The sequence below is a fragment of the Paraburkholderia sp. BL21I4N1 genome, assembly GCF_002973525.1.
In the GTDB taxonomy this organism is placed as follows: Bacteria; Pseudomonadota; Gammaproteobacteria; order Burkholderiales; family Burkholderiaceae; genus Paraburkholderia.
On record NZ_PVEN01000009.1, the window covers coordinates 229,691 to 286,579 of the forward strand.

The window sequence follows — 56,889 nt, forward strand, 5'->3', positions numbered from 1 at the left end:
GGTTCGAAAGTGTTCGCCCGCGACATTCGCGCCACCGACATGCCGCACTGGCCGCAGCAGCAATCGCATGCGTTCATTCTGCGCACCACGCAAGCCGACCGCAGCTACGAAGGTTTCGACCTGTCGCTGCTCGGCGCCGATCTGCAACCCGACCGCGTCGTGACGGCGGCCGATCTAACCCGCGACGGGCTGATCTTCCCCGCCTTCTACGGCGACGACATGCTGCTGCCGCCGGGCAAGACGCCCGCGTATCTCGGCCAGGCGGTCGCGATCCTGATCTATCACGACTTCGCGCGTTTCCGCTTCGCGAAGAACACGCTGAAGTTCCAGGATCAGATCATTCGCTACGGCGCGCAAACCGGGCCGCTGGAACGCGACCCGTGGGGCACGTTCCGCTTCGTGCGAGTCGGCGGCAAAACGCCCTATGACGACGATGTCTTCTCCAGCCTGAAAGACGCGCCGGTGTTTCCGAGCATGATGCGTAAGCACCAGCCGGTGTGGCCGGACGGCGTCGAGCACGGCAAGCTCGACGAGCAGGGCATGTTCCATGCCGCGCAAATCCAGCAGGACCTCGATCACCCGTCGGCGGACTGGCTGGTAATGGAGCGCCAGTACAACACGCAGTCGATCGATACGGCCGCGCTCGAGCCCGACAACGCGAACTGCTGGTACGACGCCGCGACGCAATCGCTGCATATGGTGGTGCCGACCCAGGCGCCGTCCGAGGTGGTCGACAGCGCGGCCGGCATGGTCGCGAAGTGTGCGTTCCCGGTGAAGAACCTGTTCATTCACCCGTGCTACACGGTCGGTTACGGCTCGAAAGATCACTTCAACGTGCCGTTCTACGGCCTCGTCTGCGCAATGTACGCGGACGGCCGTCCGGTGCGTCTCGCCAACGACCGCTACGAGCAGTTCCAGACTTCGTTGAAACGCCACGCGTTCAGAATGAACTACCGCATCGCCGTCGATAAAAAGACCGGTCTGCTGCAATCGTTCAAGGCGGAGATGGAAGCGGACGGCGGCGGGCGCTGCAACTTCTCGCCTTCCGTGGCGATGGTGGGCGCGACCGCCGCGCAGTCGATCTACTATTTCCCGAGCAACGATCTGTCGGCGGTGGCGATTGCGTCGCGCGCGATCGACGCCGGCTCCGCGCGCGGCTACGGCACGCTGCAGAGCATGGCCGCGACCGAAATGATGATCGACGAAATCGCCGCGCAACTGAAGCTCGATCCGATCGATTTCCGCCTGAAGAACGCGTTGCGCTCCGGCATGAAGAACACGCAAGGCGCGGTGCCGGCCGGCGCGATTCGCGTGGACGACGTGTTGAACAAGGCCAAGGTGCATCCGCTGTGGGTGAATCGCGCGAAGCGCAAGGCCGAGTTCGAAGCCGCGCATCCGGGCAAGCGCTATGGCGTCGGTTTCGCGTGCGTGCAGAAGGACTTCGGCACCGGCGCGGAGACCTCGTTCGCGAAGGTCGAATTCAGCGCCGATGGCAAGATCGGTTTGCAGCACACGGCCGCCGAAATCGGCACCGGCATGTCGACCTCGCAGGCCGTGGCGGTCGCGAAATGGCTCGGCAAGCCGGCCACCGACGTCCACGTCGCGATCACCGACTGGCCGGATCTGCCGGTCGTCACGAGCGGCGATCCGTACATGATGTCGCAGGCCGATCAGGATAAGCTCGCGGCCAATCCGCGCTGGTCGCCGGGTTATGCGTCGCCGTCGAGCGCGACGAATTCCGCGTTCTATTTCACGCACAGCACGCGCGAAGCGGCGCGGGTCGTGTTCGCGCATGGCCTGTGGCCGGCGGCGATGGCGATCTGGAGTCAGGGCGGCGGTGGCGGTCAGGCCGCGCCGCTGGTGGTGCGGATCGAAGATGCGCGCTGGATCGACGGCAAGCTGTCGGCGGCGGGGCTCGAGGCGCTGCCGTTCGAACAGCTCGCGAAGAAAGCACACGAACTCGGTCTCGTGACCGGCGCGACCGTGCACGTGTTCAACCGCTGGCAATGGACCGAAGCGGACTTCGAGATCGACGGCGCGATCGAGCGCTTGCCGCTCGACGGCCTCGCACTGCGCTACGGCGACAACGCACGGGACGACCGCAAGAAGCTGCAAACCACGGCGAATCGTTACCGCGTGCTGGATCGACAGCGCGTGTTCATTCCGCCGGTCCAGCGCAACAACGCGGCCGTGACGTACTACAGCGCGGTCGGCACGCTGGTCGAACTGTCGGTGCATGAGGCGAGCGGCAAGGTCGACTTGCTCGCGCATCACTCGATCATGGAGTGCGGCAACCAGATCTCGCCGCAACTCGTCTCGGGCCAGTTGCAAGGCGGTCTGGCGATGGGCATCGGCCACGCGCTGCACGAGTACCTGCCGTTGTACGAAGACGGTCCGGGCAACGGCACGTGGAACTTCAACCGCTACCACTTGCCGCGCGCGACGGACGTCGCCGTCTGGACCCAGACCGGCGAAGTGCTGCCGCCGCTCACCGAGACCGACCCGCCGAAGGGCATTGCCGAAGTGGTGATGATTCCGGTGGTCGGCGCGATCGTGAATGGGATCGCGCACGCGATCGGGCATCGGTTTACCGATCTGCCGGTTACCCCGCAACGTATTCAGGAGGTGCTCGCATGACAGCCCCCAAACAAAATTCGACTCACGCCGCGAGCCAGACGGGTGCGGTGGCGGCGGCTTCCGGTGTGGTGGCTGTTGCTGGTCCGGCTTCGGCAGCGAGCGCGGCTTCTGCAGCGAGCGCGGCTTCTGCCGCTGCTCAGGCTCAGGCATCCGCGCCAGCTTCGGCTTCCGCCGCATCCGCCGGCGTTGCCGCCGGCGCGCCGGCCGCGGGTGCGGTCGAGCGTCCGTTGACGCATTTCCGCACCTTGCCGTTGTCCATCAAGGTCAACGGCGAGATCGTCGGTCCGACCGACGTGCCGGCCGGTCTGATGATGATCGACTACCTGCACGAGTATCTGCATCTGACCGGCTCGCGTCTCGGCTGCGGCCAGGGCATCTGCCACGCATGCGTGGTGATCGTCGACAAACCGGACGGCACCAGCGAAGAAGTGCGCACCTGCATCACCGGCGCGAATTTCTTCCACGGCAAAACCATTCGCACGATCGAAGGCCACGCGAAGCGCAATGAAGCGGGCGAGGTGATCGGCATGTCGCCGATCCAGCAGAAGTTTCTCGAGCACTTCAGCTTTCAGTGCGGCTACTGCACGCCGGGTTTCGTCAACGCGGCGACGGTATTGATCGAGCGTCTGCAGCGTCAGCCGGTTGCCCGCGACAAGGTCGAGGCCACCATCACCGAAGCGCTGAACGACCACATCTGTCGCTGCACGGGTTACGTGCGCTACTACGAAGCCGTCAAGGAAGTCGTGTTGACGACGCCGGGCCTCGTCAAGGAAGCCGCATGATGCGCCGCCCGATCACTCTGCGCCGCGCGCTGCTTTTGCTTGGCGCGGCGCTCGCGTTGAGCGCGTGCGGCAAGCACGACGATTCCGCCGCGATGACCGCCGCCGCCGCGTTGGGACCTCAATCCACCGCCGCCGATCCGCTCGCGCGCGGCCGCTACCTCGTGAAAGCCGCCGATTGCGCCGCCTGCCACACCACCTCGGACGGCGCGCCGTTCGCGGGCGGCGTGAAACTGGCCTCGCCGTTCGGCACCTTCTACGGCACCAACATCACGCCGGACAAAGCGCACGGCATCGGCAACTGGAGCGCCGACGATCTGTACAAGGCGCTGCACGACGGCGTGACGCCGACCAAACAGCTGTATCCGGCGATGCCGTACACGTCGTACCGTCAGTTGTCGCGCGCGGATAGCGATGCCATCTACGCGTATCTGATGGCGCAGAAACCGGCCGCCGTGCCGAACCACGAACCCGAACTGTCGTTCCCGTTCAACATGCGTTTCGGCGTGCGCTTCTGGGACTGGGTGTTCCTGAAAGACGCGTGGCCTGACGCGTCGAACCAGGCGTCGGCTCAGGGCGCTGCCGCCACCGGCTCGGCGGACTGGTATCGCGGCCGCTATCTGGCAAGCGCGCTCGGCCATTGTGCCGAGTGCCACACGCCGCGCGGCAAGTTCGGCCAGCTCGACGGCGCGAAGCCGCTGGCCGGCGCGGCGCTCGGGCGGATCGCGGCGCCCGACATCACGCCGCACGGTCTGGCGGCGCGTGGCTGGACCGCCGCCGACCTGCAGACGTTCTTCGCCACCGGCATCGCGCCGCAAGGCTCGGCGTTCGGCGAGATGTTCCCGGTCGTGCACCTGAGCAGCCAGTACATGACGCACGACGATCTGCGCGCCATGTCCACCTACCTGCTCGGCGATCAGCCGCCAGCGCCGCAACCGTTGCAGTCGCTTCAGTCAGGTTCGGCCGATGCCGCGCAGCTCGAAGCGGGACGCAACGTGTATCTCGCCGTGTGCGCCGGTTGTCACGGCATCAACGGCGAAGGCAAGCCGCACGTCGCGGTGCCGATGCACGCCAACTCGACGCTGCGGCAGAGCGATGCACACAATCTGATCGTGGCGATGCTCGACGGTCTCGGCGCGCAGGACTTCCCGGGCCTCGAACGGATGCAGGAGATGCCGGGTTTCGCCACGCAACTCAGCGACGAAGAACTCGCGCAGCTCGCGAACTATCTGCGTGCGACGTGGGGCGGACAACCTGCCGACGTCACCACGGATGCGGTAAAAGCGTTGCGATGACGTGATGGCGCGGTGAGTTCAGCCGTGCCGACCTGCTCGAACCGTGCGCGCCGTTCGCTTGCCGGCACGCTCGTCTCTCCCCGTTCCGGGTTCCCTTTGCGCCGTGAAAACGATTCAAGTTTTCACGGCGCTTTGCCGTTAAAGCAAAAGTTACCGACTCATTGCCGAGGTATTGCCGTTTCCGTTGCACGCGCAACGATGTCCGCAATACCGCGGGTAAGGTTTGTATCAGATTGTGTGGAGCGGAGCGTTTTCTGTGAGACGCACTTTACAATTCCGCTGGAATTTTAATCGGCAATCTGGCCCCTTTCGCAGAAGATCGGCTGTTTTGGGGTGAGTCCGCATGAGGTGGGCTTCCCGGGCATCGATGATCGAGCAGGGGCGGGTTGTTCGGCAGGACATGGGATGAGCGTCGCACGAGGCGGCCTCGCCGTGTCGCGAAGATAGGCCGCGCGGCGTACGAACGCGCGCATCGCACGCGACAAGGCGTGCATCCGGTCCGCCATTGAAAAAGGCAGGAGTCGGACATGGTGGAAAAGCGTTTCGACAGAACAATCAAGGCCAGTCTGGCCGGCGTGTGGGTCGCGCTGGCCGTCAGCGGTTGTGCGAACGTCGGGCAGCAGGGCGCGACGGCGGATACGGCGGCCGCTTCGGCGGTGCCGGCGGTCAATGCGTCGGCCGCGACGGCGACGAGCAGCGCGCCGTTGACGATCGATGCCAACGCGGGGGCGCCGCTGAAGAAATCGCCACCGCTGGTTTATCGCGTCAAGCGGGGCGATACGCTGGCGCGTATCGCGCAGCATCATCATTGCAGCGTCCGGCAGTTGCAGGCGTGGAACGGGTTGAAAAGCAAGTCGCGGCTGAAGTTGGGGCAGGTGTTGCATGTGGCGTCGCCGGAAACCGTGCGGGCCGTGAATGCGGCTAACGCCGCGGCGGCGGCTTCGGCCAAGGCGGCAGCGGCTTCGGCGGCAAGCGCGCCGGTGGCGCAGCAAGTGGGCGCTTCGGCGAATTCGGCTTCGTCGGCTTCAACGGCGGCTTCGGTTGCAGCGCTGGCAGCGGCGTCGGCACCTCAGGCCACCCCGGCCGCCGCCGCGCAAGCGGACTCAGCCGCACCGAGCGCCGCCGAGGCACGCGAAGTCGCGCAGCAAACCGCGCGGCACGCGAACGGCGTGGCGCTGGCATGGCCGGCGGGCGGGCGCGTTGTCGAAGGATTCCAGGCGGGCGAGACGCGCGGCATCGAAATTGGCGGCAAGCCGGGCGATCCGGTGCGCGCCGCCGCCGACGGCAAAGTGATGTATGCCGGCACGGGTTTGAACAGCTACGGCAGTCTGATCATTGTCCAGCACAACAAGGACTTTCTGACCGCCTACTCGCATAACCGCAAGCTGCTGGTTAAGACCGGCGACATCGTGCGGCAGGGGCAGCAGATCGCCGAGATGGGCGACGAAAACAACTCGCGCGTCTTCTCCGTGGGCTTTGAGTTGCGCCGCGACGGCAAGCCGATCGATCCGATGCCTTACCTGCCGCAAGGACGCGGTTAAGGCCGCGCTTTAGGGCGAACCCGCTTAGGAAAACCTCTCGTGCGTCACGAAGGCGCGGCGAATGACGCGCCTTCACGCAAACCCGCACAACCCTCGGCGGCGTTCAATCCGGCGCGTGAGGACGCGGCTTGGCTCACGTCCTCAGGCAAGCCCGCGCAGCACCGCGGCGACAATCGCCTCCGGCGCGTCTTCCTGCATCAGATGGCCGGCGTTCGGCACCGCCTGAAAGCGCGCGCCCGGAATCGCCGCAGCCAGCTGACGGCCACGCGCCAGCGGAATCCACTGATCCTCCTCGCCCCACAGAATCCGCACCGGGCAGCGCAGTTGCGCATAGCGCGCTTCGACCTCGTCGGTAAAGCGCTGATCCATCTGCGCGATCTGCCGGTAGAACGCGGTCTGTCCCGTCGGGCCGAGCCATGGCGTCACATACGGCGCGAGTTCGCGTTCCGGAATCTCACGCGCAATCGCGCCGCGTAGATAAGCCTTCACCACCGCTTCGTGGATGTAGGGCGGCAGCCCGGCAAACGCATCGCCGTGGTCACGCACGTGGCGCACGAAGGGCGAGCCCCACGGCGCGACCGCCACCGGATCGATCAACGTGAGGCTGCGGTACTCGCAGCCGTCGATCAGATGCGCGCGTAACGAAGTCGCCCCGCCGAAATCATGCGCGACCACGTCCGGCTTCTCCAACTGCCAATGCGTGAGCAACGCCGCCAGCAGCACGTTCTGTATGCCGAGCGAGACGTCTTGCGCATCGCGTTGTTCGGATTGCCCGTAACCGAGCAGATCGTAGTAGTAGACCGTGTGTTTTTGCGCGAGATGCGGCGCGATGCGATGCCACACATACGAAGAAAACGGCGTGCCGTGAATCAGCACCAGTGGCGGACCGTTACCGGTCACGTTGAAGCGCACGGTCTGATCGCGGAATGAGTAGGTTTTGGGGAGTGGCCAGTTTGACATGGCAATGAACCTCGCGAGACAGTCGGCTTAACCTGGCAGGGCGCCGTGAAGCTTGCTGACCGGGTTTTCGTGGCGGCCGGCACGTGGTTCCCGAAAAAGCTCACCTTGAGTTTGTTCAGCAAAACCAGGCAAATTCAATTCGGCGCCACCCGCGTATCGATTCAATCCGCAAGCATCGGATGCTGGCGACGCCCACTCTTACGAATCGCGCATAAATCGGCTTGAAATAAGGGCTTGTTACGTCGGCTGACTACCAGGAAGCCTGGTAATCGTTGGTAGCTATATTCAATCAGACCACGTTCAGCCGATCAAAAGCACGCTGCTCAACGGTGAGGAAATTCGGGAGCCGGCAACGCGCACCGCGTAGTCGAACTTGCCGACGCGCATCATCCGACGCCGGCCCGAAAAACCATCACACCCCACCGCTCACTTTTCCGTCACGCCGCGCAGCAACTGCGCGACCTGCCCATGGTGATGCAGAATCGCCGGATCGGCCTGCAGTAACGGCAGATAGCGCGGCAGAAAAATGTTGTTCGGCGCCTCGGGCGAGAAAAGTCCCGTGACCGCTTCGGCCGCGCCGACGCGGTCGGCGGCGTCGGCTTCCTTGTCGTCGAGGATTTCGTCGACGCTCGCGATTACCGTCGAGAGCGGCGTGAGCCAGCGAAACCCCGAGCCGTTGATGAGCACCTGCAGAAACGCCGCCGGCGTCACGGGACCGAACTCCTTTTCATACGCCGCGCGTTCGTGGTCGAGAATCGCTTTGTGCAGCGACAGCAGCGGTCGGCGAATGTCCGAGAGGAATTGAGTGCATTGCTGGTCGTTCATCGTGCTGCTCCTTCGGATAGTCAGGCCGGATCGCATCCGGCATTCGGGTGTTCGGATACTCGGGTACGCGCAATCGGTTCAAACCGGAACCATGCTAGCAAAATCGGCGGCCCATGACCGCTAAAGCATTCCAACGGGCCATGCCCGCATAGGGGTCGCTGCGCAATTATTTATCCGCGACTACAATTTGCCGATCACTTCCGGCGCGTTCGCGCCATGCATCGAATGCCTGTTTGAACTGAACGCGAGCCGCCGCGCGTATTAGTCCGGCTTATCGAATAAACGCGGCAAGGCTCACTGTTTTGGTTCGACGTCTCTGTCTAAACAGCCTCATCAACAATAAACCCCACCCGGAGCCGCTCAATGACAACCCTGAATATCAACGGCGAAACGCATACCGTCGACGCCCCGCCCGACATGCCCCTGTTGTGGGTCTTGCGTGACCTCGTCGGTTTGACCGGCACCAAGTTCGGTTGCGGCATCGCGCAATGCGGCGCTTGCACCGTGCATCTCGACGGCGTCGCGGTGCGCTCGTGCGTATTGCCGGCCGCGGCGGTCGGCGACCGCAAGATCACCACGATCGAGGCGGTCGGCAGCACGCCCGCCGGCCAGAAAGTGCAGCAGGCCTGGCGGCAACTGGACGTGGTGCAGTGCGGCTACTGTCAGTCCGGGCAGGTCATGTCGGCGGCTTCGCTGCTGACCAGCAACCCCAATCCCAGCGACGCGGATATCGACGCCGCCATGGCCGGCAACATCTGCCGCTGTGGGACGTACAACCGCATCCGCGCGGCGATCAAGCAAGCCGCGAAGGGAGCCTGACATGTCCCAGGGATTGCTCGATGCAGGTAACGGCGCACAGGCGTCTGGAACAAAGGCGGGGCGCGTGTCGCGCCGCACGTTTCTGAAATTCGGCGTGACGGTGGGCGCGGCGGCCGGCGGCGGTTTGCTGCTCGGCTTCAGTCTGCCGGCGGCCAGCCAGGATCAGAAGGCCGGCAAATCGGTGATTGGCGGCGATGGGGTCGAGACGCCGCAAAGCGGCGTGTTCGCGCCGAACGCGTTTATCCAGATCGACACGGCGGGCAAGGTCACGCTGGTGATCCCCAAGGTCGAGATGGGCCAGGGCGTCTACACATCGATTCCGATGCTGATCGCCGAAGAGCTCGAAGTGCCGCTCGACTCGGTCACGGTCGATCACGCGCCGCCCAACGAAAAGCTCTTCATGGACCCGCTGCTCGGCGGCCAGCTGACCGGCGGGTCGACGTCGATCCGCTACGCGTGGGAGCCGATGCGCCGTGCCGGCGCCGCCGCGCGCGTGGTGCTGATCCAGGCGGCCGCGCAGCAATGGCAGGTCGATCCGGCAAGCTGCCACGCGCAGGCCGGCCAGGTGATCCATGCGGCCAGCCAGCGCAGCCTCGGCTACGGTCAACTGGTGGACGCCGCGGCCAAACTGCCCGCGCCGCAAAACGTGCCGCTGAAGAATCCGAAAGACTTCAAGCTGATCGGCACGTCGGCCAGGCGTCTGGATTCGCCGGAAAAAGTCGACGGCACCGCCCTGTTCGGGCTCGACGTGCGCGTGCCCGGCATGGTCTACGCGGCGATCGCGAACTGCCCGGTGTTCGGCGGCACGCTCGCGAGCGTCGACGATACCAACGCGAAGAAGATTCCCGGCGTGCGCCAGATCGTCAGGATCGACAACGCGGTCGCGGTGATCGGCGACCACACGTGGGCCGCCAAACGCGGCGTGCAGGCGCTCGACATCAAATGGAACGAAGGCGCGGGTGCGGCGATTTCGATGCAGCAGATCGTCGGCGATCTCGCCAATGCATCGCAGCGCAACGGCGCGGTGGCACGTAAGGACGGCGACGTCGGCAACGGCTTTTCGAACGCGAAGACGCGCGTCGACGCGGTGTATCAGCAGCCGTTCCTTGCGCACGCCACCATGGAGCCGGTCAACTGCACGGTGCATGTACGCCCCGACGGCTGCGACGTCTGGCTCGGCTCGCAGGTGCCGACGCGGGTCGTGGATGCGGCGGTGGCGGTCACGGGTCTGCCGGCCGACAAGATCGTCGTGCATAACCATCTGATCGGCGGCGGTTTCGGCCGGCGGCTCGAATTCGACATGGTCACGCAGGCGGTGAAAGTGGCCAAACAGGTGTCGTCGCCAGTGAAGGTGACGTGGACGCGCGAAGAAGACATTCAGCACGACATGTACCGGCCGTACTACTACGACAAGATTTCCGCCGGGCTCGACGCGAACGGCAAGCCGATCGCGTGGCAGCACCGCATTGTCGGCTCGTCGGTGCTTGCGCGCTTCGCACCGCCCGCGTTCAAGAACGGTATCGATCCCGACGCGGTCGAAGTGGCCGCCGACCTGCCGTACGACCTGCCGAATCAACTGATCGATTACGTGCGCCAGGAACCGCACGCGGTGCCGACCGCGTTCTGGCGCGGCGTGGGTCCGACGCGCGGCACCTTCGTGGTGGAGAGTTTCATCGACGAACTCGCGGCGCAGGCCAAGGTCGATCCGGTCAAATATCGTCAGGATCTGCTGGGCAAGACGCCGCGCGCGCTGAACGTGCTGAACGTCGCGACACAGTCGGCCGGCTGGGGTAGTGCGCTGCCGAAGGGCCAGGGCCGCGGCGTGTCGGTCATGCACGCGTTCGGCAGTTTCTTCGCGATCGTCGTCGATGTGGCGGTCGAGCAGGGCGAGGTCGCGGTGAAGCGGGTGGTGTGCGCAGTCGATTGCGGCATGGTGGTGAATCCGAACACGATCGAAGCGCAGGTGCAGGGCGGCATCATCTTCGGGATCACGGCCGCGCTGTACAGCGAGATCACGATCAAGGACGGCCGCGTCGAGCAGAACAATTTCACCGACTACCGGATGCTGCGGATCGACCAGGCGCCGCCTATCGAGGTGCATATCGTGAAGAGCGGCGAGGCGCCCGGCGGCATCGGCGAACCCGGCACGGCGGCGCTCGCGCCGGCGCTCACCAACGCGATCTACGCGGCCACCGGCAAACGGCTGCGGCACCTGCCGGTCGGCAGCCAACTGCAAACCGCCTAACCGGAGCCCGATCATGAAAAACACACTGAAGGGTGTCGGTGCGGCGTTGTGCGTCGCGTTGCCGTTGTTGGCGCTGAGCCAAGGTTCGGCGCGGGCCGCCGCGCAAGCCGCCGATCCCGCGCTGGTGCAACGCGGCGCCTATCTCGCGAAGGTCGGCGACTGCGTGGCCTGTCACACGGCGCCGAAGGGCAAGCCGTTCGCGGGCGGCCTGCCGATGACCACGCCGATGGGCCAGATCTACACCACCAACATCACGCCCGATCCGAACACCGGCATCGGCGGCTATACGGAGGAAGACTTCGCGCGGGCAATGCGCGAAGGCGTCGCGAAAGACGGCCACAACCTGTATCCGGCGATGCCGTATCCGTCGTATGCGAAGGTCGACGACGACGACATGAAAGCGCTGTACGCGTATTTCATGGGCGGCGTGGCGCCGGTGCAGCAGGCGAATCGCGAAGCGGACATCAAGTGGCCGTTGAACATGCGCTGGCCGCTGAAGTTCTGGAACATGGTGTTCCTGGAGAAGGGCGCCTATCAGAACAAGCCGGGCAAGGACGTGGCGTGGAATCGCGGCGCATACCTGATTCAGGGTCTCGGCCACTGCGGTTCGTGCCACACGCCGCGCGGCATCGCGTTCCAGGAGAAAGCGCTCGACGAAAGCGGCAGCGCATTCCTGACCGGTGGCCTGCTCGACGGCTGGTTCGCGGCGAATCTGACCGGCGAGCACAACGTCGGGCTGGGGCGCTGGAACGATCAGGATCTGCAGGCGTTCCTGAAGACCGGTGCGAATCGCCATGCGTCGGCGTTCGGTTCCATGACGAGCGTGATCAACAACAGCACGCAAGGTCTGAACGATACCGACATCGCCGCGATGTCGACGTATCTGAAGTCGTTGCCGCCGGCGGGCGGCAGCGGTGCGCCGCCGTACGCGTACGATCCGCAGGCCACCAAAGTGTCGTTGAACCGTCCCGCGAACGACGCCGGCGCACGCGTCTACACCGCGTATTGCATGCACTGTCACGGCGTCGACGGACGCGGCTTCGCGCCGATGCTGGCGCCGCTCGCAGGCAATCCGAACGTGCTCGAGAAGGACCCGTCGTCGCTGATCAACGTGACACTGAACGGCACGCAAGATCTGGTGATCGGCGGCATTCCCGCGCCGTATCCGATGCCGAAGTACGCGCCGGTGCTCAACGACCAGCAGATCGCCGACGTGCTGAGTTTCGTGCGGGCCGGGTGGAACAACGGCGCGCCGGTTGTTAGCGCGGCCGAGGTGGCGAAGCTGCGCAAGTCGACGCAGGCGGCCCGCTAGTGACACGGGCTTAGCGCTGCGATAGTTGGGCTGTTAAAAAAGCGGTAACCGTGTTCGCCACACGGTTACCGCTTTTTCATTGAAGCCGCGTGAGCGGCGCCTCACCGATGCTGTCCCACCTTCTGTCGTTTCTCCAGCACCCGCGCGTACCAGGTCAATGGGAAACACATCGCGAAGTAAATCATCGCGACCATGCCGTAGATCGGAAACGGGCGGAACGCGGCGTTGGTGATCATCGAGCCGGTCTTGGTCAATTCGGTGAAGCCGATAATCGACGCGAGCGCCGTGCTTTTCACGACCTGCACGAGAAAACCGACGGTCGGCGCCACCGCGATTTTCAGGGCCTGTGGCCACACGATATAGCGCAACTGCTGGCTGAACGTCATGCCGAGACTCGCGCCCGCGGCCCACTGACCGCGCGGCACCGCTTCGACACAGCCGCGCCAGATATCGACCAGATACGCGCTCGTATAAAGCGTGAGCGTGACGGTTGCCGCGACCCACGGTGAGACGTCGACGCCGAGCAGGGGCAAACCGAAGAACGCGAGGAAGAGCTGCATCAGCAGCGGCGTGCCCTGAAACACTTCGACGTACACGATCACCACGCGCCGCAGCCAGGCGATCGGCGACACGCGCAGGGCGAGCAGCATCAGCCCGACGATACCGCCGCCGACAAACGCGATCAACGACAGCAGCACCGTCCAGCGCGCCGCCAGCAACAGGTTACGGGCAATGTCCCACAGGGTGAATTCGACCATGATCAGCGCTCCGTGGGCAGCGTGCGGGCGCCGCGCCACATCAGGCGGTCGCGCCAGTTACGCGGCGCGTTGCCGTTGCCATGATTGCTACCGCGCGCCGCCCGGCCCGCGAACAGGCCGCGCCCGAAGCGGTTGAGCAGTTGCCGCAAGACGATCGACAACACCAGATACGTGATCGTGATAATCACGTAGCTCTCGAACGAACGGAAGTTACGCGACTGGATGAAGTTGGCCGCGTAAGTGAGATCGGGCACCGAGATCTGCGACACCACCGCCGAGCCCAGCATGACGATCAGCACCTGGCTCAGCAGCGCGGGAAACACGTTGGCGATCGCCTGCGGCAGCACCACGAAGCGGAACACCTGGCGACCCTGCAGGCCGAGCGCTTGCGCCGCCTGCACCTGGCCGCGCGGAATCGAATCGATCCCGGCGCGCACGATCTCGATCGCGTAGGCGCCGAGATTGACGGTCATGGCCAGAATCGCGGCCTCTACTTCGTCGATATGAATGCCGAGGCTCGGCAAGCCGAAGAACACGAAAAACAACTGCACGATGAACGGCGTATTGCGGATCAACTCCACATAACTCGCCACGACCCAGCGCGCCCATTTCGGCCCGGCCACCGCAATGCTCGCGCCGCCGATGCCGACCAGACCGCCGAGCACGGTAGAGACGGCGGTGAGCCCGAGCGTGACGGCGGCGCCGCGCACGAGCATCCCCGCATAGAGGCCGAAGCCGCTGAAATCGAACGCATAAGTCATGGCGTGGCGCTCATCGTGAGGTCAGACTCCGCCGCGTTTCCGTGCCCCGAAGCCGTCCTCTGAAGGGATGCCTCGGGCGGGTCGCGCAAAAAGTGTTAGAGGTCGGCCGGCAGCGGCGCGCGCAGCCACTTTTGCGAAATCGCATTCATGGTGCCGTCCTTGCGGGCCTTGGCAATCACGTCGTCGACTTTTTGCTTCAGGCGCGGCTCGTTCTTGTTCAGACCGACGTGATCCGGCGAACTGAACAGCGAGAATTTCTGCTCAGGATCGTTCGCGGGATGCCGCGCGAGAATCGTCGCGCCGACGTCGTTGCCGACGACCATCAACTGTACCTGACCAGAAAGGAACGCCGATATTGCGCCGTTCGGATCGTCGAATCTTTTGATGTTGGCGGAGGGCGGGGCGATCTTGGTCACGCTCAGGTCTTCCAGCGTGCCGCGCGCGACCGAAATCGACTTACCGGCGAGGTCGGCGGCGTTCTTCACGGGCAGCGACTTCGGACCGAACACGGCGAGGTAGTACGGCGCGTACGGTTGCGAGAAGTCGATCACCTTGTCGCGCTCTGGCGTCTGTCCGACTGAAAGCAGCATGTCGGCCTTGTGGTCGGCCAGATAGGCCATGCGGTTGTCGCCCGTTACCTGCACGAGTTCGACCTTGGCGTTGAGCGCCTTGCCGATCAGATTGGCGACGTCGATGTCGTAGCCTTGCGGCTTCATGTCCGGACCGATCGAGCCGAACGGCGGGTAATCCTCGAACACGCCGATGCGCACCGTGCCCGATTTGGCGATGCTGTCGAGCGCGTCGGCCTGCGCGGCCGACGAAAACGCGCACAGCGCGCCGACGCCGGTGAAAGCCAGCGCGGCGGCGAGCGTCGCGAACACGCGGCGCGTGCTGGAGTGGGCGGATTGCGCTTGGGTCATGGTCTTTCCTCTGTCGAGTGGATCGGTATTGGAATAGGTTTTAGTGAGCGCGCGTCAATGCGCGGCGCGCGCGGCGATCAGTTTGCACGCGTGCGATGGCAATTCCGCGAGCACCGGCATGCCGAGCGTGAGCCCCGGCGTTTCGCGCGGCGTGGTCGCGGCGGTCAGCGTGAAGCCGGCGCAATCGATCGTCGCTTCGAGCGATGCGCCGACGTCGCGAATAAACGTCACCGTGCCGGCCAGCCGGTTCGGTGCGGCGCTGTCCGAAGCCGGTTTGACGCACACGTCCTCGGGGCGGATCAGCAGGCGGATGTCGCTGCCGGAGGCCGGCATGCGCGCGGTTTGCGCCACGCTGATGCGCCGGCCGCCGGGCAGATTCACGCCGCCCGCGCCGTCGTAAGTGACCGGCAGGATATTGCCGAGCCCGATGAAATCCGCCACGAACTCGCTCACCGGATCGCGATAAATATCCAGCGGTTTGCCGACTTGCGCAATCCGGCCTTTCTCCATCACGACGATTTCGTCGGCCATGGTCATGGCTTCCCGCTGGTCGTGCGTGACCATGATCGTCGTGATGCCCAGGCGCTGTTGCAGCAGACGGATTTCCATCTGCATCGCCTCGCGCAGTTTGGCGTCGAGCGCGGAGAGCGGCTCGTCGAGCAACAGCAGTTTCGGCTGGGACGCGATCGCGCGCGCAATCGCCACGCGCTGGCGCTGGCCGCCGGAGAGTTGCGTGACCGGTCGGTTCGCCATATGCGGCAACTGGATCAGTTCCAGCAATTCGGCGACGCGGCGCGTCTGCTGATCCCTGGCGGTCTTGCGTAATTTGAGCGGATAGGCGACGTTCTGCGCGACCGTCATGTGCGGAAACAGCGCGAGCGACTGGAACACCATGCCGAAGTCGCGCTGATTGGCCGGCAGACGCGTAATGTCACGGCCCGCGAAATGAATGCTGCCCGACGTCGGCGTTTCCAGGCCGGCGATCATCCGCAGCAACGTGGTCTTGCCGCAGCCGGACGGGCCGAGAAAGCACACCAGCTTGCCGTCGGGCACGCTCAGATCGACGCTGTCGACGGCCTGCGCCGCGCCGAAGCGACGGGTCACGGCTTGCAAGGTCAGATGGGTCATCGAATGCTCCAGCAAAGAGGTGTCACGGTTCGCCTGTTTCCCGTGCAGCGCAAGCGGCGCTCAAAGGGCCACGCCTTCGTCGCCGACCAGCTTTTCGAGCAGCCAGATCAGCGCGAAGTCGATCGCGACGATGAACACCGCGAAACAGAACACGGTCGGATCGAGCGACGACACCGTGCGGCTATACAGCCACACCGGCAAGGTCATCGTATCGATGCCATACAGGAAGAAGGTCACCGTGAACTCGTTGAACGAGACGATGAACGCGAACAGCATGCCGGCGAGAATGCCGGGGCGCATCAGCGGCAGGATCACGTCGACCAGCGCGCGCAATGGGCTCGCACCCATCACGCAGGCGGCTTCCTCGAACTCGGGGCCGATCGAGGCGACCGAGGCCGCGCAATTCTTCACCGTGAACGGCAGCGCCAGAATCACGTGCGCGATGATCAGGCGGAACACGCCGAGTTCGACCGGCAGCACGTTGAACACCAGCAGCAGCGACAGACCGAGCATCACGAGCGGATAGACCAGCGGCAACGCCACCAGTTGTTCGACCGCCGGCTTGCCGCGAAAACGGTAACGGCTCAGCGCGTAGGCGGCGGGCACGGAGACGAGCGTGGCGAACAGCATGGTTGAAAGCGCAACGATCAGGCTCGTGCTCAACGCGGCGCCCATGGAGAGGGAGTCGCTCGCGTCGGGCGACACGAAGCTGTGCCACGCCGCGCGATACCAGTGCAAGCCGTAGGCGTGCGGCGGGAATTCGAGCGTGTCGGCGGCGCTGAACGACATCGCGATCATCGTGAGGATCGGCAATGCGGCGAGAAACAGCACGATCGCGGCAAGCAGCGCGGCCGCCTTGCCGAGTTGGCCCGGCATGGTCGCGGCGGGCCAGCGCGGCAACAGCGGCGGACGGGGCTGAAGCGCCGCGCGGCGAACGGGCGTGCTCATGCGTGGGGCTCCTCGGCGAGACGCTGGGTACGGCGCACGAGGCGCTGCGACAGCGCCATCACCGTCAGCGTGGCGATCATCAGAACGACACCCGATGCGGACGCCGCCGGCCAGTTCAGCAAGGGCGCGACCTGATCGTGGACCAGCACCGCGAGCATCGGCACGCGCCGTCCGCCGAGCAGCAGCGGCACGGCGAAGGCGCTGGCGTTGTACGCGAATACCAGCAGCGCGCCCGACACCAGACCCGGCATCGCCAACGGCAACAACACGTGACGCAGCGTTTGCCAGCGCGTCGCGCCGAGCGTCGCCGCGGCTTCCTCATACGAGCGGGAGACCGCGCGCATCGCGCTGGAAAGCGGCAGCACGGCGAGCGGAAAGGCGGTCTGGATCAGGCCGAGCAACACGCCGTTCTCGCGATACAGCCACATCAGCGGACGCTGCACGAGCCCGCTGCCGAGCAGCGCGTGATTGAGCAAACCGGCCGGGCCGAGAATGATCAGCCAGCCATAGCCTTGCAGCAGCAGATTGACGAGCAGCGGCAGCAGCACGCCGGCCAGCAGCAAGCGGCGCGCGAGCCGCGATTGGGTGCGCGCCATGGCGAGCGCGACCGGAATGGCCAGCAGCACCGCGCAGATCATGCTTTGAAACGCGAGCTTCAACGTGAGCCACAACGACTTCAGGAAGTAACTGTCGAGCAGGTCGGCGTAGTTTTGCAGCGTGAAGCCGCGCCATTCGTTGCCCTGCGTGCCGAAGCTCATGCGCAGCACGACCAGTGCGGCCGCGCCGAGCACCGCGAGAAACAGCAGGATCGGCGCGAGTAGCAGCCATGGGCGCGCTTTTTCCAGCGCGGTGGCCGCGGGCGCGTCCGGAGCGAGAGACGCGGCGTCGGAAGCCGCCTCTCCCTGCGCCGCCGACGAAGCACGCCGCGAAAAGCGCGCGAGCATCGGCGTCATGCCGAGAAAATTTCGGTGTAACGCTTGATCCACGCCGGCTGTACGACCGCGAGCGCCTTGTCGTCATGCAACACGGCTTTCTCGGCGATCTGCTTCGGGCTCGGCACGAACGCGCGGCTCTCGGCCGGAATCACGGCTTTCGAATTGACCGGGCCGTTCAGCACGTCGGCGGCCATGCGGCCTTGCACGCCCGCGTCGAGCGAATGGTTGATGAAGGCGTGGATCACGTCGCTGTCGCCCGGATGCGATTTGGGGATCACCGTGAACATGAGTTGCGTGGCGAAGCCTTCTTTCATGCCGTACGTCACGCCCATCTTGTATTCGGGCTTGCGGATCTGATCGGGGAAAAAAGCCGGCGAGTAAATCCCGCCGATATCGAGCGAACCGGTGCGGAACAGATCGGCCACCTGGTTCGGGTTCTCGCCGAGCGTCATCACGCGGTCTTTCAGTTGCATCAGCTTCTTGAAGCCCGGCTCGATGTTCTGTTGCGAACCGCCGTTCATCTTCGCCGCGATGATCGCGAGGTCGACCGCTTCGGCCCATTCGGGCGGCGGCAGGAACAGGCGGCCGGCGTACCTGGAATCCCACAGCGCTTCGTACGAGGTCGGTGCGCTCTTGACCGTCGACGTGTTGTAGATCAAGCCGTCCGACCACAGCAGGTAGCCCACGCCGAAACCGTTCGCGCCCGTGCGGTACTGCGGCGCGACGTCCTTCAGATTGGGCAGCTTGTCGAGGTCGGGTTTCATCAGCAGACCGGCGTCGCCGAGACCCGACGCGCCCACGCCGGCCAAAGTGATGACGTCGTAAGTGGGACGATCGCCCGTGGCCTTGAGCTTGGCGACCATGCCCGAGGTGCCGTCGGCGCGATCGGCGATCACCTTGCAGCCGGTCTTCGCGGTGAAGGTCTGGGCAATGTTGCGCAGCGCGGCGGCGCCGGTGTCGTCCGACCAGGTCAGCAGGCGCAAGGTCTTGCCGCTGAAGTTCTGTTCCTGCGCGCGCAGATTGACGAACGGCATCGGCAAGGTGGAGGCCGCCAGCGCCGCGCCGATCGCCTTGATGGCCTGCCTTCTACCCCGTTTGATCTCTTGCATGGCGGTCTCCCGTGTTGAACGCCTGTTGCCTGATGAAAATCGCTGTGACCGCTGCCGTCGCACCGCCCGATTGCGCGGTGCGTTGATGCACTCTAGGTTTGCCAAAATCCCTCAACAAACGAAATATGCGCATGACGGGCATGACGGAATCTCATGAGCCGAGCGTAGCGCGGCGACTGGGACGAATTCGCCGCGCGTAGCTAGAGCACCGAGGGCGGGGCGTATGCGGGTTAACGTCCACAATTTGCGCGCGCTTGAGGCCGGCATGGAGGTATGAGGAAAGCTCGGTTCTGGTGCGATGCTTCGGCGGCGTGCCCCGGCGTGGTGCGAAACGGCGTGTGCGGCGTGCCATTTTTGGGTAGGCATGAATTCAGCGCATGCGAGCGGGACGGTTCGGCCCTCGTGCGGGGCGGGTTGATCGCGTATCCTGTGGGCTTGACAGCGAGTTGGGCGGCGCCTGTCGCGTCGCCCACACAATGAATTTTCCTGATCACGGACCTCGCCGATGCGCCGCCTTCCGCCACTCAACGCGCTGCAGATTTTCGAAACCGTCGCGCGCCATCGCAGCTTTACGCGCGCCGCCGACCACTTGTGTCTGACGCAGGGCGCGGTTAGCCGGCAGATCATCGCGCTTGAGGATTACTACAAGTTCCCGCTCTTCAAGCGTCACGCGAAAGGCCTGACGCTTACCGCCGAAGGCGAAATGCTGCTGCCGGCCGTAAAAGAGAGCTTCGCGCGTATCGAGGAGATTTCGTTACGGCTCACGCGTCAGCGCACCGATCTCGCGCTGAAAGTGCCGACCTGCGTGATGCGCTGGATGCTGCCGAAAATCATGCGTTTCCAGGCCGAGTACCCGGATCTGCATGTGCAGATCACCACGACCTGGCAGCACGACATCGATTTCCAGAGCGAACCGTTCGACGCCGCGATCATCTACGGCTCGTCGCCGGGTGCGGGGGTGCAGGCGGTGCCGTTGTTCGAGGAGCGTCTGACGCCGGTGTGCGCACCCGATCTGCTGACGGACAAACCGCTCGCGCAGGTGGCGGACCTGGCGCGCCACACGCTTTTGCATCCCACGCGCGATCACCGCGACTGGAAGATGTGGCTCGCCAAAGCCAGCGAAGGCGACGCGGTCAACGCGCCGACGATCGACGCCGAGCACGGCCCGAGCTTCGACACGCTCGATATGGCCACCAATGCGGCGCTACAAGGCTTCGGCGTGGCGATCAGCGACCTCGCGCTGATCGACGAGGACGTCAGGGCGCGACGCCTCGTGCGGCCGTTCGATACCGTGCTGAAAACCGGCTGGCGCTATTACTTCGTGTATCCGGACTCGGTGGCGCATCAGCAGAAGCTGAATCTGTTCCGCGACTGGATCGCGGCGCATTGGGAGGAGTAGTTCAGTCCAAGCGTCAGGCCGAAGCATCAAGGCGCGAACGACAGGAACAGATACGCCGCGAACAGCGACAGATGCACGGCGCCTTGCAGAATCGTGGTGCGCCCGCTGCTCAGCGTGAGCGTGCCGACCAGCAACGTGAGGATCAGCAGCACGGTTTCCTTGCCGTCGATGCCGAGCATGAGCGGCTGGCCGTTCCACAGAAATACCGCGGCGACGGTCGGAATCGTCAAGCCGATACTGGCGAGCGCCGAACCGAGCGCGAGATTCATGCTGGTCTGCAAACGATCGGCGCGCGCCGCGCGCACGGCGGCGAGCCCTTCGGGCAGCAACACCAGCGCCGCGATCACGATACCCACCACCGCCGCCGGCGCGCCCGCGTTCTGTACCGCGGTTTCGACGATCGGCGACAGGATCTTCGCCAGCAGCACGACAGCGACAAGGCACACCAGCAGCAAGCCGCCGGCCGCGAGCGCGACGCCGACGCTCGGCGGCGACGCGTGAACGTCTTCGTCCGACGCATCGGCGAGAAAGTAATCGCGATGCCGCACGGTCTGCACGAACACGAACACGCCATACAGCACCAGCGACGACACGCCGGCAAAAGCCAGTTGCGAAGGCGACAGGATCGGGCCGACGCTAGTGGTCGTGTAGTTCGGCATGACGAGCGTCAGCACCGACAGCGACGCCAGCACGGCGAGCGCGGCCGACGCGCCGCGGCTCTGAAAATCCTGCTCGCGATGCCGGATGCCGCCCACCAGCAGGCAAATGCCGACAATGCCGTTGCAGACGATCATGACCGCCGCGAACACCGTGTCGCGCGCGAGTCCGGCTTTTTCCGGGCCGGAGGTGAGCATGACCGAGACGATCAGCGCGACCTCGATCACCGTGACGGCCACCGCCAGCACGAGCGTGCCGAACGGTTCGCCGACGCGATGCGCGACCACTTCCGCGTGATGAACCGCGGTGAACACCGCGGCGCACAGCGCCACGCCGACCAGCGCGAGCAGCAGGCCGTTGCCCGGCAGCGCATAGGCAAGCCCGAGCACGATCCACGCGACGAACGGCGCGGCAATGGTCCAGCGGGGCAAAACGGTCGCGGGCGTGGTCATTCGGGCTTCCTTTTCGATGCTTGCATGGAACGGGGCGCACGGCCGCCGTCTGGATCTTGAAGCGGGCGCAAATGCTAACGCATCGTGTCAACAAACCGCTCTAACGCATTAAATTATAAAGGATAGTTTTTGCAGCTAGTGTTTGATCGTGAGGTGATTGGGCCGCGGCAGAATCTTTGCATGGACGTTTCGACGACTCATAAACGGAAACGGGCGCCAATGCGTTGTGGTAACGCATTGGCGCCCGCGTAGAGCCGGCGACGGCTCGACGACGCTTACTGGCCGACCGGACGGATCGTCAGTGCGTTCTTGACCGACGTCACGCCAGCCACGCCTTGCGCGGCCGTCGTTGCCAGGTCGACCTGTTGCTGCTCAGGCACCGTGCCGGCCAGGGTCACTGCACCGCCGCGCGCGCGCACGGTGATGTTGTTGACGCTCAGGCCCTTGGTCTTCGACAGGGCGCTGCGGACCTTGCGGCCGAGCGCGCGGTTCGCTGCCTTGGTTTGCTTGGCGGACGGCGCCGACGATGCAGCCATCGGGGCCGCAGCCGTCGCGTCGCTGCTTTGCGCATACGCATTGAGGGACGCCAGAACGATCAGCGCGCCGCCGACCATCTTGATTGCCGTGAATGCTTTCATTCAACTTTCTCCTGTTGTCATGGATACGACGATCCCCGGATGGGGATGTGACCTTCGCCTGCGGATACATCGGGATCGACACTGAATGGAACGGTGCTGCGGGTCGTGCGAAGGCTTTCAAACTGCCTGCTGATTCAGGCTAACCGTGCCACGCGCAAGGCCTCAAGGGCTGTGCCGCGGGCCGGAAACACACGATACTCCAATTAGTGCCATGGTGAATGCGACGGTGCCAGGAAATGAGGTTCTGGTACAACGAATCGGCCGATCGCAACAGGCCGATGGCGTCGTATTGCTGACTGCGGCTTATCGCGCCAGCGTGCCGGAGTCAGTGCGCCGCGCATTCAAAACAAGGTCGACCGCATGCGAAAACCGTTGCTACCCATCGTGCCATTGCTTCGTGACGAATTACCGCTCGACACGGTCGAGTTGGCGCGTTTCATGATCGGCAAATATCTCGTGCGCGATTTGCCGGAAGGGCGCATTAGCGGCCGGATCGTCGAAACCGAAGCGTATCCTCTCGGCGATTCGACGAGTCACGCGTTTATCGGCCGTCGTCCCTACAACCTGCCGATGTTTCTGGCGCCGGGCTTTGCCTATGTGCGGCTGACGTACGGCGTGTCGTACATGCTCAACATGTCGGCGGAAGCGGAAGAGATCGGCGCGGGGATTCTGTTCCGCGCGATCGAGCCGCTCGAAGGTTTGCCGCTGATCGAAGCGCGCCGCCCCGGCGTGCCGCTGCGCGACCTCGCCCGCGGGCCGGGGCGGCTGACTACCGCGCTCGGCATCGGGCCGTCGTTCAATGGCTGTGATCTATGTAGTGGCCGCGACTTGTGGATCGGTGCGATCGAGCGTGGCGAGACGCCGGTCGGCGTGACGACGCGCATTGGCTTGTCGCGTGAGATGCATCGGCCACTGAGGTTTTTCGAACCTGGCAGCGCGTTCGTCAGCGGGCCGCGAAAACTACTGTTGCCGGCGCAGACCGTTGCGCCGAAGCGGGCGAAAAAATGACCGCCTGGCAATGAGCACCGGTCAAGGCGCCCGGTTCGGAAGCGTTTCGAAACGTCAGACACAAAGTGTTACGATTCCGACAATTATTACGGTAAGAGTGAAACATCGCGTCGGCTTTTCGGGAATTCATCGCGCATTCTTGCGAAATCAACAATTATGTATCTCGCAATTAAGGGTTTTCCCGAGACGATTGGCTGTCTAGACTTGGATCACTCGCTTCTCACAACGTGTGACGGGCGAAGCCAAAAAACCAAGTCTGGAGGTAAGCCATCATGAAGTCGCTCATCAAGGCAGTCGCCATCGCAGTCGTTCTCGCCGCTCCTGTCGCAGCGTTCGCTCAAGCGAGCCAGCAACCGGTGACCCGCGCCGACGTTCGCAACCAGTTGATCCAGTTGGAACAGGCCGGCTACAACCCGGCGAACAGCAGCGACCCGACGTATCCGGCCGACATTCAGGCCGCTGAGCGTCGCGTCGACGCACAGAACCCGGCAGTCGCGCAAACCCAGGAACCGGTTGCGGATACCAGCGGTTACGGTGGCGCGGTGAGCGGTTCATCGCAAGCGGGCGGCGTGGTGCAGCCGATGTCGGGTTCGAAGTCGGTGTATTTCGGTAACTGATCGGCCCGCGTGGTCTGGAATCAAAGACGTTAAAGCGTTAAAGCCGTTGCAGGATTAGCAGGGTGTGCGCCGTCAGCGACGGCGTACACGACATCGCGAAGCGTTTCAGCTTCGACGGTGCAAAGACGTAGACGTGAATTCGCGAGCGCGACCCGACGATCGGGTCACGCGCCGCGTGAACCCAGTTCAAAGAACCTCCGCTGCCGCAAGGTAGCTTCGCCCAACCTTTTGAAGGATTGGGCTTTTTTTGCGCTCCGGTTTTAGCGGCGGCGAGTGGGTGCGCCAGCGGTTTTCCTAGGGCCGCTCGCCGTGAATATAGAACTCGAGCTGCTGAATGGTGAACCGCTGTTCGGCAATGATGTTCTTCACCAGGTCGCCGATCGACACCATGCCGATCAGGCGATCGTTCTCGATCACCGGCAAGTGCCGCATGCGGCGCTCGGTCATGAGCGCCATGCAGTCGTCGGTGGTCTGGTCGGGGCGGACGAAGCGCACCGCTTTGCTCATGATGTCGCGCACCGGCGTGGCTTTCGACGACCGGTCCATCAGCACGACCTTGCGCGCATAGTCGCGCTCCGTGACGATGCCGGCGATGCCGTCGCCGTCCGTCACGACCAGGGCGCCAATCCCTTTTTCGGCCATCAGCTTGATGGCGTCGTAGACGGAATCGTCGGCCCCGACCGTAAAGACGACGGTGTTGTCAGGTTTAGTTTTAAGCAGCTGTGCAACGCTTGTCATGGAGCGGCTCCGTTTCGCAGTGCAGCATGCCGGCGTGGCGTGCTGTCGTGAGGGACAGGCCATTCCAGTATAGGCGTGGCGCGCTATCGGGGTACCCGGGAATACCTGTGGCGCGTCAGGCGTTCTATCGGTCAGCGCGGTCCAGCACACCAAGGCGCATCCGTGCGATCCGCATGGGCTTACGATGCGCCATGCCGTTTAGCGATAAACTCCTGTCTCATATCTAATCTCCCAGTTGATCGGGTTCATGTCAGCACCACTGTCTAACGCCATGCTCACGTCTCACGATCCGTCGCCCGCAGCAGACGGCGCACTCAACAACGGCGAATGCGTCATTCTCGATGCCACCGCCACGCTCCCCACGCGCTACGGCACGTTCACCTCGTACGTGTTTCGCGTGTGCGAAAGCGGTGCGGAACATCTCGCGCTCGTGATGGGCGACGTCTCCAACCAGTCGTCCGTGTTGACGCGTCTGCATTCCGAATGCCTGACCGGCGACGTGCTCGGCTCCTACCGTTGCGATTGCGGTGAACAACTCGACCTCGCGCTGCGCTATATCGCGGCCGAAGGCTGCGGCGTGCTGCTGTATCTGCGTGGTCACGAAGGCCGCGGCATCGGTCTGTCGAACAAGATCCGCGCGTATGCGCTGCAGGAGCAGGGACGCGATACGGTCGAGGCCAATCTCGATCTCGGTCTGCCGGACGATTCGCGCGAATACGATTCGGCGGCCGGCATTCTGCGCACGTTGAAGGTCACCTCGGTGCGTCTGATGAGCAACAATCCGGAGAAGTTCGACACGCTGTCGAAGCACGGTATTCCGGTCTGCGAACGGGTGGCGCTGGCGATTCCGATGCGTGAGGAAAACGAGCGTTATATCCGCACGAAGCAGGTCAAGTTCGGCCACTACTTCGACGAGAACGAATAAGCGGTTCATGCGCGCCGGCCGCCGTTGGTGAAACACGGCGGCCGGCGTTTTTGCCTCTACGCGATCAGAACAGGCCGAAGTCGTCGTTGCTGTCGGGAATGGCGTTGAGCACATCCCGCAGCGCGTGCCAGCCCAGCCATCCCAACAGACCGACCGATAGCGCCAGCCAGCGACGCGGGTTCGTTTGTCCGTATGCGCGTTTCAGTAGCGTTCCGTATTTCGCGGACGCGCGCGACTTCATCGATGCGTGCAGCAAAGGGCAGGTATGCATGCTGTCTCTCTTGACGCGCGCTGTTTAGCGCGAAACCGTGGTGGATGCCGCCGTCACCGCTGCCGGCAACATCGCCGCCAATGCCTGCGCCAGCGTCGTCGCCCCGAAATACCGTTCGCTGACGTCCGTTTCGACGTCGATCCGCCCGGCGTTATGCGCGTCGTACAGATCGACGATCAACCGCGCGTGCTGCTCGCCGAGACCGGCCGCTTGCAGCATGGCGTGCCACTCGCCACGCGGCACTTCACGCGCGATCACATGGCTGTGCGCCAATTCACCGACCGTGCGCGCGACCTCCGACGTGCTGACGCGCCGCTCGCTTTCGATACTCACCACGCGCGGCGACACGTTCAGCGCGCGGTCGTCGAGCAGCAGTTCGGCGGCGAGCGCACCGACGTCCTGCGCGGCGACGGTCGGATACCGCTTGCTCACCGGATGATGCAGGCTCGGCAGCACACCGCGCGCGAGCATCAAAGGCAGCATGCGCGTCCAGTTGTGCATGTGCTCGGCGGAACGCAGGAAAGTCAGTTGCGCATCGACGGCTCGCAGTTGCGCTTCGAAGTAGTGAAACAGCGTCGAGATGCCCGTGCCGCTTGCGTGTTCCGCGCCGTAGTCGGATAGCGCGAGAACGCGTTGCGGCGGATTCGCCTCCAGCGCGTCGACGCTCGAATTGATCATGCGCCGCATTTCGGCCGCCGGATCGGCGTGCGCGCGCGGCACCGGACACAAGATCTGCACCGCGTACGCGCCTTCGATCGCGCGCGCCACCGACGCCGTATCGAGCAGATCGGCAAACGCGATCTCGCAGCCGATCCGCGCGAGCGGCTCGCCTTGCAGGCGATCGCGGACCACCGCGCGCACCGCATGACCCGCTTCGCGCAAAACTGTCGCCGTTACTCTGCCGACCTGGCCGGCGGCTCCAAAAATCACGAACATGTTGATCTCTCCTGGTCCCATGCAAGGGTGTGTGGATCGGTTGCATGGCGTCATCCTAGAGAGACAGCGTTTGAAAAACGCGCAGGGTGGGATCGCATTGCGCAGATTCGGATGATGGTGTGCATTGCGGCGTCGCAACACGCGAACGGGATCGCGTAGGGCCGAGCGCCGCCGCGAAAAAACCCGCACAATGCACCCACCCAGGCCACCCTCCACGAGGCACGCAATGAATGCCGTGACACCGATACCGCTAGCGCACAGCGGCTCCCGCATCGCCTTGCGTTCCAGCCATCAGTTGGGCTGGCAGGGCTTCGGTGCGGAACTGGTGAATGTGTCGGCCGGGCTGCATCGGGTGCCGGCGTTCAAACATCATCGGGTGGGCGTGCATGTCGGCGCGCCGGTGCGGGCGCGTTGCCTATGCAACGAACGCCGTTCCTCGCGCATCCAGGCACACGGCGACGCGGACGTGATTCCGGCCGGACTCGACGGGCAGTGGACCGACGAATCGCCGTGCACGATTTTCAGCGTGTGGATCGGCGAAGCGTTCGCGCGGCGTACCGTCGAGCAGTTGGCCCTGAAGTCCGCCGACGCGCAGCTTCGGCCGCAATTCCAGCTGCGCGATCCGCGTTTTCAGCATCTGGCGTGGGCATTGCGCGCCGAACTCGAAGCCGACGAAGCCTCCGATCCGCTGTATGCCGAAAGCCTTTGCACGGCGATGGTGGTGCGCCTGATCGGCGGCGCGCCCACGCTCGACGACAAGCGCCGCACGCTCGCGCCGGTCATGGCCACGCGCGTGATCGATTTCATCGAAGCGCATCTCGATCAGCGCCTCACGCTCGGCGAACTGGCCGCGTTGGCAGAGTTGAGCGTGCCGCATTTCAAAGTGCTGTTTCGCGAGACGCTCGGCATGCCGGTGCATCGGTACGTGGTGCAGCGGCGCGTCGAGCGGGCCCGCTCGCTACTGCTGCAAGGCAAGCTCGGCGCGAGTCAGATCGCATTGGAAACGGGCTTTGCGCATCAGAGTCACATGGCGCATTGGATGGTCCGTTTGCTGGGTGTCACGCCGCGCGAGCTCGTCAAGTCAAGTGCGAATTCAGGCAGCATTGTCGGCATTTCCACCGTAAATGCCCGCCGCATTGCAACAGCGCGATAAACGTTCGAATCGCACTGCAGCATGCGGGGTTTGGAGTTCGCGCTCTATTGCCGTCGATCGATTTGTATCGCTAAATACCGGGACTTTGCAACCGGAGGCCGTACATGTCGAAATCGAAGGGTTCCCGCTTTGTCGCCTGGGCAATGGCCGCTGCACTGACTCAGGCGCCGCTCGCACTGCTGCTCACATTCGCCACGCCGGCCGGCATGGCGCGCGCGGTCGCCGCGACCGCAACGGCTAACGCGAGTACCGACAATTACGCGGCCACGCGCTATCCGATCATTCTCGTGCACGGTCTTGCGGGCACCGACAAATACCTCGGCGTGCTCGACTACTGGTACGGCATTCAAGCCGATCTGCAGCAGCATGGCGCCACCGTGTACGTAGCGAATATGTCGGGCTTTCAAAGCGACGACGGTCCGAACGGACGCGGTGAACAACTGCTCGCCTACGTGAAACAGGTGCTCGCGGCCACCGGCGCGCAGAAGGTCAACCTGATCGGCCATAGCCAGGGCGGCCTGACTTCGCGCTACGTCGCGGCGGTCGCGCCCGACCTCGTCGCTTCGGTCACGACCATCGGTACGCCGCATCGCGGCTCGGAATTCGCGGACTTTGTTGAAGGCGTGTTGCAGAAGGACCCGACGGGTCTGTCCACACCGATCATCGGCGCATTCGCGAACATCTTCGGGATCCTGACGAGCAGCACCAACAATACCAATCAGAATGCGATAGCCGCGCTGCAAACGCTGACCACCGCAAACGCGGCGGCCTTCAACACGCGCTATCCGAGCGCCGGACTCGGCGCGCCCGGCTCGTGTCAAACGGGCGCGGCGACGGAAACCGTCAACGGCAACACGCATCTGCTGTACTCGTGGGCGGGTAGCGCGATTCAGCCGACGTCGGTACTCGGCATTCCCGGCGCCACCGACACCAGCGTCGCGCTGATCGACTCGGCGAACGTGCTGGACCCGTCGACGCTCGTGCTGTACGGCACCGGCACGGTGATGCTGACCCGCCAGTCGGGGCAGAACGACGGCCTTGTCTCCGTATGCAGCGCGCTCTACGGCAAAGTGCTCGGCACCCGCTACAAGTGGAACCATCTCGACGAGATCAACCAGCTGCTCGGCGTGCGCGGCGCGAATGCGGAAGACCCGGTCGCGGTGATCCGCACCCAGGCAAACCGGCTGAAGACGCAAGGCGTTTGAGCGGATGGCGCAAGACGAACGGCAGCGAGGCGGTGCGCGCAAGCAATGGGTCGCCTATGTCGCGGTCGGTGTTATATCGGCCGGCGCGGCACTGTGGGTGAATCGCGCGCCGACCGTGCCTCAGCAGACGATAGCGCAGGCAGGGCAGGCGGGCCGCGTCGCGCAGACGGCGCCTGCGTTGGGGCAAGCTGCGAACGCGTCGGCGGCGGGGGCGCTGCCGGCGTCGCTCGACGGCTCGTCGCCGCCGCGTTTGCCTACCGACGGTCACGGTCGTCTGGCGCGCACACGTGCGGTGCGCGATTTCTTCGACTACTTCCTGACGACGCAAAACGAAATTCCCGCCACGACGCTCGACGCGTTAGTGCGTCGGCAGATCGCCGCCCAACTCGACGGCACACCGGCCGCGGACGAAGCGCTCAACGTCTGGCAACGCTACAACGCCTATCTGAGCGCAGTGGGCAAGCTGCCGCAGACATCGTCGCCGTCGCCGTCACCGACCGGCGCCCGGCCGAATCTCGACGCGTTGCAACTCGAACTCGATCAGCGCGACGCGTTGGGCACGCGGCTCATGGGCGAATGGAACACGCCATTCTTCGGCGCGGAGTCGCAGCAGCAACACACGGATCTGGCACGCCTGAGAATCGCGTCGGATGCTTCATTGAGCGATGCGCAGAAAGCGGCCCGGCTCGCGGCGCTGGATGCCGCGTTGCCACCCGAAGTGCGCGCCGCGCACGAGCGCATCCGTCAGCAGCAGGCCGCTCTCGACACACTGAGTCAGGCGCAAGCGCAGGCACAGAAGCCGGGCGGCTCGCTCGACGCAATGCGAGCGCAGATCACGCAAACGCTGGGGCCCGAAGCGGCGGAACGCGCGGTGAAAATGCAGCAGGCCGACAACGCCTGGCAGGCGCGCTATGCGGACTACGCCAATCAGCGCGCGCAGATCGACAAACAGAATTTGCCGGCGCAGCAACGTGACGCGCAGGTCACGCAACTGCGTCAGCAGTTCTTCACGAATCCGGGCGAAGCGATGCGCGCGGCGTCGCTCGATCGTGGCAGCGGGTCGGGCGGTTGAGGGCGCCCACCCTCAACCCGGCGTGGCTCCTGTCAGCTGTGAATAGACATCGTGCGACAGCTGCAGCAACTGTTTACGATCGATTCCACCCGACACCGCATAACCAAAGTCGCCGTCGACCCAGTAGAACACGTTCACCGGCCCGTCCTGATACAGCTTGAACGCGGTGGTGTTCGAATTCACCTTGCGATGCGAGATGCACAGCGTCACGCGCTCGCCGTTCGGCCCGCGATACATGAACTGCGCGGTCGGACCATCGGCGCCGGGCAACAGCCGGCCGCCCGACAGATCGAAGCCGCTCTTCGACAGCACCGGCGGATGCACGTTGGTGCCGAGCCGGTTCGACAGCCATTGCACGAAGTCCTGCTCATGGTCGGCATTCATGTCGGCCGGGCGGTCGACCGCGGGCATATACACCACATGCGCGATCGCCGCCTGGCGCGCGAACATTTCGCTGCTGTCCGCGCTGACAGGACGCGTATCCGAATGGCTCGCGCCCATCGGCATGACCACGTCCTGGCCCATATGCGTGCCCACGCCGATACCGATCCCCAGCACCAGCGCCGCCGCCATGCCCGCGAACTGCGGCCAGTTGGCGGCCATGCGCCAGCGGCGCGGCGCGGGCGCCTGCAGTCGTTTCGGCACGGGTTCGTTCAGCACGCGGTCATAGCGCTCGTGGAACATGCTGTTGAGCGAGAAATAATCGCTGACGCGCGCGGCCAGTTCGGGGCTCTGTTCGAGCGCGCGCTCCACCTCGACACGCCGTTCGTCGGACAGCGTGCCGTCCACGTAGGCGTGCAGGTCTTCTTCGCCGATCGGCATAGATTGATCGTTCATCGCACCACCTGTAGTTTCGCGCCGGGCTGCGTGCCCGCCATCAACGCCCGCAGCCGCTCGCGGCCGCGCGACAGACGCGACATCACCGTGCCGAGCGGAATATTCAACGCGAGCGCCACGTCGGCATAGCTCATTTCCTCGAGGCCCACGAGCAGCACGACTTCGCGCTGTTCCATCGGCAGACGTTGCAGCGCGTAATCGAGATCGCGCATTTCCAGCGAACGCGTCTGGTCGGACGGCACCGCGAATTCGCTTTCGTGGACGCTATCGTCGTCGACCGCCACGTGAACGGCGCGTGCCGACGCCTTGCGCGCCTGATTGGCGAAAACGTTGTGCATGATCGTAAACAGCCACGCGCGCAGATCGGTGCCCGGCTGGAACATGCCGGTGCGGCCGAGCGCGCGCTCTAGCGTGTCCTGCACCAGATCGTCGGCGAGGTCGCGATTGTTGATCAGCGCCCGCGCATAGCGCCGCAAACGCGGCACATGCTCCATCAACTCGTCACGGACATCCATGGTTCATCCCAATCGTGGGGCTTGTGTGAGGCGGAAAGCCGGCGCGCGTCGAGCGTGCTGCCGGCCGTATTCCAGGGCTAACACGCCTGGACGGAGTTTATTCCGTCGCGTTGCATAAAAGTGAGAAGCGGGCGTGCTCATCGCAGGGTCATGGCGTCGGCGGCGCGCATCAGGCCGTGGGTGCGGGCGTCGCCGGCGACCACGAAACGTTGCCGCTGCGCGGTCCAGCCCAGCAGCCGCAGATCGCCGATGCGCCGCGCGGCCCACTGCGGCCGGTCCGGCGCCAGCAGCGCCAGCGTCGAGATCAGCACCACCGGCTGGTTGTCGCGGTTCAGATAGACGAATTCGCTGGCGCGCTGAAATGGCCCGAGCGACAACACCCGTTGGTCGACCAGCCGCAGGCCGATGCCCGACAGATTCGGCGCGGCCGGGTCGGCGCGGGTCGGCGACGTCGCGGCAAACGGCGTGGCGGCGGTTTCGGCCAATGCCATCACCGCGGCGTTGTCGAGCGCCGTTGCGGACACCTGCGAGGCGGCGAGCCAGCCGCTCGCGGCCGCCACCGTCAGGAAGAGCGCCGCCAGCGTGTTGAGGAGGCGGTTGGGGCGCATCGCCCCGTTCGCGCGCTCGCGTTCGCCGCGTGAGCCCTCGCGTGCGGCCTTGGTGCGCTCCGGTGCCGGTTCGTCGGTGGTTTGAAAGGCGGCCTGAATCTGTGCATTGAGCCGGCCATAAAACGCTACCCGGCGCGCCTCCGCCGGTTCCTTGCCCAGATAGTCCCGCAGAAACGCGGCGCGTTCCGGCGTCAGGGTGCCGTCGGCATAGGCCTGAATGTCGGCTTCGGACAGCGGCGAGTCGGGCGGGGCGTGGGTCGAGTTCATGGTGTCGGTGTGCGTCGAAGGTGTGCCGAAGCTCGGCTATCGAGGAGGCGAACACAGCATAAGGCGCGTTTATTCCATGGATTCCCCATGATGCGCGCGCCATTTTTATTTGGGTGTTTTTTGCATGCGGCGACGCGTGCTAACCCGCTCGCGGCGCGTTTTATTCCCACCTGAAAATTTGTTTTTTATCGAGCGTGAACGCAGGAATAAAAGCCCGCAACGCGTGGTTCTCCCTCATGCAAACCCGCACAACACTCCCAGGAGTTCATCATGAAGAAGATCGCTTTCGCCGCTTTGTCCGTTGCTATTCTCGCCACCTCGTCGGGCGCTTTCGCACAAGCCAAGACGCGCGCTCAGGTCTACCAGGAATTGATCGAGGCGCAACAGAACGGCCTGAACTACGTGACCGATACGTCGTATCCCGAAGTGAACCCCATCTTCGCGCAACAGGTCCAGCAGCATAAGCAGGCGCTGGCGGCCGAAGCCGCTCGTGCGGCCGACACCGGCGGCGTCGCGAGCAGCACCGTGGAGTCGGGCAGCGCCAATTGAACGTGCCGGCTACCGGCGCGACGATCGAACGGGCGCGCCGGAAGTCGACTGGAATAGATCGCTGAATTGCGTGTTAGCCGATCAGTGCATCTATCCAGGTAACCAGGAGGCTTCGTGCCCAAACCCCCCGTTCCCCTTTCCGGCCCAGTCTGCGTGCCGTGCCGGCTCGCCGCGATCGGCGCTGTCGTGGCGGTACTCGCCGGCGGTTTCGCGTACACCGCGGGCTGGCTGAGTCCCGCGCGTCTGACCACCTCGCGCATCATCGACACGTTCCAGGCCGCCGCCGGGCAGCCACACCCGGGCTACCGGCGCAATCATGCGAAAGGCCTGTGCGTGGAGGGCTATTTCGATAGCAATGGCGACGGCACGGTGCTGTCGAGCGCTGCTGTTTTCAAACCCGGCCGCACGCCGGTCACGGGACGCTTCGCGATTCCCGGCGGCAATCCGTCCGCGCCGGATACGAGCACGCCCGTGCGCAGCCTGGCCTTGCTGTTCCAGTTGCCCAACGGCGAACAGTGGCGCACCGGTATGAACTCGACACCCGTGTTCGCGGTGCATACGCCGGAGCAGTTTTATCAGCAGTTACTGGCCGCCAAACCCGATCCGGCGACCGGCAAACCGGACCCCGCCAAGCTCAAGGCGTTCTACGCCGCCAATCCCGAGACCCAGCCGTTTCAGGCGTGGGTAAAGGGGCATCCGCCTTCGTCGAGTCTGGCCAATGGCGCGTATTACGGCATCAATGCGTTTCTCTTCACCGACCGCGCGGGTAATACGCGTGCGGTGCGTTGGGCGATGGTGCCCGACTTGCCGTATGCGCCGATTACCGACGCGCAAAAGGCCGCCAGGAACTATCTCGCGGCCGATCTGAATCAGCGCCTCGACAGCGGACCGTTGCGCTGGCATCTGATTCTGACCGTCGCGCAACCGGGCGACCCGACCGGCGACGCCACGTTGCAATGGCCCGACGATCGTCAGCATATCGACGCCGGCACGCTGGTGCTCGAACGCACGACGTCGCAGGAAGACGGCACGTGCCGCGACGTCAATTTCGATCCGACCGTTCTGCCGTCCGGCATCAAGCCCTCCGACGATCCGCTGCTCGCCGCGCGCTCGGCGGCGTACGCGGTGTCGTATCAACGCCGCACTCGCGAAGAAGCATTGCAGCCCGCGCTGCACCGAACCCAGGCCAACGGAGACCGCTCATGACGCCGACGCGTACCCATTTCAGTCCGCTCGCGCGCCTGTTGCACTGGCTCATGGCGCCTTTGATCATCGCGATGCTGTTTATCGGCGTGGGAATGGTCGCGACCGTTTCGCGCGCCCATGGCACGCTGATCGCGATTCACAAACCGCTCGGCATTGCGTTGCTGCTGCTGGTGGTACTGCGCGCGGGCGTGCGCGTCATGCGCGGCAGCCCGCCGCTGCCTGACGACATGGCCGCATCGCAGCGCTTCGCGGCCAAGGCGTCGCACCTCGTGCTGTATGCGTTGATGGCGGCGATGCCGTTGATCGGCTGGGCGATGCTGTCGGCTGCGGGTTATCCGTTGCCGCTGCATCTACCGCCGATCGCGCCGCATAACGTCGCGTTGTTCGCGTTGCTGCGCGCGTTGCATACGTGGCTCGCGTTCGCGTTATTCGCGACCGTTTTGCTGCACCTCGCGGCGGCGCTGCTGCATGGCCTGATCCGCCGCGATGGGGTGTTTTCCAGCATGGCGCGGAGCGGACGTTAGGCCTGGACGTCAGCCCTTCACCCGTTCCGAACGCGGGTCATACGGCGCTTTCAGGTGCAGGGTTGCCGGCAGCAGATCGCCGGCAACGTCGATGGCATACGTGCCACCGCTCAGATACGCGGCGTCCGCGACGCCGTCTGGACGATTCACGTAGCCCATCGCGACTGGACAGCCGAGCGTGTGGCCGAATGCCGCCGAACTCACGAAGCCGACCGGCTCGCCATTCCGCAGAATCGCTTCGCCGCCCCACAGCATGCGATCGGCGGCGCCGTCGGCGGTCAGGACGACCATCCGACGGCGCAGCGGTTCGGCGCGCAGTTTCAACAGGGCGTCGCGGCCGCGGAACGGGATGTCCTTATCGAGCTTGCACGCGAACGACAGGCCCGCTTCGAACGGATTCGTGTCCGGCGTCAGTTCGCGGCCCCATGCGCGATACCCTTTCTCGATCCGCAGCGAGTCGATCGCGTAGTAACCGGCGTTGACGAGACCGAACGCCTGACCCGCCGCATGCAGCGTCTCGTACACGCCGAGCGCGAATTCGACCGGCACATACAACTCCCAGCCGAGTTCGCCGACGTAGGTGAGCCGCGTGGCGCGCACCGTCGCATAACCGAGATCGACCTCGCGGCTCTGACCGAAGGCAAACGCTTCGTTGCGCCAGTCCGCTTTCGACACGCTCTGCAGCAACTCGCGCGAACGCGGCCCCATCACGGCGAGCACCGCGTATTGGCCGCTCACGTCGACCAGCGTGCAGTGTTTATCGCGCGGAATCGCCTTGTCGATCATGTCGAAGTCGCGCGTGGTTTGCGCGGTACCGGTGACGAGCAGGTACTGGTCGTCGGCGAGACGCGTCAGCGTGAAATCCGACTCGTAGGTGCCGCGCTCGTTGAGCATGCCGGTGTACACGGTGGTGCCGGGCGGCACGTCGACGTCGTTTGCGACGAGGCCTTGCAACACGTCTCGCGCGTCGCGTCCCTTGACGAGAAATTTGGAGAACGACGTCATGTCGAACAGCGCCACACCCTCGCGGCACGCGCGGTGCTCGGCGCCGCTCCAAGGCAGCCAGTTCTGCTGACCGAACGCGTAATCGATCTTGGCCTCGGCGGGCGTCGGCGCGAAAAAGTTGGCGCGCTCCCAGCCCATCTTGCTGCCGAAACACGCGCCGTCGTCGCGCAACGGCCCATACAGCGGCGAACGGCGGAACGGCCGCGCGCTGTCGAGTTCGCGATTCGGCCAGGGCATCGCGTAGTGCAGGCCGAGCGTTTCCTTCACGCGATCATGCAGCCACGTGTCGTTGCCGTTGAAACGCGCGAAGCGGCGGATATCGACCGGCCACAGGTCCATGGTCGGTTCGCCTGCGACGATCCATTCGGCGAGCGCCATGCCCGCGCCACCCGCCGACGCGATCCCCATCGAGTTGAACCCGGCGCCGACGAAAAAGCGTCGCAATTCCGGTGCCTCGCCCAGCATGAAGTTGTTGTCCGGCGTGAACGATTCGGGGCCGTTGTAGAACTGCCGGACCTGCGCCGTTTCGAGTGCGGGCACGCGTTGCAGCGCGTTTTCCATCAGGATTTCGAACTGGTCCCAATCGTCGGGCAGCAGCTGGAATTCGAAGTTCTCGGGGATGCCGTTCATGCCCCACGGTTTCGCGTCCGGCTCGAAGCCGCCCATCACAAGGCCGCCCACTTCTTCCTTGAAGTAGATGAAGCCGTCCGGGTCGCGCATGACCGGCAGGTCCGGATGCACGCCGGGAATGCGCTCCGTGACGATGTAGTAATGCTCGGCCGAATGCAGCGGCACGGTGACACCGCACAGGCGGCCCACGGCTTTGGCCCACTGGCCCGCGCAATTCACGACGATGTCGGCGCCGAGCGTGCCTTCTTCGCCTTCCTTGGTGCGCCACGCGAGGCCGCTGACCTCGCGCGCGCCGTTCGCCCGGGCGCCTTGCTCCGCGCGCGCGTGGACGGCGGTCACGCGGGTGTTTTCGACGATGCGCGCGCCGCGCGTGCGGGCGCCGCGTGCCAGCGCCTGAGTCAGGTCGGTGGGATTCGCCTTGCCGTCGCCGGGCAGCCACACGGCGCCGAGCAGGTCGTCGGTGCGCATGACCGGCCACAGGTCGCCGGCTTCGCGCGGGCCGATCACGTCGCACGCCACGCCATAGGCGCGCGCGACGGCGGCGGTGCGCTTGAGTTGCGTCATCCGCTCGGCCGTGCGGGCTACCGACAACGAGCCGCACTGCTTCCAGCCGGTGGCGAGGCCGGTGTCGGCTTCGAGCTCGGCGTAGAGCGCGGTCGAGTAGCGGATCAGCTTCGTCATGCTTTCCTGCGCGCGTAACTGGCCGACGAGGCCCGCTGCGTGCCAGGTCGTGCCGCACGACAACTGACCTTGTTCGAGCAGCACGACGTCGGTCCAACCCAGCTTGGTCAGATGGTAGGCCACCGAGCAGCCGATGATCCCGCCGCCAATGATGACGACACGAGCGTGGGAAGGAATGGGTGTGGACATGTGTTGATATACGTGGTTTTAATGTTTGTAGAATGCGACAAAATTTTGCAAAAAGCAACGATTTATGTGACTTTCCCCGCACTAAAATACCGCTGCGCGTGCACCGAAAAGCGAAGCTTTTGCTATCGCTTTATAACCAAGTAGGTTAATATAAAACGGAGGCCTCGTGGAAAAAGGCACGCCTCATTGCAAGCTGTCGGTCGTGAGAAACCTGGTGCGCGAAAGGAAAGTCAGAATTACGCAGTCCGCTCTTGCAGGCGCGGCCGCGCTCAACGTCGGGCCGGCAGAACTGGTGGCGACTGTCCTGGAACTTGAAGCACGAGACTTTTATAAAAGCATGACCACCCACGCAGACCATCGCATCTGGCAAGACGTCTATCGACCGACGACGAAAGCCGGCGCGATCTATTTGAAGCTGACCGTGGTCGAGGATGTACTGGTCGTATCGTTCAAGGAGTGGTGAGCATGAAATGTCCGAACTGCGGTGCGGCCGAGCTGGTCAGGGACAGTCGCGACATGCGTTACGTCTATAAAGGCGAGGCGACGGTGTTCGACGCTGTCGTCGGCGAATACTGCCCGGCCTGCGGTGAGGCCGTGCTGAAGCTGGACGAGGCGACCCGCACCGGCCAACTGATGCTGGCGTTCAACAAACAGGTGAACGCGTCGCAAGTCGATCCGGCGTTTATCGCCGCGGTGCGCAAGAAACTGCAACTCGATCAGCGTGAGGCGGCGGAGATTTTCGGCGGCGGCGTCAATGCTTTCTCGCGCTATGAAAACGGCAAAACCAAGCCGCCGGTCGCGCTGGTGAAACTGTTGAAAGTCCTCGATCAGCATCCGGAATTGTTGGCCGAGGTTAAGGGGAATTGACGCATCGGGAGTTGAACGTGGTTTTATGTGGATATGCGTTGAAGTAAGCTGGTGAGAATTGTTGTATTTGCTAGACTCCATCGTTCACTCTCTGTCCTCACCGTCATGTTCTCCAATCAGCGCCAAGCCGAAATCCTGCGACTCGTCCGCGACGAGCGCACCTGCACGATCACCGATCTGGCCGCCCGTTTCGACGTCTCGGACGAAACCATTCGCCGCACTATCAAGCCGTTGATCGCGGAAGGCCAGTTGATCAAGGTCCACGGCGGCGTGATGCTGCCCGAGCGTCTCGACGAGCCGCCGTTCCAGCGCCGCATGGTGGCGAGCCTCGACGGCAAACGCGCGATCGGCGCGCGTATCGCCGAATTGGTACGCGACGGCGAGTCGCTGATTATCGAAGGCGGCACGACCTGTCTGCGTATCGCCGAGGCGCTGGCCGCGCGCTCGCGTCTCACGGTCGTGACCAATTCGATCGAAGTCGCCCGAGTGCTGAGCGCGCGCAACGGCAACCGCGTTTTCATCGCGGGCGGCGAATTGCGCGCCGACGACTCCGCCGCGTTCGGCGATAGCGTGCTGGCCTTTCTGCGCCAGTTTCACGTGCGCTACGCGATCGTGTCGGTGACCGCCATCGACCTGCAGGCGCGTTTCATGGACGCGCTACCCGCGGACGTGGCGTTTGCGCAGGCGGCGTTCGCCCAGGCGGAACGCCGGCTCGTCGCGGCGGATCACGCGAAGTTCGGGCATAGCGCGCTGGTGCATGCCTTCGGGCCCGACGCGGTCGATCTGCTGGTTACCGATCAGCCGCCCGCGCCGGCGCTCGGGCAAGCGTTGGCGGCGGCGGATGTGGACGTGCTCGTGGGCGCCACAGCCGATCCCGTTGCGCAAGAGTGATTGGCCGGCCGCGTTCTCCGCAGTTCGCCTGCGCGTGCCGAAGCTCGCCTGCAGTTGCGTCAACCCGCCTGCCGTTACCCCGCCGCACCGACACTTGCCTCAATGCAAAGCGCCCGCCACAGCGCAAGCCCGTCACCGCGTAAAATGGCCGGTTACCACAGGCAACCGGCAGCGACCTGCGCCGCAGCGCCACTTGCGTGGACATCAGCCGCTTTTCACGCAAACACGCACTCCGCACCCAGCCGTCCGCGCCTTTGCCAGAACAGATGAACCCCGGGATGGACCCTGATGTCGTCAGTTTTCTTTGATCGGGAACGGATTACGGAATGGCTCGGTCATCACACCGTTGCCAAAGCGCGCTCGGTCGGCGCCGTCACAAATGTGAAGTGGCACGGCGATTCCTTGAGCGGCAACGTGCAGGGCACCCGCCCGCTACCGTACAAAACCCGCGTGCGATTTCGCACCGACGGCGGCCGGCCGTGGGCGCAGAGCGATTGCAGCTGCCCGGTGGGTCGCGATTGCAAGCATGTGGCCGCGCTGCTGCTGGCCGAGCTCGACTATCACGACGAGATGGACCACATCACCAACGTGAATCTCGACGACAACGGCGAAGCCTATCCGTCGGCGGACCCGGCCGAAAAATCGACCATGGCGCCCACGCCGGCCGCCGGCGTGCGCCCCGAACTGGTCAGTTGGCTCGAGCGTTTCCGCGCGCGCGCCGAAGCCGCCGATGCCGACGCCCAGAAAGCCGCCGCCGCGCGCAGTCAAACGCTCGCCTATCTGCTGAACTGGTCCAACTTCCACATGCGCCACGAGGTCGTGCTGTACCGTGCGCGCTGCAATCCGGACGGCACGGTATTCGAAGTCGACGAACCGTGGGCCAACGTCGAAGCCGCGCTGCTCAAGCAACCCAAATTCGTCTCCGACGAAGACCTGTCGATCTTGCGCGGCTTGTGGCTCGGCCGCTCGCGCGAGGACTTCGGCCAGTTCATCCTGCGCGGCACCAGCGGCGCCGAGATGTTGCAGAAGCTGATCGCGACCGGCCGTCTGTTCTTCGAATTCAGGCCCGCGCCCGGTCGCGAAGGACCGGCGCCGCTGTCGCGCGGCGTCGACCGGCCAGGCCGGATCGAATGGGAGCCGCTCGCCGACGAACGCCTGCGGCCCGTGCTGTGCACCGAGCCGCGCGCCAGCATGGTGTTGCCGACCGAGCCGGTCTGGTACGTGGACGGCGTCGCGAACGAAGCCGGTATCGTGCAGTCCTCGCTACCGTTCCAGCAGTTGCCCGATTACCTCGCCATGCCGCCCATCTCGCTTGCCGAAGCGCCGCTGGTCGCGTCGGTATTGCGCGAGATCGCGCCGGACCTGCCATTGCCGCCTACCCACGACGCTTCCGCGATTCGCGTGATCGACGTCGATCCCGTGCCGGTCCTGACGCTGAACAGCCACACGCTGCCGTCGGCGGGTAAGGGCGCCATGCGTAAAACCGAGGCGGTCGAACTGGCCGGCGTGAGCTTCGATTACGACGGCGTCAGCATCAATGTGGACAGCAACGTCACGCTGGTGCCGATGCCCGGCGGCGACGTGATTCATATCCGCCGCCGTTACGAGGCCGAAAAGAAGCGCCTGCTCGAACTGCGTCGCACCGGTTTGCAGAAAGTGCCGACCAGCCGGGTCTACGCGTCGCGTCTGCTGCCGGACACGATGCTCGGGCTGCCCGATGCCGACGCGTGGTCCGGCTTCGTCAACGACGCCGTGCCCGATCTCGTCGCCAAAGGCTGGCGCGTCACGATGGCGCCGGCGTTCCGCTACAACGTGATCGAGATCGACGCGATCGACGGCACCGCGCATCAGGCCGGCGACGGCTGGTTCGATCTGGAGATGGGCATCCGCATCGGCGAGCGCAACGTGCGGCTCGAACCGCTGCTCGCCGACCTGTTCCGGCGCGACCGGCGCTGGCTGAGCGGCGCGCTCGAAACGATCGCCGACCACGAACCGATCGAGCTGAAGACCGAGGAAAACAAGCGTTTGCGGCTGCGCGCCGACCGCCTGAAACCGGTGGTGCGCGTGCTGGTCGATCTGTTCGACGCACTCGGCGGCACCCTGGCCGACGGTGCGCCGCTACGCGTGCCCGCCGTCGACGCCGGCCGGCTGGAAGCGTTGAACAGCACGGGCCGCTGGCAATTCCACGGCGACGACTCGGTGCGCCAACTGGCGCAGCGTCTGCAGGCGGGACCGGGATTGCGCGAGGTGCCGGTGCCGGTTGGCCTGAAAGCGGAGTTGCGCGCTTACCAGCAGCAGGGTCTCAACTGGATGCAGTTTCTGCGCGAACAGGATCTTGCCGGTGTGCTCGCCGACGACATGGGGCTGGGTAAAACCGTGCAGACGCTCGCGCATATCGTCGTGGAGAAAGAAGCCGGGCGGCTGACCCGGCCCGCGTTGATCGTCGTGCCGACCACGCTCGTGCATAACTGGCGCGAGGAAGCGCGGCGCTTCGCCCCCGATCTGAAAGTACTGGCGCTGAACGGCCCGCAACGCAAGGAGCGCTTCGAGCAGATCGGCGAACACGAACTGGTGCTGACCACTTACGCGTTGTTGTGGCGCGATCAGAAAGTGCTCGCCGAGCACGACTACCATCTGCTGATTCTCGACGAAGCGCAGTACGTGAAGAACGCCAGCACCAAGGCCGCGCAGGCGATCCGTGGGTTGCGCGCGCGGCATCGGCTGTGTTTGACGGGCACGCCGCTCGAGAATCACCTTGGCGAACTGTGGTCGCAATTCGATTTTCTGCTGCCGGGTTTTCTCGGCAGCCAGAAAGATTTCACCAAACGCTGGCGCAATCCGATCGAAAAGAACGGCGACGGCGTGCGCCGTGCGTTGCTCGCGCGGCGCATCCGGCCGTTCATGCTGCGACGTCGCAAGGACGAGGTCGCGAAAGAATTGCCGGCCAAGACCACCATCGTGTGTTCGGTGGATCTGGAGGGCGCGCAGCGCGATCTGTACGAAACCGTGCGCACGGCCATGCAGGAGAAAGTGCGCGCTGCGGTCAGCGCGCAGGGGCTTGCGCGTAGTCACATCATCGTGCTCGACGCGTTGCTGAAGCTGCGGCAGGTGTGCTGCGATCCGCGCCTCGTCAGGATGCTTAGAACGGGCGGCGAGGCAGAACAGTCGCCGGAAAAGTCGGACGAACGGCGCACTAAAGCACAGCGAGCGGACAAGGCAGACAAGGCCGACAAGGCCACGCGTGCGATGCGCTCGGCCAAGCTCGATCTCTTGCTCTCCATGCTGCCAGAACTGATCGACGAAGGGCGCCGCGTGCTGTTGTTCTCGCAGTTCACCGGCATGCTGGCGCTGATCGCCGAGGCGCTCGACGAAGCGGCGATTCCGTACGTGCTGCTGACCGGGGACACGACCGATCGCGTCACGCCCGTGCAGCGATTCCAGCAAGGCGAGGTGCCGCTGTTCCTGATCAGCCTGAAGGCGGGCGGCGTGGGGCTGAATCTGACCGCCGCCGACACCGTCATTCACTACGATCCCTGGTGGAATCCCGCCGCCGAAAATCAGGCGACTGACCGTGCGCATCGGCTGGGTCAGGACAAACCGGTGTTTGTGTACAAGCTGATCGCGGCGGGCAGCATCGAGGAAAAGATCGTGGAATTGCAGGAGCAGAAAGCGGGGCTCGCCGACAGCATTCTTTCCGAAGATGCCGCCGGCGCCGCGAAGTTTTCCGACGACGACCTCGATGCACTATTCGCGCCGATGCCGGAGATTGAAGGCGGGCGATAAGCGGTATTTTCTCCGCATGAAAAACGTCCGCTTAAGCGCCGCTGCGATTTCACGTCGAATACGAACGTTGGTACTAAAAAGACGCGTCTGTAACAATCGTCTTCGTATGTAAATTGACGTTTGCGAACGCTTAAATTCAGACGATTTTGTCACCCGGCGTAAGCCTTGATCCGACGAGGGAGCGACTTACGTCACACGTAATAGCTACCTCGTGAGTCGTTACAACGGCAGTTCTTTCATCTTGAGCGGATTTTCCGAAGCGGCTACGTTGAGGTCACTCGTGCGGCTAGACCCCCGCGAGCGTGTGGTGTGTTGAGCGGCGTCGGCTTCGTCAGGGGGTGACGCCGCATTTTTTTGCTGGATTGTCATGACGCCCCGCGATGGTCTTAACAATATTTAAACGATTTATTTTGAGACTGTTCCTATACTGACTCGCAAATTGTCAAATCGTCGCGTCTCGAATCGGCATGCGGCGTGGATATGCAAAGGCAGACGGGGCCAATCCGCTGCGAGCGAGACCACCAACGATCCGCGTCATTACCCGGATAACGACCGGTAATGACCCGCGTAAGAACCTTTCAAGGGTCGACATCGGCATCCCGGCGGAACCTGAGAGACGGCGGGATGTAATGCAAATGGCGGTTCCAATCGTTGAGCCGCCCGGATAGCGGCTTAGCCGCATCCGCCGAAAAGAACGGCCGTTTTTTCGATTATGATGAACTGGCCCCCTCGATAATCCGCGCGATACAGCCACATTGCGCGCCAATTTTGAGACGAGAGGGCGGCGAAACGGAACAGGGCGCAAGGCAAAGGACCGTAAGTCGAAGAAATGCAGCCGGAGTTGGAAAGGGAACCCGGATCGTCGGCGTTGGTGCCGGCATCCCGGTCATCTACCGGCCAGTCGGCCATCTGTTAAGTAGCACGTTGTCGCGTTGCGGGGTTTTATGAGAATTGCTGTCCTGGATGACGATTCGGCTCAGGCCGATCTGGTATGTCAAACGCTGTCGACTGCCGGCCATATCTGTCACGCATTCGGCGCGGGCCGTGAACTGGTGCGGCAGTTGCGGCGCCAGACCTTCGATCTGCTGGTGCTCGACTGGAACGTGCCCGACATGTCGGGCGAAGAGGTGCTGCGCTGGGTGCGCGAAAGCCTGTCCGAACGTCTGCCGGTGCTGTTCATGACGAGCCGCGGCCGCGAAACCGATATCACCTCGATCCTCAACACCGGCGCGGACGATTACGTCGTCAAACCGGTGTCGGCCGCCGTGCTGCTGGCGCGGGTCGGCTCGCTGCTGCGTCGCGCGTATCATCTGAAGCCGGCCGCGGTGAAGGAAGTGTTCGGCGAATTCGAGTTCGATCTGGGCGCCAAGCACGTGGTGGTGCGCGGCGTGACCGTCGCGGTGACGCAGAAGGAATTCGAACTCGCGCTGCTGCTGTTCCAGCATCTGAGCCGGCCTCTGTCGCGCGCGCATATTCTCGACGTGATCTGGAAGCAGGCGACCGACATCCCGTCGCGCACCATGGACACTCACGTCTCGATGTTGCGCAGCAAGCTGGGCCTGCGGCCCGAGCATGGCTACCGTCTGACGCCGATTTACGGGTATGGCTATCGTCTGGAGCGGATCGAATCCGCCACGCCGCCGGCCGCCGCCGTTGAACGCCCTGAAGCGGGGGAGGCGTGACGGTTTCCTCGGGGGTCGCGGGGCGCGGCACGGCGAACGCGCAGCGCCGCGGCGGCGCCGTGTGGCTGGCCGCTGGTGTGGTCGCGTTGACTTGTGCCGCGTCGATGCCGGCACAGGCGCAACTGGCGCGTGGCGCGAAAGCGCGTCCGCCGGCGGTGCCTTCGTACGTTGAGTACACGACACACGACGGCGACACGCTCTATGAAATCGCCGCTCGCTATCTGCGCGACCCGGACGATTGGGCCGTGCTGAGCCGCCTCAATCATGTGCCCGCGCCGCGTCGCATGTCCGCGGGCATCGCATTGCGTTTGCCGGTCGACAAGCTGAAACAGGATCAGGAATCCGCGCGTGTGATCGCGACGAGCGGTCCGGCCGAGCACGCCTTCGGCAAGAGCCCGTATGTGCCGCTCACGGAAGGCGCGACACTCGGCGAAGGCGACCACATCCGCACCGGCCGCAACGGTTTCGTTTCGCTGGAATTGCCGGACGGCTCGCACGTGACGGTGGCGCAGGACGCCGAGGTGGATATCGCGCGGTTGCGGCGCACCACGCTGACCGGCGCGGGCGATCGGGTTCTCGATCTGCATCACGGCGAAGTCGAAAGCCAGGTCACGCACGCGACGAAAAAAGACGACCGCTTCCAGATCCGCTCGCCGTCGGTGGTGGCGGGCGTGCGCGGCACGCGTTTCAAGGTCGCCTACGACGGCGACGCGCACACCACCGCGGTGGAAGTGCTGGACGGCGCGGTCGGCGTCGATCCAGCTACGCTCGACGGCCACACGTTGGCCGCGCCGCCGCCCGGCGTGGCGCTGCAGGCATCCGCGCAACTCGTCAAGGCGAGCTTCGGCAATATCACGCGCACGGGCGCGGCGATCGGCGATCCGGTGGCGTTGCTGGCGGCGCCGGCTCTGACGCAGCCCGCCAAGGTGCAGGACGGCAAGACCGTCGGGTTCGATCTCGTGCCGGGTAGCGCGGCGGTGGGCTACCGCGTGCAGATCGCGCGCGACGCCGATCAACTCGACCTGATTCGCGACGTGCGCGTCAGTGCGCCGCACGCGGACTTCGGCGATCTGGCCGATGGCACCTACTTCGTACGGATCGCCGCGATCGATGCGCACGGGCTCGAGGGCCTGCCCCAGGTGTATGCGTTCGAACGGCGTCAGCTCGGGCTGTCGGCGTCGGCGGGCCCGCGCGCCGGCAGCCGCGACTATGAATTCCGCTGGTTCGTCAGCCGCAGCACGGTCGAGACGCGCTTCCGTTTCGTGCTTGCCGCAAGTGCCGATCTGCGTCATCCGATCATCGACCGGACGGATCTGAAGGGCGGTCAACTGGTGGTGAGCGACCTGCCGGCCGGCGTCTACTATTGGACGATCGTCGCCGAGCAATTCGAGAATGGCCGCTTCTATGAGAAGAGCAGCGCAGTCCGCTCGTTTACGCTTGCGCGCTGAGGCTGGTAGATTCTCGGGAGCGGGCTGGCCGGCGGCCCGCTTCAACGATTCCAACCACGCCACGCCTTGTCGATCACACCCACGCGTCTGAGCCTCGATCCGCGCGCCCGCCTTGGCCGGCGCGCCGGCCGCCGTTTCCTGATCGAATGGGTGGCGATCGGCTGCCTCGGCATCGTGGTGATTCTGCTCAGTTCGCTGGGCCGGCTGAGCGCGAGCGTCGATCACCTGGTCTACGACCGCTTTCTGAGCCTGCATGCGCATCCGGTGCTGCCCGATATCGTGGTGGTCGAAATCGACAACGCGAGCGTGGCGCAACTCGGGCGCTGGCCGTGGCCGCGCAGCGTTCACGCGCGGCTGCTCGAACAGATCGCCAAGGCTAATCCCGCCGCGGTGATTTACGACGTGCTGTTCACCGAGGCCAATCCGGAAGACGCGGCACTGGCCCGCGCGATCGCGCTGAGTCCGACCTATCTGCCGGTGCTGCTGACCGCGCCGGACAGCGCGGGGCACCGCAGCGTGGTCGAGCCGGTCGCGCCGCTGGCACAGGCGGCGGCGGGGCTCGGGCATATCAATTTCGAAGTGGACAGCGACGGCATTGTGCGCAGCGTCGCGCAGTTCGAGGGCGACGACGGGTCACGCTGGCCGCAACTGATGCTGCCCGCCGCGCAGGCGTTCAAGCGTGGCACGCTGCGGTTGAACGACGTGAGGCGGGAGGGCCTGGCGGTTGAAATGGCGAGCGCAGCCGCAAGCAATGCACACCCCGACAGTACCGCCCAGAACGAAGACACCGACGACGAAGGCCGCTTCCTCATTCCCTTCGGCCCGAACGCGCAAAGCTACACCAGGTTCAGTTTCGCGAGCGTGCTCGACGGCAATGTCCCAGCGGATCGGTTGCGTGGCCGCCTCGTGCTGATCGGCGTGACCGCGTCCGGCTTGTACGACCGCTTCGCGACGCCGGTATCCGGCGAGTTGGGTCCGCTGCCCGGCGTGTACATCCACGCGAACGTGCTCGACACGCTGCTCACCGGCCGCGAGATCGAGCCGGCCGAGCCGTGGATGTTGTGCGCGGTCTCGCTCGCGCCGCTCGCGGCGTTGCTGGCCGGGTTTCTGGTGTTGTCGCCACGCCGCTCGCTGTTGCTGACCGGCGCGTTGTGTGCGCTCGCTGCAGCCGGCAGCGCCGCCTTGCTGTTCGGCGCGCGGCTCTGGATGTCGCCGGTGCCGGCCATCGTCGGCGCGGTGGTCGTATATCCGTTCTGGAACTGGCGGCGCCTCGAAATGACCATGGCCTATCTGCGCGGCGAACTGCAGCGTCTCGCGGACGAACCACATTTGCTGCCGGAAACGCCGTCGCGCAGGCGCGAGTTCGGCGGCGACGTGCTGGAGCAGCACATGGCGCTGATGGCGCAGGCCGCGCAGCGCGTGCAGGACATGAAGCGCTTCGTGTGGGACAGTCTGGACAGCATGCCGGAACCGATTCTGGTGAGCGATGTGCGCGGCGTCGTGCTGATCGCGAACCATGCCGCGAAGGCGCACTTCGCGCGGCTCAACGCGCCGGCGCCCGAAGGCCGGCCGATGCAGGCGGTGCTGGGCGGCCTGACGCTGGTCAAGACCATCGACCGCGACGCCGCCACGGACGCGGACAACAATCTGCTCGCGCACGCGCAGTGGCCCGCGCTGCTCGATCCGGAGCGCCACGAATTCGCCGGATTGATGGCGCAGGGCGTGGAAGTGCGGGACGCGAGCGGATGCGACTACCTGCTGCGCTACGCGAACTGCACGAACGAACAGGGCGAGACGACGGGGTGGATCGCGGGTCTCGTCGACGTGTCGGCGCTGCACGCGGCCGAGCGTCAACGGGAAGATGCGCTGCGACTGCTGTCGCACGACATGCGCTCGCCGCAGGCGTCGATTCTGGCGCTGGTGGAGATCGAGCGCGCCCGCGACGAACCGGTGCTCGCGCGCGGTCTGCTGGAGCGCATCGAGCGCTATGCGCAGCGGGCGCTGACGCTCGCCGACGACTTCGTGCAACTGGCGCGCGCCGAATCGCAGGTGTATGTGCTTGAGCCGGTGAGTCTGACCGAACTGCTGATCGACGCCAGCGACGAAGTCTGGCCGCAGGCGCACGCCAAACGCATCACGCTGCAAACGGACACCGGCACGGGAACGGCAGCGCAAGTCGACATCGACGCCGAGGAAGGCCACTGGATCTGCGCCGACCGTTCGCTGATGACGCGCGCGCTGGTCAACATTCTGAACAACGCGGTCAAGTACAGCCCGCCCGACACGCGGATCACGTGCAGTCTCGCGACGCATGCATCGACGTCCGTATCCGGCGGCGCGCGACGCGTGTCGTGCACGATCCGCGACGAAGGGTACGGAATTCCGATGGAACAGCAGGCGGGATTGTTCGAACGGTTCCGGCGCTTTCACGAGACGGAGCGGCCCGAAGTCGGCGGTGCGGGCCTGGGCATGGCGTTCGTGAAGACCGTCGTGACGCGCCACGGCGGCGACGTCGCGGTCGTCAGCGCGGCCGGCAAGGGCACGGCGTTTACGATCGAGTTGCCGGCGCTCGAAGACGCGCAATCCGAGGCCTCCGCGCTGCCGCGCGTCTGACACGACGATGAATACGTACTTTATCCAAGCGAGAAGATGGTGAAAGCGATCCTGATCTGTGCCGCGCTCGCCGCGGCGAGTCTTACCGGTTGCGCGGGCCTGAGCGCCGACGTGCACACCGCCCACGCCACGGAAGCGGCAACGGCGCTGCAAGGCGAGCGGACCTATGCGCTCGCGCGCATGCCGTCACAGGATGTCAGCGCGGATCATCCGCGGTTCGAAAGTCTGCTGCGCGACGCATTGGCGAAGCAGGGCTTTGCCGAGGCGCCGGACAAATCGGCGCGTTATCTGCTGTCGGTCGCGTACGACACCCGGCCGGCCGCGATCGGCGTCGATGTGAAGGAGTGCGCGCCGGGCGACTGCGGGCATCAACCGGACGCGCCGTTCGCGCTGTTCGGCGGTCCCGCCTATCGGCATGCGTTGACGCTGAGGTTGTTCGAGCGCGCCACGGGGCGGGAGGTTTACGCGGTCAGCGCGGTGAGCAGCGATCGCGACGCCGATCCGCTGCACGCCGCGCCGGCGCTCGTGAAAAGCGCACTGGCGAAGCTGCCGTTTTCGGCGCCGGCGGACTGGCGCGTGACGTTGCGCGCGGATAAAACGAGTGGCGTGCCGGATGTGGTGTCGGTGAAGCCGTTGCAGCCCTAAGGCGCTACGGCGTTGCGGCGGCATTGCAGCGGCGTCGCGAAGGCATCGCAACGCTATCGCAGCCTCATTCCTGCGCGATGACGGGACGCTCTCCCGCTTCCGGCCAGCGGTTTTCAAACACACATTCCGCGAGCGGCATGCGGCTCGCCCAGCGCTCCGTTTCAAGCATCGGTTCACTATAAAACCGGTCGACGTGGCCCAGACACAGAATCGCCACCGGCCGCGCGCCCGCCGGCATGTGCAGGAGCGTATGCACCGTGTCGACGTCGAACAGCGACACCCAGCCCATCCCCAACCCTTCCGCCCGCGCGGCCAGCCACATGTTCTGGATCGCGCACGCGACCGACGCGAGGTCCATCTCCGGCAAGGTACGGCGGCCGAAAATGTGCCGCTCGCGGCCGTCCATGAGCGCCATCACCAGCAGTTCGCCGCATTCCAGCATGCCTTCCACTTTCAGCTTCATGAACTCTTCGCGACGCTTGCCGAGCGCGTCGGCGGTGGCGAGCCGTTCGCTTTCGACGCTGGCGTGCAGCGCCGCGCGCAGCACCGGATCGGTGATGCGCGCGATGCGCCACGGCTGCATATAGCCGACGCTCGGCGCGTGATGCGCCGCGTCGAGCAGACGTTGCAGCACAGCCGGATCGACCGGATCGCGCACGAAGTGGCGCATGTCGCGGCGTTCATAAATGGCGCGGTAGACGGCGTCGCGCTCGGAATCGTTAAAAGGCGTTGCCATGGAACAGAGCGGCCGTGAAGGCCGGGTTGGAGGGCCAGTAAGCGTGCATATAGGTTGCCACGATGGCGCCGTGGCGATATAGGGCTTCGCCCGATGTCGCGCTGTTCGGCCGCGTTGCGTACTGCCACGGCGTGAGCGGCGTGGTCAGCTTCGAGTAGTGAAACGTATGGCCCGTCAGCGCGCCGTGCGTGCCGTCGAGCTGTTGCATGCCGAGCGCGGTGAAGCGCGTTTGCATCGTCGCATGACCGGGCAGCAGGCCGAGCATCGGCGTGCTCGTGCCTTGCGTATCGGTGAGCTGGTCGAGCAGGTACAGCATGCCGCCGCATTCGGCGACCACCGGTTTGCCGGCCGCCACGTGCGCGCGAATGCCTGCTGCGCTCTGTGTGTTGCTGGCCAGTGTCGGCGCGTGCAGTTCCGGATAACCGCCAGGCAGATAGAGGGAGTCGGCGTCTGGCGGGATGGCTTCGTCGGCGAGCGGCGAAAAGTAGGCGAGCCGCGCGCCGAGTGCTGCCAGCAGCGTGAGGTTGGCCGGGTAGATGAACGAGAATGCGGCGTCGCGCGCGATCGCGATGGTTTGGCCTTCCAGCAGACGCGGCAGTTCGGCCGCCGCGGGCGGGCCGAATTCGACCGGCGGCGGTAGTGCGGCCAGCGCGGTTTCGCCGAGCGTGTCGGCGGCGCGATCGAGGCGTGCGTCCAGATCGTCGATCTCGGCCGCCTGATAAAGACCGAGGTGGCGATCCGGCAACCGGATTTCGTCGCTGGCGGCAATGTGACCGCACCAGCGCAGCCCGGGCGGCAACGCTTCTTGCAGCATCTGCGCGTGCCGCGCGGAGCCGACGCGATTCGCGAGCACGCCGTAGAACGGCACCTGCGGCTGGAATTGCGCAAGACCGAAGGCGACCGCGCCGAAGGTCTGCGCCATCGCCTTCGCCGAAATTACCGCGAGCACCGGCACGCCGAACGCGGTGGCGAGATCGGCGCTGCTCGGCGTGCCGTCGAACAGGCCCATCACGCCTTCAATCAGGATCAGGTCCGCTTCGGCCGCCGCCTGCGCGAGCAACGCGCGGCACGCGGGCTCGCCGACCATCCACAGATCGAGCGACAGCACCGGCGCGCCGCTCGCGCGTGCCAGAATCATCGGATCGAGGAAGTCCGGGCCGGTCTTGAACACGCGCACGCGTCGTCCCTGGCGCCGGTGATAGCGCGCGAGGCTCGCGGTGATCGTGGTCTTGCCTTGACCCGAAGCGGGCGCGCTGATGAAGAGCGCCGGGCACGCGCACATCGCTTAAAACTCCACGCCGCGTTGCGCTTTCACGCCTTGCTCGCGGTACGGATGCTTGACGATGCGCATTTCGGTGACGAGGTCGGCGGCTTCGATCAGCGCATCCGGCGCGTGACGGCCGGTCACGACCACGTGCAGCATCCCGGCGCGCGCGTTCAGCACGCCCAGCACTTCGTCGAGCGGCAGGTATTCGTATTTGAGGACGGTGTTCAGCTCGTCGAGGATCACCATCTGGTAATCGCCGCTCTCGATCATCCGGCGCGCTTCGTCCCAGCCTTTGCGCGCGGTGGCAATGTCGGCGTCGCGATTCTGCGTGTTCCACGTGTAGCCGTCGCCCATCGTGACGAAGTCGCAGTGAGCGATTGCGCCGAGGAAGTCGCGCTCCGACGTATGCAGCGCGCCCTTGATGAACTGCACGACGCCCAGTCGCATGCCGTGCCCCAGCACGCGAACGGCCATGCCGAACGCGGCGGTGGTTTTGCCCTTGCCGGTGCCGGTGTTGACGATCAGCAGACCTTTTTCGACGGTGGCCTGGGCCTGTTTCTTTTCGTGGCCTTCGCGCCGGCGTTCTGTCATCCGTTGATGGGATTCGGGATCGGTTTTCATGGCAGGTCCTGTGGTTGGATGGCGTTGCCGGTGGCAGTGGCGATGGCCACGGTGACCCCGGCATGGATCGTCTTGCGTACGATAAGGCGGACTTGCGACGTGGCCAATTCGCCCGCCGCGGCCAGCAGCGCGCACGGTTCGCACACACCGTCCACGCCGAAATGGGTTTGTGCCGCTGCCGAGGGTGTTTCTACCGGCACCGTCGCGATCTGCTCGCGGCTGAAGAAAACCAGCGGCAAAGCATGGCGTGTGCAGAACTCGAGCAAACCGGCCTGCCGGGATTTACTGTCGATCGAAGCGACGACACGGATCTGATCGAGCCGATACGTGCCGAGCGCGGCGCGCACGGCCGCTTCGATCTGCTCGACCGAACCCTGCAAGCGGCAGCCGATGCCCACGCTCAGCCACGCGCGGCTCATCGCGGCGTGCGCGGCGCGCGCCACGTCGTCAGCGGATTGGAAGGACGAAACAGGAAGAAGCGTCTGAGGGCTGGCATCGAGGTCATGCAAATACAACGAATTCCCGTTTGACGGCCCAAGCGAACGCCTGAGCGGGCGTATGGGCGGGCCCCCAACGCGCGCATACGATAGCACACGAGGCCCCGCCCGATAAGCCTTCGCGGCCGGTGTCGCCTTGACGGCGGCGGGCCACGAGCCTACACTCGCACGCACTTTTGGTGCTCGTGTGCGCGCTCTCGCGCACGCAGTTAAACGGGAAACAGGGTGCCCGCCTGCAATGGACCGGGTCAACCTGTGCTGCCCCCGCAACGGTAAGCGAAATGTGGCGTCCGGTTCCGTTCCGGCGCCGCGGAGCCGGCTTCAATGTCCACGCGCAAGGCTGCGTCGGCATGTCACCACTGGGCGAGAAACTCCTCGCCCGGGAAGGGGAAGCGGCGCTTTCGCCAGCCCGGATACCGGCCAGAACACGCAGAGCGAACGCCGCGGGGATGCGGTGTGCGCTCATAACTTCATTCCCGTGTTTTGTTATCGACGTGGGCCGGAGCGTGCGCTCCCGGTGTCCGCATAGAACGAAGCGCGCCGGCGTAGCCGTGCAACTCCTACGGATGGACCTCACGATGCAAACTCAAATGCGCAAGATTCCCGTCACCATCGTCACGGGCTTTCTCGGCAGCGGCAAGACCACGTTGCTGCGGCACATTCTTCAGCATGCGGGCGGCAAGCGCATCGCGGTGATCGTCAACGAGTTCGGCGAACTCGGGATCGACGGCGAAATCCTCAAGGGTTGCGGCATCGGTTGCGACGAAAACGGCGTCGAAACCGAAGGCCAACTGTATGAGCTGGCGAACGGTTGCCTGTGCTGCACCGTCCAGGAAGAGTTCTTCCCGGTAATGGAAAAGCTCGTGGAACGCCGTGGCCAGATCGATCACGTGCTGATCGAGACCTCCGGCCTCGCGTTGCCCAAGCCGCTCGTGCAGGCATTCAACTGGCCGCAGATCAAGAATAGCTTTACCGTCGACGCGGTGGTCACGGTGGTGGACGGTCCGGCTACCGCAAGCGGCCAGTTCGCCGACAATCCGCTCGCCGTTGACGCGCAGCGCAAGGCCGATCCGAATCTCGATCACGAATCGCCGCTGCACGAACTGTTCGAAGACCAGTTGTCCGCGGCCGATCTGGTGATCCTGAACAAGACCGATCTGCTCGACGACACGCAGCAAGGCGCGGTCGAGGCGGTGATCCGCGAAGAGATTCCGCCGCAGGTGAAGATCGTGCGCGCCCACATGGGCCAGCTCGACCTGCATACGTTGCTCGGGCTCGAAGCGGCGTCCGAGGAAACGATTCATTTGCGCCACGACCACCACGGTTCCGCTGAAGACGCCGATCACCATCACGACGAATTCGATTCGGTGGTGGTGCAGGCGGACGCGCCGTCGCGCGAAGCGGTGATCGCCGCGCTGCAAGCGCTCGTCGAAACCAGCACGATTTACCGCGTGAAGGGTTTCGCGGCGCTGCCGGGCGCGCCGATGCGTCTGGTGATTCAAGGCGTGGGGCGCCGCTTCGACAGCTATTTCGATCGACGCTGGCAAGCCGGCGAAGGCGGCCGCAGCCGCTTCGTGCTGATCGGCGAGGACCTCGATCAGGCCGCGCTGCAACGTGCGTTCGATGCCGCGCTCGGCGTCTCGTCCGGCAACGCGGCGCACCAGGCGTAAGCGCACATGCATCTGCTGCGCACGACGCCGGGCGGGTTTGTCGACGATACGCAAGGCGTGATCCGTATCGATCAGCAGCCTGCCGAGATTGTCGTGCTCAGTTCCGCCGACACCACGCTGTCGCTGCTGGCGAGCGTGTTTCCGCGTCTGGGTGAGGGCTTTCCCAGCCTGCGGCTCGCGAACGTCACGTATCTGCGACAACCGGCTTCGGTGGACTTCTATGTCGAAGACGTGTTGCAGCATGCGCGCGTGGTGGTGGTCGATCATCTCGGCGGCGAGGCGTATTGGCCTTACGGCATCGAACAGGTGGTCGCGCTCGCCGAGCGGAAACAGCAAACGCTCGCGATGTTTTCCGGCGACCTGCAGGAAGACCCGAATCTACTGGCGCGCAGCACGGCGGACGCCGATCTGTGTCATCAGTTGTGGCGCTATCTGCGCGAAGGCGGCGCGCAAAATGCCGAGGCGTTTTTGCGCTGTATCGCGCACCGCACGTTCGGCTGGGGACGTGAGCCGGCGCCGCCGCGCGCGTTGCCCGCCGCGACGCTCTATCACCCCGGGCGCGATACGCCAAGCGTCGCCGATTGGCAGACGCGCTGGCGCGCCGGCGCGCCGGTGGCCGCGATTCTGTTCTACAAGGCGCATCTGCAGGCGGCCAATACGGCGGTGTTCGATGCGCTGATCGACGCGCTCGAATCGCAAGGACTCAATCCGCTGCCGATCGCGATTACGTCGCTCAAGGATGCGATGAGCCGCGACGTCGTGCAGTCGTTGTGCGCGCAACATCAGGTCGCGGTGGTGTTGAATACGACCGCGTTCGCCGCGTCCGCGATCGACGATCCCGAGCCGCTCGCGCTCGCCGGCGACGCCCCAGTGCTGCAGGTGATTCTGAGTGGCGGCAATCGCGAGGACTGGCTGAAGGACAACCAGGGCCTCAATTCTCGCGATATCGCGATGCATATCGCGCTGCCGGAAGTGGACGGGCGGATTATCACGCGTGCCATCAGTTTCAAGGGCCTCGCCTATCGTTGTCCGCACACCGAAGTCGACGTGGTCCGCTATCAGCCGGATCTCGAACGTGTGGGCTTTCTTGCCGAACTGAGCCGCCGCTGGTGCCGTCTCGGCACGCTCGATAACGCGGACAAGAAACTCGCGCTGATTCTCGCCAACTATCCGACGAGCGAAGGGCGGATCGGCAATGGCGTGGGACTCGACACGCCGGCTTCGGTGGTCGGCATTCTGGCAATGCTGCGCGACGAAGGTTACCGTCTCGCCGATTTACCCGCGGACGGCGGGGCGCTACTGCAGAAGCTCACCGAAGGGGTGACCAACGACCCGATGGTGCGCGATTTGCGTCCCGCCTTGCAAAGCCTCGCGCTCGACGACTATCTGACTTACTTCAACGCGTTGCCCGCCGAGGCGCGCACGGCATTGAACACGCGTTGGGGCACGCCCGAGCAGGATCCGACGTTGCGGCGCGGCCGCTTCATGATCGCGGGATGGCGCTGCGGGCAGGTGTTCGTCGGCATTCAGCCGTCGCGTTCGCGCGAGCAGGGCGACTACGCGAGCTATCACGACGCCGAACTCGTGCCGCCGCATGCGTACCTCGCGTTCTATTTCTGGCTGCGTCATCGGTTCGGGATCGACGCGGTCGTGCACGTCGGCAAGCACGGTAATCTCGAATGGCTGCCCGGTAAGAGCGTCGCGCTGAGCGAGACATGCTGGCCCGATCTGATTCTCGGGCCGATGCCGCATCTGTATCCGTTTATCGTCAACGATCCGGGCGAGGGCAGTCAGGCGAAGCGTCGCGCGCAGGCCGTGATCATCGATCATTTGATGCCGCCGCTCACGCGCGCCGAAACGTACGGGCCGTTGCAGGATCTCGAACGCCAGGTCGACGAATACTATGAAGCGCTGATGGTCGACCCGCGCCGCTCGAAGCTGTTGCGGCGCACGATTCTGGCGACCATCGTCGAACATAAGCTGCATGAAGAGCTGAGCCTCGCGGCGCCGAACGGGCAGGACGCGGAAGATACGCTGCTGACGCGTGTCGACGCGTGGCTGTGCGAGTTGAAAGAAGCGCAGATTCGCGATGGTTTGCACACGTTCGGCCAATCGCCCGCTGGTGTGCAGCGGCGCGATACGTTGCTGGCGTTGGGACGCTTTCCCGTCGGCGATGGGCAAGGCGATAAGGCCGGGTTGATCGATGCACTGGCGCGCGATCTGCGGATGGATCATCTGTTCGATCCGTTGTCGGTGGATTGGTCGGCGGCGTGGGACGGGCCGCGTCCCGAGGTGCTGAAGCGCGTGAGCGATGCGCCGTGGCGGCATGGCGGCGATACGCGCGAACGGCTGGAGTTGCTGGCGGCGGAGATGTTGCGGGGCGTGTGTGGTGATCGTGGCGAAGGCGCCGGGGCGGATGTTTTGACACCCGCCGCTGGAAGTTTGCCGCAAGCGGAGCGCGTGATCGAGCGTCTGCGCAACGATGTATTGCCTCGGCTCGACGCGTGCGGTCCGCAGGAAATGAGGCAGTTAAAGCGTGGTCTGGAAGGGCGGTTCGTGCCGGCGGGGCCGAGCGGATCGCCGTCGCGCGGACGTCCCGACGTCCTGCCCACCGGTCGCAATTTCTATTCCGTCGACACGCGCGCGATTCCGACGCAAGCCGCCTGGTCGCTCGGATTGAAGTCCGCCCAGCAACTGATCGAACGGCATTTGCAGGAGAAAGGCGACTATCCGCGCGCTATCGGCCTCTCGGTGTGGGGCACCGCGACGATGCGCACCGGTGGCGACGATATCGCCCAGGCGCTCGCGTTGCTCGGCGTGCGGCCGAAGTGGGCGCCGGGCAGTCATCGCGTGACCGACTTCGAGATCATGCCGATCGACGCGTTCGACCGGCCGCGTATCGACGTCACGCTGCGCGTGTCCGGTTTTTTCCGCGATGCGTTCGCAAACGTGATGCATCTGTTCGACGCCGCGGTGCAAGCCGTGGCCGAACTCGATGAGCCCGAGGCGTTGAACCCGATTCGCGCGCGCGTGCTGCGCGAACGCGACGCGCTGATTGCGCGCGGCATGGACGCTGCCGAAGCGCGCCGGCGCGCCGGCTGGCGCGTGTTCAGCG

General features: G+C 64.9%; 51 protein-coding genes and 1 riboswitch (2 of these 52 only partly in view). Of the genes, 27 read left to right on the forward strand and 24 right to left on the reverse strand.

Translation table 11 applies throughout. From position 1 onward, the window contains the following. The 4 genes from B0G83_RS23185 to B0G83_RS23200 all read left to right on the forward strand — a co-directional run. On the forward strand, positions 1 to 2,637 hold the 3' portion of the coding sequence (locus tag B0G83_RS23185) for a xanthine dehydrogenase family protein molybdopterin-binding subunit (protein ID WP_105509730.1). Its footprint begins 192 nt before the window's first position; the window shows 2,637 of its 2,829 coding nt (coding positions 193–2,829); its start codon lies beyond the left edge, outside the window; the stop codon is at positions 2,635 to 2,637. Beyond that, entirely contained in the window at positions 2,634 to 3,419 is a 786-nt protein-coding gene (locus B0G83_RS23190) for a (2Fe-2S)-binding protein (RefSeq protein WP_105509731.1), read from the forward strand. The genes B0G83_RS23185 and B0G83_RS23190 overlap by 4 nt, the downstream gene beginning before the upstream one ends. Continuing rightward, positions 3,416 to 4,711 (forward strand): cytochrome c, encoded by a 1,296-nt coding sequence (locus B0G83_RS23195; protein WP_105509732.1) that lies wholly within the window; start codon positions 3,416 to 3,418, stop codon positions 4,709 to 4,711. Before B0G83_RS23190 ends, B0G83_RS23195 begins: the two co-directional genes overlap by 4 nt. 527 nt (positions 4,712 to 5,238) lie before the next feature. Next, positions 5,239 to 6,252, forward strand: coding sequence for a peptidoglycan DD-metalloendopeptidase family protein (locus B0G83_RS23200; RefSeq protein ID WP_181157042.1), 1,014 nt, complete (start codon positions 5,239 to 5,241; stop codon positions 6,250 to 6,252). 141 nt (positions 6,253 to 6,393) lie between these two features. Here the strand turns inward: B0G83_RS23200 and B0G83_RS23205 are convergent, their stop codons facing one another. Further along, entirely contained in the window at positions 6,394 to 7,212 is an 819-nt protein-coding gene (locus B0G83_RS23205; protein ID WP_105509733.1) for an alpha/beta fold hydrolase, read from the reverse strand. Between the two features lie 426 nt (positions 7,213 to 7,638). Then, positions 7,639 to 8,037 (reverse strand): hypothetical protein, encoded by a 399-nt coding sequence (locus B0G83_RS23210; protein WP_105509734.1) that lies wholly within the window; start codon positions 8,035 to 8,037, stop codon positions 7,639 to 7,641. Between the two features lie 363 nt (positions 8,038 to 8,400). Between B0G83_RS23210 and B0G83_RS23215 the strand changes: the two genes are divergently transcribed. Genes B0G83_RS23215 through B0G83_RS23225 form a run of 3 tightly spaced genes read left to right on the forward strand, consistent with a single transcriptional unit; the run spans position 8,401 to position 12,413 of the window. Beyond that, a complete protein-coding gene (locus tag B0G83_RS23215; protein ID WP_105509735.1) occupies positions 8,401 to 8,856 on the forward strand; it encodes a (2Fe-2S)-binding protein in 456 nt (151 codons plus the stop codon). A 1-nt stretch (position 8,857) separates the two neighbouring features. Further along, on the forward strand, positions 8,858 to 11,101 hold the full coding sequence (locus tag B0G83_RS23220) for a xanthine dehydrogenase family protein molybdopterin-binding subunit (RefSeq protein WP_105509736.1): 2,244 nt from the start codon (positions 8,858 to 8,860) through the stop codon (positions 11,099 to 11,101). 13 nt (positions 11,102 to 11,114) lie between these two features. Then, a complete protein-coding gene (locus B0G83_RS23225; protein WP_105509737.1) occupies positions 11,115 to 12,413 on the forward strand; it encodes a cytochrome c in 1,299 nt (432 codons plus the stop codon). A gap of 101 nt (positions 12,414 to 12,514) precedes the next feature. On the opposite strand, the gene B0G83_RS23230 is transcribed toward B0G83_RS23225, so the two are convergent. The 7 genes from B0G83_RS23230 to B0G83_RS23260 form a co-directional block, all read right to left on the reverse strand. Then, entirely contained in the window at positions 12,515 to 13,171 is a 657-nt protein-coding gene (locus B0G83_RS23230; RefSeq protein WP_105509795.1) for an amino acid ABC transporter permease, read from the reverse strand. A gap of 2 nt (positions 13,172 to 13,173) precedes the next feature. Continuing rightward, positions 13,174 to 13,932 carry an amino acid ABC transporter permease gene (locus tag B0G83_RS23235; protein WP_105509738.1) on the reverse strand — a complete coding sequence of 253 codons (759 nt, stop codon included), beginning with the start codon at positions 13,930 to 13,932 and terminating at the stop codon, positions 13,174 to 13,176. Positions 13,933 to 14,027: 95 nt separating this feature from the next. Continuing rightward, on the reverse strand, positions 14,028 to 14,852 hold the full coding sequence (locus B0G83_RS23240; RefSeq protein WP_105509739.1) for a transporter substrate-binding domain-containing protein: 825 nt from the start codon (positions 14,850 to 14,852) through the stop codon (positions 14,028 to 14,030). Between the two features lie 54 nt (positions 14,853 to 14,906). After that, positions 14,907 to 15,980: an ABC transporter ATP-binding protein gene (locus tag B0G83_RS23245; RefSeq protein WP_105509740.1), complete on the reverse strand. Its 1,074-nt coding sequence runs from the start codon at positions 15,978 to 15,980 to the stop codon at positions 14,907 to 14,909. A 60-nt stretch (positions 15,981 to 16,040) separates the two neighbouring features. Further along, a complete protein-coding gene (locus tag B0G83_RS23250) occupies positions 16,041 to 16,928 on the reverse strand; it encodes an ABC transporter permease (RefSeq protein WP_105509741.1) in 888 nt (295 codons plus the stop codon). Then, positions 16,925 to 17,881 carry an ABC transporter permease gene (locus B0G83_RS23255; protein ID WP_105509742.1) on the reverse strand — a complete coding sequence of 319 codons (957 nt, stop codon included), beginning with the start codon at positions 17,879 to 17,881 and terminating at the stop codon, positions 16,925 to 16,927. Before B0G83_RS23255 ends, B0G83_RS23250 begins: the two co-directional genes overlap by 4 nt. Continuing rightward, positions 17,878 to 18,972, reverse strand: a complete 1,095-nt coding sequence (locus B0G83_RS23260) for a PotD/PotF family extracellular solute-binding protein (protein WP_105509743.1) — start codon at positions 18,970 to 18,972, stop codon at positions 17,878 to 17,880. Before B0G83_RS23260 ends, B0G83_RS23255 begins: the two co-directional genes overlap by 4 nt. Positions 18,973 to 19,477: 505 nt before the next feature. Between B0G83_RS23260 and B0G83_RS23265 the strand changes: the two genes are divergently transcribed. Continuing rightward, on the forward strand, positions 19,478 to 20,371 hold the full coding sequence (locus tag B0G83_RS23265) for a LysR substrate-binding domain-containing protein (RefSeq protein ID WP_105509744.1): 894 nt from the start codon (positions 19,478 to 19,480) through the stop codon (positions 20,369 to 20,371). Between the two features lie 26 nt (positions 20,372 to 20,397). Here B0G83_RS23265 and B0G83_RS23270 read toward each other — a convergent pair whose 3' ends face one another. Together B0G83_RS23270 and B0G83_RS23275 are read right to left on the reverse strand one after the other, a co-directional pair. Beyond that, positions 20,398 to 21,480, reverse strand: a complete 1,083-nt coding sequence (locus tag B0G83_RS23270) for a calcium:proton antiporter (protein WP_105509745.1) — start codon at positions 21,478 to 21,480, stop codon at positions 20,398 to 20,400. A 275-nt stretch (positions 21,481 to 21,755) separates the two neighbouring features. After that, entirely contained in the window at positions 21,756 to 22,118 is a 363-nt protein-coding gene (locus B0G83_RS23275) for a BON domain-containing protein (protein WP_105509746.1), read from the reverse strand. Between the two features lie 360 nt (positions 22,119 to 22,478). Between B0G83_RS23275 and B0G83_RS23280 the strand changes: the two genes are divergently transcribed. Both B0G83_RS23280 and B0G83_RS23285 read left to right on the forward strand, forming a co-directional pair. Further along, the gene (locus B0G83_RS23280; protein ID WP_105509747.1) at positions 22,479 to 23,126 is read left to right on the forward strand and encodes a DNA-3-methyladenine glycosylase; all 648 of its coding nucleotides are present in this window, start codon (positions 22,479 to 22,481) and stop codon (positions 23,124 to 23,126) included. Between the two features lie 272 nt (positions 23,127 to 23,398). Further along, positions 23,399 to 23,743 carry a DUF4148 domain-containing protein gene (locus B0G83_RS23285; RefSeq protein WP_105509748.1) on the forward strand — a complete coding sequence of 115 codons (345 nt, stop codon included), beginning with the start codon at positions 23,399 to 23,401 and terminating at the stop codon, positions 23,741 to 23,743. A gap of 37 nt (positions 23,744 to 23,780) precedes the next feature. On the opposite strand, the gene B0G83_RS38705 is transcribed toward B0G83_RS23285, so the two are convergent. After that, complete coding sequence (locus B0G83_RS38705) at positions 23,781 to 23,933, reverse strand: hypothetical protein (RefSeq protein ID WP_181157044.1); 153 nt, start codon at positions 23,931 to 23,933, stop codon at positions 23,781 to 23,783. Between the two features lie 104 nt (positions 23,934 to 24,037). After that, positions 24,038 to 24,481, reverse strand: a complete 444-nt coding sequence (locus B0G83_RS23290) for a CBS domain-containing protein (protein WP_105509749.1) — start codon at positions 24,479 to 24,481, stop codon at positions 24,038 to 24,040. Positions 24,482 to 24,752: 271 nt separating this feature from the next. Here B0G83_RS23290 and ribA point away from each other — a divergent pair, with 271 nt between their 5' ends. Next, positions 24,753 to 25,406, forward strand: coding sequence for a GTP cyclohydrolase II (ribA, locus tag B0G83_RS23295; RefSeq protein WP_105509750.1), 654 nt, complete (start codon positions 24,753 to 24,755; stop codon positions 25,404 to 25,406). A gap of 64 nt (positions 25,407 to 25,470) precedes the next feature. Here ribA and B0G83_RS23300 read toward each other — a convergent pair whose 3' ends face one another. Then, positions 25,471 to 25,677: a hypothetical protein gene (locus tag B0G83_RS23300; RefSeq protein WP_105509751.1), complete on the reverse strand. Its 207-nt coding sequence runs from the start codon at positions 25,675 to 25,677 to the stop codon at positions 25,471 to 25,473. A gap of 24 nt (positions 25,678 to 25,701) precedes the next feature. Next, positions 25,702 to 26,613 (reverse strand): NAD(P)H-binding protein, encoded by a 912-nt coding sequence (locus tag B0G83_RS23305; RefSeq protein ID WP_105509752.1) that lies wholly within the window; start codon positions 26,611 to 26,613, stop codon positions 25,702 to 25,704. A gap of 226 nt (positions 26,614 to 26,839) precedes the next feature. Between B0G83_RS23305 and B0G83_RS23310 the strand changes: the two genes are divergently transcribed. The 3 genes from B0G83_RS23310 to B0G83_RS23320 all read left to right on the forward strand — a co-directional run bounded on the left by B0G83_RS23310 (position 26,840) and on the right by B0G83_RS23320 (position 30,043). Then, positions 26,840 to 27,766, forward strand: coding sequence for an AraC family transcriptional regulator (locus B0G83_RS23310; RefSeq protein ID WP_105509753.1), 927 nt, complete (start codon positions 26,840 to 26,842; stop codon positions 27,764 to 27,766). A 104-nt stretch (positions 27,767 to 27,870) separates the two neighbouring features. Further along, complete coding sequence (locus B0G83_RS23315; protein WP_105509754.1) at positions 27,871 to 28,971, forward strand: triacylglycerol lipase; 1,101 nt, start codon at positions 27,871 to 27,873, stop codon at positions 28,969 to 28,971. Positions 28,972 to 28,975: 4 nt separating this feature from the next. Continuing rightward, positions 28,976 to 30,043: a lipase secretion chaperone gene (locus B0G83_RS23320; RefSeq protein ID WP_105509755.1), complete on the forward strand. Its 1,068-nt coding sequence runs from the start codon at positions 28,976 to 28,978 to the stop codon at positions 30,041 to 30,043. A 12-nt stretch (positions 30,044 to 30,055) separates the two neighbouring features. Here the strand turns inward: B0G83_RS23320 and B0G83_RS23325 are convergent, their stop codons facing one another. The 3 genes from B0G83_RS23325 to B0G83_RS23335 form a co-directional block, all read right to left on the reverse strand. After that, complete coding sequence (locus B0G83_RS23325; protein WP_105509756.1) at positions 30,056 to 30,880, reverse strand: anti-sigma factor; 825 nt, start codon at positions 30,878 to 30,880, stop codon at positions 30,056 to 30,058. Next, complete coding sequence (locus B0G83_RS23330; RefSeq protein ID WP_035556821.1) at positions 30,877 to 31,395, reverse strand: sigma-70 family RNA polymerase sigma factor; 519 nt, start codon at positions 31,393 to 31,395, stop codon at positions 30,877 to 30,879. The genes B0G83_RS23325 and B0G83_RS23330 overlap by 4 nt, the downstream gene beginning before the upstream one ends. Positions 31,396 to 31,532: 137 nt before the next feature. Further along, complete coding sequence (locus B0G83_RS23335; RefSeq protein WP_105509757.1) at positions 31,533 to 32,270, reverse strand: anti-sigma factor; 738 nt, start codon at positions 32,268 to 32,270, stop codon at positions 31,533 to 31,535. A gap of 270 nt (positions 32,271 to 32,540) precedes the next feature. On the opposite strand from B0G83_RS23335, the gene B0G83_RS23340 reads away from it, so the two are divergent. The 3 genes from B0G83_RS23340 (at position 32,541) to B0G83_RS23350 (ending at position 34,549) form a co-directional block, all read left to right on the forward strand. Beyond that, positions 32,541 to 32,819, forward strand: coding sequence for a DUF4148 domain-containing protein (locus B0G83_RS23340; protein ID WP_035556826.1), 279 nt, complete (start codon positions 32,541 to 32,543; stop codon positions 32,817 to 32,819). A gap of 114 nt (positions 32,820 to 32,933) precedes the next feature. Then, positions 32,934 to 34,025 carry a catalase family peroxidase gene (locus tag B0G83_RS23345; RefSeq protein ID WP_105509758.1) on the forward strand — a complete coding sequence of 364 codons (1,092 nt, stop codon included), beginning with the start codon at positions 32,934 to 32,936 and terminating at the stop codon, positions 34,023 to 34,025. Further along, positions 34,022 to 34,549 (forward strand): cytochrome b, encoded by a 528-nt coding sequence (locus B0G83_RS23350; RefSeq protein ID WP_105509759.1) that lies wholly within the window; start codon positions 34,022 to 34,024, stop codon positions 34,547 to 34,549. The genes B0G83_RS23345 and B0G83_RS23350 overlap by 4 nt, the downstream gene beginning before the upstream one ends. A 9-nt stretch (positions 34,550 to 34,558) precedes the next feature. On the opposite strand, the gene B0G83_RS23355 is transcribed toward B0G83_RS23350, so the two are convergent. Further along, positions 34,559 to 37,054 carry an FAD-dependent oxidoreductase gene (locus B0G83_RS23355; RefSeq protein ID WP_105509760.1) on the reverse strand — a complete coding sequence of 832 codons (2,496 nt, stop codon included), beginning with the start codon at positions 37,052 to 37,054 and terminating at the stop codon, positions 34,559 to 34,561. Between the two features lie 166 nt (positions 37,055 to 37,220). On the opposite strand from B0G83_RS23355, the gene B0G83_RS23360 reads away from it, so the two are divergent. The 4 genes from B0G83_RS23360 to B0G83_RS23375 all read left to right on the forward strand — a co-directional run bounded on the left by B0G83_RS23360 (position 37,221) and on the right by B0G83_RS23375 (position 42,595). After that, on the forward strand, positions 37,221 to 37,517 hold the full coding sequence (locus B0G83_RS23360) for a type II toxin-antitoxin system MqsR family toxin (protein ID WP_105509761.1): 297 nt from the start codon (positions 37,221 to 37,223) through the stop codon (positions 37,515 to 37,517). Positions 37,518 to 37,519: 2 nt separating this feature from the next. Further along, positions 37,520 to 37,921, forward strand: coding sequence for a type II toxin-antitoxin system MqsA family antitoxin (locus tag B0G83_RS23365; RefSeq protein ID WP_105509762.1), 402 nt, complete (start codon positions 37,520 to 37,522; stop codon positions 37,919 to 37,921). Between the two features lie 105 nt (positions 37,922 to 38,026). Continuing rightward, positions 38,027 to 38,812, forward strand: a complete 786-nt coding sequence (locus B0G83_RS23370) for a DeoR/GlpR family DNA-binding transcription regulator (RefSeq protein ID WP_105509763.1) — start codon at positions 38,027 to 38,029, stop codon at positions 38,810 to 38,812. Positions 38,813 to 39,100: 288 nt separating this feature from the next. Then, positions 39,101 to 42,595, forward strand: a complete 3,495-nt coding sequence (locus tag B0G83_RS23375; protein WP_105509764.1) for a DEAD/DEAH box helicase — start codon at positions 39,101 to 39,103, stop codon at positions 42,593 to 42,595. A gap of 672 nt (positions 42,596 to 43,267) precedes the next feature. Here the strand turns inward: B0G83_RS23375 and B0G83_RS38255 are convergent. Next, positions 43,268 to 43,504, reverse strand: a complete 237-nt coding sequence (locus B0G83_RS38255) for a hypothetical protein (protein WP_146120284.1) — start codon at positions 43,502 to 43,504, stop codon at positions 43,268 to 43,270. 35 nt (positions 43,505 to 43,539) lie between these two features. On the opposite strand from B0G83_RS38255, the gene B0G83_RS23380 reads away from it, so the two are divergent. The 4 genes from B0G83_RS23380 (at position 43,540) to B0G83_RS23395 (ending at position 48,983) form a co-directional block, all read left to right on the forward strand. Continuing rightward, a complete protein-coding gene (locus tag B0G83_RS23380; protein WP_105509765.1) occupies positions 43,540 to 44,277 on the forward strand; it encodes a response regulator transcription factor in 738 nt (245 codons plus the stop codon). Continuing rightward, a complete protein-coding gene (locus B0G83_RS23385) occupies positions 44,274 to 45,725 on the forward strand; it encodes a FecR domain-containing protein (RefSeq protein WP_105509766.1) in 1,452 nt (483 codons plus the stop codon). Before B0G83_RS23380 ends, B0G83_RS23385 begins: the two co-directional genes overlap by 4 nt. A 66-nt stretch (positions 45,726 to 45,791) precedes the next feature. Then, positions 45,792 to 48,338 (forward strand): CHASE2 domain-containing protein, encoded by a 2,547-nt coding sequence (locus tag B0G83_RS23390; RefSeq protein ID WP_105509767.1) that lies wholly within the window; start codon positions 45,792 to 45,794, stop codon positions 48,336 to 48,338. A gap of 36 nt (positions 48,339 to 48,374) precedes the next feature. After that, positions 48,375 to 48,983: a DUF4136 domain-containing protein gene (locus tag B0G83_RS23395; protein WP_105509768.1), complete on the forward strand. Its 609-nt coding sequence runs from the start codon at positions 48,375 to 48,377 to the stop codon at positions 48,981 to 48,983. Between the two features lie 64 nt (positions 48,984 to 49,047). Here the strand turns inward: B0G83_RS23395 and bluB are convergent, their stop codons facing one another. The 4 genes from bluB to B0G83_RS23415 are packed head-to-tail and all read right to left on the reverse strand — an operon-like array spanning position 49,048 to position 52,116. Continuing rightward, positions 49,048 to 49,719 carry a 5,6-dimethylbenzimidazole synthase gene (gene bluB / locus B0G83_RS23400; RefSeq protein ID WP_105509769.1) on the reverse strand — a complete coding sequence of 224 codons (672 nt, stop codon included), beginning with the start codon at positions 49,717 to 49,719 and terminating at the stop codon, positions 49,048 to 49,050. Then, positions 49,703 to 51,001 (reverse strand): cobyrinate a,c-diamide synthase, encoded by a 1,299-nt coding sequence (locus tag B0G83_RS23405; protein WP_105509770.1) that lies wholly within the window; start codon positions 50,999 to 51,001, stop codon positions 49,703 to 49,705. The genes bluB and B0G83_RS23405 overlap by 17 nt, the downstream gene beginning before the upstream one ends. Positions 51,002 to 51,004: 3 nt before the next feature. Beyond that, the gene (cobO, locus tag B0G83_RS23410; protein WP_105509771.1) at positions 51,005 to 51,607 is read right to left on the reverse strand and encodes a cob(I)yrinic acid a,c-diamide adenosyltransferase; all 603 of its coding nucleotides are present in this window, start codon (positions 51,605 to 51,607) and stop codon (positions 51,005 to 51,007) included. Further along, on the reverse strand, positions 51,604 to 52,116 hold the full coding sequence (locus tag B0G83_RS23415; RefSeq protein WP_308701478.1) for a cobalamin biosynthesis protein: 513 nt from the start codon (positions 52,114 to 52,116) through the stop codon (positions 51,604 to 51,606). Before B0G83_RS23415 ends, cobO begins: the two co-directional genes overlap by 4 nt. 148 nt (positions 52,117 to 52,264) lie before the next feature. After that, positions 52,265 to 52,544, forward strand: a riboswitch (cobalamin riboswitch). Between the two features lie 138 nt (positions 52,545 to 52,682). Here B0G83_RS23415 and cobW point away from each other — a divergent pair. After that, the gene (gene cobW, locus B0G83_RS23420; protein ID WP_308701479.1) at positions 52,683 to 53,774 is read left to right on the forward strand and encodes a cobalamin biosynthesis protein CobW; all 1,092 of its coding nucleotides are present in this window, start codon (positions 52,683 to 52,685) and stop codon (positions 53,772 to 53,774) included. 6 nt (positions 53,775 to 53,780) lie between these two features. Continuing rightward, positions 53,781 to 56,889 carry the 5' portion of a cobaltochelatase subunit CobN gene (gene cobN / locus B0G83_RS23425; protein ID WP_105509773.1) on the forward strand. The gene runs 707 nt beyond the window's last position, so 3,109 of the gene's 3,816 nt are visible here — the first part of the coding sequence; its start codon is at positions 53,781 to 53,783; its stop codon lies off the right edge, out of view.

Coding starts and splice junctions, on each gene's coding strand:
- B0G83_RS23315 (WP_105509754.1), top strand. CDS start 27,871: ATGTCGAAATCGAAGGGTTCCCGCTTTGTCGCCTGGGCAATGGCCGCT.
- B0G83_RS23265 (WP_105509744.1), top strand. CDS start 19,478: ATGCGCCGCCTTCCGCCACTCAACGCGCTGCAGATTTTCGAAACCGTC.
- B0G83_RS23205 (WP_105509733.1), bottom strand. CDS start 7,212: ATGTCAAACTGGCCACTCCCCAAAACCTACTCATTCCGCGATCAGACC.
- B0G83_RS23395 (WP_105509768.1), top strand. CDS start 48,375: ATGGTGAAAGCGATCCTGATCTGTGCCGCGCTCGCCGCGGCGAGTCTT.
- B0G83_RS23355 (WP_105509760.1), bottom strand. CDS start 37,054: ATGTCCACACCCATTCCTTCCCACGCTCGTGTCGTCATCATTGGCGGC.
- B0G83_RS23370 (WP_105509763.1), top strand. CDS start 38,027: ATGTTCTCCAATCAGCGCCAAGCCGAAATCCTGCGACTCGTCCGCGAC.
- B0G83_RS23365 (WP_105509762.1), top strand. CDS start 37,520: ATGAAATGTCCGAACTGCGGTGCGGCCGAGCTGGTCAGGGACAGTCGC.
- B0G83_RS23200 (WP_181157042.1), top strand. CDS start 5,239: ATGGTGGAAAAGCGTTTCGACAGAACAATCAAGGCCAGTCTGGCCGGC.
- cobW (WP_308701479.1), top strand. CDS start 52,683: ATGCAAACTCAAATGCGCAAGATTCCCGTCACCATCGTCACGGGCTTT.
- B0G83_RS23255 (WP_105509742.1), bottom strand. CDS start 17,881: ATGACGCCGATGCTCGCGCGCTTTTCGCGGCGTGCTTCGTCGGCGGCG.
- B0G83_RS23245 (WP_105509740.1), bottom strand. CDS start 15,980: ATGACCCATCTGACCTTGCAAGCCGTGACCCGTCGCTTCGGCGCGGCG.
- B0G83_RS23240 (WP_105509739.1), bottom strand. CDS start 14,852: ATGACCCAAGCGCAATCCGCCCACTCCAGCACGCGCCGCGTGTTCGCG.
- B0G83_RS23280 (WP_105509747.1), top strand. CDS start 22,479: ATGCGAAAACCGTTGCTACCCATCGTGCCATTGCTTCGTGACGAATTA.
- B0G83_RS23225 (WP_105509737.1), top strand. CDS start 11,115: ATGAAAAACACACTGAAGGGTGTCGGTGCGGCGTTGTGCGTCGCGTTG.
- B0G83_RS38255 (WP_146120284.1), bottom strand. CDS start 43,504: ATGGCCGACTGGCCGGTAGATGACCGGGATGCCGGCACCAACGCCGAC.
- B0G83_RS23405 (WP_105509770.1), bottom strand. CDS start 51,001: ATGTGCGCGTGCCCGGCGCTCTTCATCAGCGCGCCCGCTTCGGGTCAA.
- B0G83_RS23210 (WP_105509734.1), bottom strand. CDS start 8,037: ATGAACGACCAGCAATGCACTCAATTCCTCTCGGACATTCGCCGACCG.
- B0G83_RS23285 (WP_105509748.1), top strand. CDS start 23,399: ATGAAGTCGCTCATCAAGGCAGTCGCCATCGCAGTCGTTCTCGCCGCT.
- B0G83_RS23230 (WP_105509795.1), bottom strand. CDS start 13,171: ATGGTCGAATTCACCCTGTGGGACATTGCCCGTAACCTGTTGCTGGCG.
- B0G83_RS23340 (WP_035556826.1), top strand. CDS start 32,541: ATGAAGAAGATCGCTTTCGCCGCTTTGTCCGTTGCTATTCTCGCCACC.
- B0G83_RS23290 (WP_105509749.1), bottom strand. CDS start 24,481: ATGACAAGCGTTGCACAGCTGCTTAAAACTAAACCTGACAACACCGTC.
- B0G83_RS23275 (WP_105509746.1), bottom strand. CDS start 22,118: ATGAAAGCATTCACGGCAATCAAGATGGTCGGCGGCGCGCTGATCGTT.
- cobO (WP_105509771.1), bottom strand. CDS start 51,607: ATGAAAACCGATCCCGAATCCCATCAACGGATGACAGAACGCCGGCGC.
- B0G83_RS23220 (WP_105509736.1), top strand. CDS start 8,858: ATGTCCCAGGGATTGCTCGATGCAGGTAACGGCGCACAGGCGTCTGGA.
- B0G83_RS23335 (WP_105509757.1), bottom strand. CDS start 32,270: ATGAACTCGACCCACGCCCCGCCCGACTCGCCGCTGTCCGAAGCCGAC.
- B0G83_RS23330 (WP_035556821.1), bottom strand. CDS start 31,395: ATGGATGTCCGTGACGAGTTGATGGAGCATGTGCCGCGTTTGCGGCGC.
- B0G83_RS23250 (WP_105509741.1), bottom strand. CDS start 16,928: ATGAGCACGCCCGTTCGCCGCGCGGCGCTTCAGCCCCGTCCGCCGCTG.
- B0G83_RS23270 (WP_105509745.1), bottom strand. CDS start 21,480: ATGACCACGCCCGCGACCGTTTTGCCCCGCTGGACCATTGCCGCGCCG.
- B0G83_RS23190 (WP_105509731.1), top strand. CDS start 2,634: ATGACAGCCCCCAAACAAAATTCGACTCACGCCGCGAGCCAGACGGGT.
- B0G83_RS23380 (WP_105509765.1), top strand. CDS start 43,540: ATGAGAATTGCTGTCCTGGATGACGATTCGGCTCAGGCCGATCTGGTA.
- B0G83_RS23350 (WP_105509759.1), top strand. CDS start 34,022: ATGACGCCGACGCGTACCCATTTCAGTCCGCTCGCGCGCCTGTTGCAC.
- B0G83_RS23325 (WP_105509756.1), bottom strand. CDS start 30,880: ATGAACGATCAATCTATGCCGATCGGCGAAGAAGACCTGCACGCCTAC.
- B0G83_RS23195 (WP_105509732.1), top strand. CDS start 3,416: ATGATGCGCCGCCCGATCACTCTGCGCCGCGCGCTGCTTTTGCTTGGC.
- B0G83_RS23215 (WP_105509735.1), top strand. CDS start 8,401: ATGACAACCCTGAATATCAACGGCGAAACGCATACCGTCGACGCCCCG.
- B0G83_RS23375 (WP_105509764.1), top strand. CDS start 39,101: ATGTCGTCAGTTTTCTTTGATCGGGAACGGATTACGGAATGGCTCGGT.
- B0G83_RS23310 (WP_105509753.1), top strand. CDS start 26,840: ATGAATGCCGTGACACCGATACCGCTAGCGCACAGCGGCTCCCGCATC.
- bluB (WP_105509769.1), bottom strand. CDS start 49,719: ATGGCAACGCCTTTTAACGATTCCGAGCGCGACGCCGTCTACCGCGCC.
- B0G83_RS23260 (WP_105509743.1), bottom strand. CDS start 18,972: ATGCAAGAGATCAAACGGGGTAGAAGGCAGGCCATCAAGGCGATCGGC.
- B0G83_RS23235 (WP_105509738.1), bottom strand. CDS start 13,932: ATGACTTATGCGTTCGATTTCAGCGGCTTCGGCCTCTATGCGGGGATG.
- ribA (WP_105509750.1), top strand. CDS start 24,753: ATGCTCACGTCTCACGATCCGTCGCCCGCAGCAGACGGCGCACTCAAC.
- B0G83_RS23305 (WP_105509752.1), bottom strand. CDS start 26,613: ATGTTCGTGATTTTTGGAGCCGCCGGCCAGGTCGGCAGAGTAACGGCG.
- B0G83_RS23300 (WP_105509751.1), bottom strand. CDS start 25,677: ATGCATACCTGCCCTTTGCTGCACGCATCGATGAAGTCGCGCGCGTCC.
- B0G83_RS23320 (WP_105509755.1), top strand. CDS start 28,976: ATGGCGCAAGACGAACGGCAGCGAGGCGGTGCGCGCAAGCAATGGGTC.